Annotated in this window: 55 protein-coding genes (1 of these 55 running past the window's edge); 19 read left to right on the top strand and 36 right to left on the bottom strand. The window is 36.9% G+C overall.

The window, feature by feature from the left end; genetic code table 11:
- Positions 1 to 40 precede the first annotated feature (40 nt).
- From J2T03_RS13620 to J2T03_RS13570, 11 genes are all read right to left on the bottom strand, one after another.
- The gene (locus J2T03_RS13620; RefSeq protein ID WP_307211827.1) at positions 41 to 796 is read right to left on the bottom strand and encodes a metallophosphoesterase; all 756 of its coding nucleotides are present in this window, start codon (positions 794 to 796) and stop codon (positions 41 to 43) included.
- A gap of 2 nt (positions 797 to 798) precedes the next feature.
- Positions 799 to 1,341, bottom strand: coding sequence for an RNA 2'-phosphotransferase (locus J2T03_RS13615; protein ID WP_307211824.1), 543 nt, complete (start codon positions 1,339 to 1,341; stop codon positions 799 to 801).
- A 13-nt stretch (positions 1,342 to 1,354) separates the two neighbouring features.
- Positions 1,355 to 2,296, bottom strand: a complete 942-nt coding sequence (locus J2T03_RS13610; protein WP_307211820.1) for an ADP-ribosylglycohydrolase family protein — start codon at positions 2,294 to 2,296, stop codon at positions 1,355 to 1,357.
- Positions 2,296 to 2,982 (bottom strand): SIR2 family NAD-dependent protein deacylase, encoded by a 687-nt coding sequence (locus tag J2T03_RS13605; RefSeq protein ID WP_307211816.1) that lies wholly within the window; start codon positions 2,980 to 2,982, stop codon positions 2,296 to 2,298. Before J2T03_RS13605 ends, J2T03_RS13610 begins: the two co-directional genes overlap by 1 nt.
- A 4-nt stretch (positions 2,983 to 2,986) precedes the next feature.
- Positions 2,987 to 3,493 (bottom strand): O-acetyl-ADP-ribose deacetylase, encoded by a 507-nt coding sequence (locus J2T03_RS13600; protein WP_307211813.1) that lies wholly within the window; start codon positions 3,491 to 3,493, stop codon positions 2,987 to 2,989.
- Between the two features lie 24 nt (positions 3,494 to 3,517).
- Positions 3,518 to 4,114 (bottom strand): DUF4291 domain-containing protein, encoded by a 597-nt coding sequence (locus tag J2T03_RS13595; RefSeq protein WP_307211811.1) that lies wholly within the window; start codon positions 4,112 to 4,114, stop codon positions 3,518 to 3,520.
- 52 nt (positions 4,115 to 4,166) lie between these two features.
- Complete coding sequence (locus J2T03_RS13590) at positions 4,167 to 5,237, bottom strand: adenylosuccinate synthetase (protein ID WP_307211809.1); 1,071 nt, start codon at positions 5,235 to 5,237, stop codon at positions 4,167 to 4,169.
- 3 nt (positions 5,238 to 5,240) lie between these two features.
- Positions 5,241 to 6,095, bottom strand: coding sequence for a hypothetical protein (locus tag J2T03_RS13585; RefSeq protein ID WP_306841123.1), 855 nt, complete (start codon positions 6,093 to 6,095; stop codon positions 5,241 to 5,243).
- Positions 6,096 to 6,097: 2 nt separating this feature from the next.
- Positions 6,098 to 6,433: a hypothetical protein gene (locus J2T03_RS13580; protein WP_307211806.1), complete on the bottom strand. Its 336-nt coding sequence runs from the start codon at positions 6,431 to 6,433 to the stop codon at positions 6,098 to 6,100.
- A gap of 73 nt (positions 6,434 to 6,506) precedes the next feature.
- Positions 6,507 to 7,055, bottom strand: coding sequence for a 2OG-Fe(II) oxygenase (locus J2T03_RS13575; RefSeq protein ID WP_307211804.1), 549 nt, complete (start codon positions 7,053 to 7,055; stop codon positions 6,507 to 6,509).
- Positions 7,056 to 7,326: 271 nt separating this feature from the next.
- Positions 7,327 to 8,004, bottom strand: a complete 678-nt coding sequence (locus J2T03_RS13570; RefSeq protein WP_373425256.1) for an NUDIX hydrolase — start codon at positions 8,002 to 8,004, stop codon at positions 7,327 to 7,329.
- Positions 8,005 to 8,144: 140 nt separating this feature from the next.
- On the opposite strand from J2T03_RS13570, the gene J2T03_RS13565 reads away from it, so the two are divergent.
- Together J2T03_RS13565 and J2T03_RS13560 are read left to right on the top strand one after the other, a co-directional pair.
- Positions 8,145 to 8,777, top strand: a complete 633-nt coding sequence (locus J2T03_RS13565; protein WP_307211802.1) for a DUF1579 domain-containing protein — start codon at positions 8,145 to 8,147, stop codon at positions 8,775 to 8,777.
- A gap of 98 nt (positions 8,778 to 8,875) precedes the next feature.
- Complete coding sequence (locus J2T03_RS13560) at positions 8,876 to 9,085, top strand: hypothetical protein (RefSeq protein WP_034724485.1); 210 nt, start codon at positions 8,876 to 8,878, stop codon at positions 9,083 to 9,085.
- Between the two features lie 39 nt (positions 9,086 to 9,124).
- Here the strand turns inward: J2T03_RS13560 and lepA are convergent, their stop codons facing one another.
- The 6 genes from lepA to J2T03_RS13530 all read right to left on the bottom strand — a co-directional run bounded on the left by lepA (position 9,125) and on the right by J2T03_RS13530 (position 14,839).
- Positions 9,125 to 10,921, bottom strand: a complete 1,797-nt coding sequence (gene lepA, locus J2T03_RS13555; protein WP_089755232.1) for a translation elongation factor 4 — start codon at positions 10,919 to 10,921, stop codon at positions 9,125 to 9,127.
- Positions 10,922 to 10,992: 71 nt separating this feature from the next.
- Positions 10,993 to 12,018 carry a hypothetical protein gene (locus tag J2T03_RS13550; protein WP_307211799.1) on the bottom strand — a complete coding sequence of 342 codons (1,026 nt, stop codon included), beginning with the start codon at positions 12,016 to 12,018 and terminating at the stop codon, positions 10,993 to 10,995.
- Between the two features lie 83 nt (positions 12,019 to 12,101).
- Positions 12,102 to 13,118 (bottom strand): hypothetical protein, encoded by a 1,017-nt coding sequence (locus J2T03_RS13545; RefSeq protein WP_307211796.1) that lies wholly within the window; start codon positions 13,116 to 13,118, stop codon positions 12,102 to 12,104.
- Between the two features lie 97 nt (positions 13,119 to 13,215).
- Positions 13,216 to 13,728, bottom strand: coding sequence for a hypothetical protein (locus tag J2T03_RS13540; RefSeq protein WP_306841102.1), 513 nt, complete (start codon positions 13,726 to 13,728; stop codon positions 13,216 to 13,218).
- A gap of 7 nt (positions 13,729 to 13,735) precedes the next feature.
- Positions 13,736 to 14,269, bottom strand: a complete 534-nt coding sequence (locus J2T03_RS13535; protein WP_307211793.1) for a hypothetical protein — start codon at positions 14,267 to 14,269, stop codon at positions 13,736 to 13,738.
- 18 nt (positions 14,270 to 14,287) lie between these two features.
- Positions 14,288 to 14,839, bottom strand: coding sequence for an RNA polymerase sigma factor (locus J2T03_RS13530; protein WP_306841099.1), 552 nt, complete (start codon positions 14,837 to 14,839; stop codon positions 14,288 to 14,290).
- Positions 14,840 to 15,028: 189 nt separating this feature from the next.
- Between J2T03_RS13530 and J2T03_RS13525 the strand changes: the two genes are divergently transcribed.
- The 4 genes from J2T03_RS13525 to porW all read left to right on the top strand — a co-directional run bounded on the left by J2T03_RS13525 (position 15,029) and on the right by porW (position 19,497).
- Positions 15,029 to 15,778 carry a Rossmann-like and DUF2520 domain-containing protein gene (locus tag J2T03_RS13525; RefSeq protein WP_307211790.1) on the top strand — a complete coding sequence of 250 codons (750 nt, stop codon included), beginning with the start codon at positions 15,029 to 15,031 and terminating at the stop codon, positions 15,776 to 15,778.
- On the top strand, positions 15,768 to 16,286 hold the full coding sequence (locus J2T03_RS13520; RefSeq protein WP_307211788.1) for a KdsC family phosphatase: 519 nt from the start codon (positions 15,768 to 15,770) through the stop codon (positions 16,284 to 16,286). Before J2T03_RS13525 ends, J2T03_RS13520 begins: the two co-directional genes overlap by 11 nt.
- A gap of 6 nt (positions 16,287 to 16,292) precedes the next feature.
- The gene (locus J2T03_RS13515; RefSeq protein ID WP_307211786.1) at positions 16,293 to 16,847 is read left to right on the top strand and encodes a Maf family protein; all 555 of its coding nucleotides are present in this window, start codon (positions 16,293 to 16,295) and stop codon (positions 16,845 to 16,847) included.
- A gap of 85 nt (positions 16,848 to 16,932) precedes the next feature.
- Positions 16,933 to 19,497: a type IX secretion system periplasmic lipoprotein PorW/SprE gene (porW, locus tag J2T03_RS13510; protein ID WP_307211783.1), complete on the top strand. Its 2,565-nt coding sequence runs from the start codon at positions 16,933 to 16,935 to the stop codon at positions 19,495 to 19,497.
- A gap of 60 nt (positions 19,498 to 19,557) precedes the next feature.
- Here porW and tsaB read toward each other — a convergent pair whose 3' ends face one another.
- From tsaB to rpiB, 7 genes are all read right to left on the bottom strand, one after another.
- Complete coding sequence (gene tsaB / locus J2T03_RS13505; protein ID WP_307211782.1) at positions 19,558 to 20,244, bottom strand: tRNA (adenosine(37)-N6)-threonylcarbamoyltransferase complex dimerization subunit type 1 TsaB; 687 nt, start codon at positions 20,242 to 20,244, stop codon at positions 19,558 to 19,560.
- Between the two features lie 83 nt (positions 20,245 to 20,327).
- Positions 20,328 to 21,077 carry an SDR family NAD(P)-dependent oxidoreductase gene (locus J2T03_RS13500; protein WP_307211780.1) on the bottom strand — a complete coding sequence of 250 codons (750 nt, stop codon included), beginning with the start codon at positions 21,075 to 21,077 and terminating at the stop codon, positions 20,328 to 20,330.
- Between the two features lie 49 nt (positions 21,078 to 21,126).
- Entirely contained in the window at positions 21,127 to 21,498 is a 372-nt protein-coding gene (locus J2T03_RS13495; protein ID WP_307211778.1) for a YraN family protein, read from the bottom strand.
- A 45-nt stretch (positions 21,499 to 21,543) separates the two neighbouring features.
- Positions 21,544 to 22,479, bottom strand: a complete 936-nt coding sequence (locus J2T03_RS13490) for a S66 peptidase family protein (protein WP_307211775.1) — start codon at positions 22,477 to 22,479, stop codon at positions 21,544 to 21,546.
- Positions 22,476 to 23,162 (bottom strand): LysE family translocator, encoded by a 687-nt coding sequence (locus J2T03_RS13485; RefSeq protein ID WP_306841085.1) that lies wholly within the window; start codon positions 23,160 to 23,162, stop codon positions 22,476 to 22,478. Before J2T03_RS13485 ends, J2T03_RS13490 begins: the two co-directional genes overlap by 4 nt.
- Before the next feature lie 65 nt (positions 23,163 to 23,227).
- On the bottom strand, positions 23,228 to 25,381 hold the full coding sequence (gene rnr / locus J2T03_RS13480; RefSeq protein ID WP_307211773.1) for a ribonuclease R: 2,154 nt from the start codon (positions 25,379 to 25,381) through the stop codon (positions 23,228 to 23,230).
- A 430-nt stretch (positions 25,382 to 25,811) separates the two neighbouring features.
- A complete protein-coding gene (gene rpiB / locus J2T03_RS13475) occupies positions 25,812 to 26,246 on the bottom strand; it encodes a ribose 5-phosphate isomerase B (RefSeq protein ID WP_307211771.1) in 435 nt (144 codons plus the stop codon).
- A gap of 554 nt (positions 26,247 to 26,800) precedes the next feature.
- Between rpiB and J2T03_RS13470 the strand changes: the two genes are divergently transcribed.
- Together J2T03_RS13470 and J2T03_RS13465 are read left to right on the top strand one after the other, a co-directional pair.
- Positions 26,801 to 27,991: a phosphoglycerate kinase gene (locus J2T03_RS13470; RefSeq protein ID WP_307211768.1), complete on the top strand. Its 1,191-nt coding sequence runs from the start codon at positions 26,801 to 26,803 to the stop codon at positions 27,989 to 27,991.
- 105 nt (positions 27,992 to 28,096) lie between these two features.
- Positions 28,097 to 29,953 (top strand): hypothetical protein, encoded by a 1,857-nt coding sequence (locus J2T03_RS13465; protein ID WP_307211766.1) that lies wholly within the window; start codon positions 28,097 to 28,099, stop codon positions 29,951 to 29,953.
- 158 nt (positions 29,954 to 30,111) lie between these two features.
- Here J2T03_RS13465 and J2T03_RS13460 read toward each other — a convergent pair whose 3' ends face one another.
- From J2T03_RS13460 to J2T03_RS13435, 6 genes are all read right to left on the bottom strand, one after another.
- The gene (locus J2T03_RS13460; RefSeq protein ID WP_306841076.1) at positions 30,112 to 30,933 is read right to left on the bottom strand and encodes a class I SAM-dependent methyltransferase; all 822 of its coding nucleotides are present in this window, start codon (positions 30,931 to 30,933) and stop codon (positions 30,112 to 30,114) included.
- Positions 30,934 to 31,048: 115 nt separating this feature from the next.
- On the bottom strand, positions 31,049 to 32,911 hold the full coding sequence (gene mnmG / locus J2T03_RS13455) for a tRNA uridine-5-carboxymethylaminomethyl(34) synthesis enzyme MnmG (protein WP_306841074.1): 1,863 nt from the start codon (positions 32,909 to 32,911) through the stop codon (positions 31,049 to 31,051).
- 150 nt (positions 32,912 to 33,061) lie between these two features.
- A complete protein-coding gene (gene ybeY / locus J2T03_RS13450; protein ID WP_306841072.1) occupies positions 33,062 to 33,481 on the bottom strand; it encodes an rRNA maturation RNase YbeY in 420 nt (139 codons plus the stop codon).
- 4 nt (positions 33,482 to 33,485) lie between these two features.
- A complete protein-coding gene (locus J2T03_RS13445; protein WP_306841071.1) occupies positions 33,486 to 35,642 on the bottom strand; it encodes a patatin-like phospholipase family protein in 2,157 nt (718 codons plus the stop codon).
- A 2-nt stretch (positions 35,643 to 35,644) separates the two neighbouring features.
- Positions 35,645 to 38,092: a bifunctional UDP-N-acetylmuramoyl-tripeptide:D-alanyl-D-alanine ligase/alanine racemase gene (locus tag J2T03_RS13440; protein WP_307211765.1), complete on the bottom strand. Its 2,448-nt coding sequence runs from the start codon at positions 38,090 to 38,092 to the stop codon at positions 35,645 to 35,647.
- Between the two features lie 268 nt (positions 38,093 to 38,360).
- The gene (locus J2T03_RS13435) at positions 38,361 to 38,951 is read right to left on the bottom strand and encodes a thymidine kinase (protein WP_306841067.1); all 591 of its coding nucleotides are present in this window, start codon (positions 38,949 to 38,951) and stop codon (positions 38,361 to 38,363) included.
- A 61-nt stretch (positions 38,952 to 39,012) separates the two neighbouring features.
- Here J2T03_RS13435 and J2T03_RS13430 point away from each other — a divergent pair, with 61 nt between their 5' ends.
- The 4 genes from J2T03_RS13430 (at position 39,013) to fabG (ending at position 43,621) form a co-directional block, all read left to right on the top strand.
- Positions 39,013 to 40,515 (top strand): hypothetical protein, encoded by a 1,503-nt coding sequence (locus tag J2T03_RS13430; protein ID WP_307211763.1) that lies wholly within the window; start codon positions 39,013 to 39,015, stop codon positions 40,513 to 40,515.
- A gap of 2 nt (positions 40,516 to 40,517) precedes the next feature.
- On the top strand, positions 40,518 to 41,192 hold the full coding sequence (rsmI, locus tag J2T03_RS13425) for a 16S rRNA (cytidine(1402)-2'-O)-methyltransferase (protein ID WP_307211761.1): 675 nt from the start codon (positions 40,518 to 40,520) through the stop codon (positions 41,190 to 41,192).
- 5 nt (positions 41,193 to 41,197) lie between these two features.
- On the top strand, positions 41,198 to 42,706 hold the full coding sequence (locus tag J2T03_RS13420; RefSeq protein ID WP_307211758.1) for a WG repeat-containing protein: 1,509 nt from the start codon (positions 41,198 to 41,200) through the stop codon (positions 42,704 to 42,706).
- Between the two features lie 171 nt (positions 42,707 to 42,877).
- Entirely contained in the window at positions 42,878 to 43,621 is a 744-nt protein-coding gene (fabG, locus tag J2T03_RS13415; RefSeq protein WP_307212334.1) for a 3-oxoacyl-[acyl-carrier-protein] reductase, read from the top strand.
- A 94-nt stretch (positions 43,622 to 43,715) separates the two neighbouring features.
- Here the strand turns inward: fabG and J2T03_RS13410 are convergent, their stop codons facing one another.
- Entirely contained in the window at positions 43,716 to 44,756 is a 1,041-nt protein-coding gene (locus tag J2T03_RS13410) for a GMP reductase (RefSeq protein ID WP_307211756.1), read from the bottom strand.
- A gap of 70 nt (positions 44,757 to 44,826) precedes the next feature.
- Here J2T03_RS13410 and J2T03_RS13405 point away from each other — a divergent pair, with 70 nt between their 5' ends.
- The 3 genes from J2T03_RS13405 to J2T03_RS13395 are packed head-to-tail and all read left to right on the top strand — an operon-like array spanning position 44,827 to position 47,216.
- On the top strand, positions 44,827 to 45,570 hold the full coding sequence (locus J2T03_RS13405; protein WP_307211753.1) for a prolipoprotein diacylglyceryl transferase: 744 nt from the start codon (positions 44,827 to 44,829) through the stop codon (positions 45,568 to 45,570).
- Positions 45,567 to 45,800: a hypothetical protein gene (locus J2T03_RS13400; RefSeq protein ID WP_306841055.1), complete on the top strand. Its 234-nt coding sequence runs from the start codon at positions 45,567 to 45,569 to the stop codon at positions 45,798 to 45,800. Before J2T03_RS13405 ends, J2T03_RS13400 begins: the two co-directional genes overlap by 4 nt.
- A 12-nt stretch (positions 45,801 to 45,812) precedes the next feature.
- On the top strand, positions 45,813 to 47,216 hold the full coding sequence (locus J2T03_RS13395; RefSeq protein WP_307211750.1) for a radical SAM protein: 1,404 nt from the start codon (positions 45,813 to 45,815) through the stop codon (positions 47,214 to 47,216).
- Positions 47,217 to 47,295: 79 nt separating this feature from the next.
- Here J2T03_RS13395 and J2T03_RS13390 read toward each other — a convergent pair whose 3' ends face one another.
- From J2T03_RS13390 to J2T03_RS13375, 4 genes are all read right to left on the bottom strand, one after another.
- Positions 47,296 to 47,961, bottom strand: coding sequence for a GNAT family N-acetyltransferase (locus J2T03_RS13390; RefSeq protein WP_307211748.1), 666 nt, complete (start codon positions 47,959 to 47,961; stop codon positions 47,296 to 47,298).
- The gene (gene surE, locus J2T03_RS13385; RefSeq protein ID WP_306841050.1) at positions 47,961 to 48,731 is read right to left on the bottom strand and encodes a 5'/3'-nucleotidase SurE; all 771 of its coding nucleotides are present in this window, start codon (positions 48,729 to 48,731) and stop codon (positions 47,961 to 47,963) included. The genes J2T03_RS13390 and surE overlap by 1 nt, the downstream gene beginning before the upstream one ends.
- Before the next feature lie 375 nt (positions 48,732 to 49,106).
- A complete protein-coding gene (locus tag J2T03_RS13380; RefSeq protein ID WP_307211744.1) occupies positions 49,107 to 49,397 on the bottom strand; it encodes a hypothetical protein in 291 nt (96 codons plus the stop codon).
- A 63-nt stretch (positions 49,398 to 49,460) separates the two neighbouring features.
- Positions 49,461 to 50,120 (bottom strand): hypothetical protein, encoded by a 660-nt coding sequence (locus J2T03_RS13375; protein WP_307211742.1) that lies wholly within the window; start codon positions 50,118 to 50,120, stop codon positions 49,461 to 49,463.
- A gap of 801 nt (positions 50,121 to 50,921) precedes the next feature.
- Here J2T03_RS13375 and J2T03_RS13370 point away from each other — a divergent pair.
- A complete protein-coding gene (locus J2T03_RS13370; protein ID WP_307211739.1) occupies positions 50,922 to 53,051 on the top strand; it encodes a carboxy terminal-processing peptidase in 2,130 nt (709 codons plus the stop codon).
- A 50-nt stretch (positions 53,052 to 53,101) separates the two neighbouring features.
- On the opposite strand, the gene J2T03_RS13365 is transcribed toward J2T03_RS13370, so the two are convergent.
- On the bottom strand, positions 53,102 to 53,605 hold the full coding sequence (locus J2T03_RS13365) for a superoxide dismutase family protein (protein WP_306841044.1): 504 nt from the start codon (positions 53,603 to 53,605) through the stop codon (positions 53,102 to 53,104).
- A gap of 190 nt (positions 53,606 to 53,795) precedes the next feature.
- Here J2T03_RS13365 and J2T03_RS13360 point away from each other — a divergent pair, with 190 nt between their 5' ends.
- From J2T03_RS13360 to J2T03_RS13350, 3 genes are all read left to right on the top strand, one after another.
- The gene (locus J2T03_RS13360) at positions 53,796 to 56,039 is read left to right on the top strand and encodes a TonB-dependent receptor (RefSeq protein WP_307211736.1); all 2,244 of its coding nucleotides are present in this window, start codon (positions 53,796 to 53,798) and stop codon (positions 56,037 to 56,039) included.
- An 80-nt stretch (positions 56,040 to 56,119) separates the two neighbouring features.
- Positions 56,120 to 56,770: a hypothetical protein gene (locus tag J2T03_RS13355; RefSeq protein WP_307211733.1), complete on the top strand. Its 651-nt coding sequence runs from the start codon at positions 56,120 to 56,122 to the stop codon at positions 56,768 to 56,770.
- A 127-nt stretch (positions 56,771 to 56,897) separates the two neighbouring features.
- A protein-coding gene (locus tag J2T03_RS13350; RefSeq protein ID WP_307211731.1) for a histidine kinase crosses the window boundary here: on the top strand, positions 56,898 to 57,671 show its 5' portion. It continues 561 nt past the right edge of the window; the window shows 774 of its 1,335 coding nt (coding positions 1-774); its start codon is at positions 56,898 to 56,900; the stop codon falls past the right edge of the window.

Below are 57,671 nucleotides of genomic sequence, written 5' to 3'. Positions count from 1 at the left end.
TTTTTTTCGTTTTATAATTTGAGGTTTAATAAACCTTCTTTCATAGGTTTTTATTGCCTACGATATCATTATTCCTCCCCTTTTCATCAGGGTATAAAGAGGGAAGAGGGTCGCTTTGCCAGAATTCTTTAGTGTCAATATCCATTATTGACAGGGAGCCTGTAAAAGCTGCTCCGGTATCCATATTCCAAACATTGGCCTTATTGACAGGATCATTGATTCCTATATCTAATGTCGGTGTATGCCCTATAAATATCTCACTATACAAAAGCAGTCTTTTGGGATAAAGCTCTGAATTTTTTGCTAACCTCCCGTCCATTGCGACCGCCGTTTCCCACAAGGTTCTGTCCCAACGGTAATTGCTGGAATAGACTTCTTTTTCAGGGCCATGCATGGAGGAATAGCCCGCGTGAATAAACAATCGGTTTTTATCATCTACATAATAATTTTTCATCCTCTGAAAGAATTCAAGGTGTAAAGCCAGATCCTCTAATGAATAGTCATTATAGCTGTCTACGGTACTTTTTCCCCCGTTGAAGAGCCATACATCCGGCCCCTCTCCAACAGATAACCAGTCTTCACACCAAGCATCATGATTTCCTTTAATGAAAATACATTGCTGTTTTCCGGAAAGCTCTAATAAAAATCTAACGACCCGGGAGGATTCACTCCATCCGTCAACATAATCTCCGAGGAAAATAAGGGTATCACTTTCCACCACTTCTGCTCTTTCAAAAACCTGCTTTAATGCTTTAAATCCTCCGTGGATATCGCCAATAACCAATGTTCTGCCCATCTTTACTTTGAAATGTATTTAGCGGCCACAAAATCTGTCAGCCACACTCCGTTTGCCGAAAGATAGAAAGGTAAACCTTCCTGATACATTTCCCTTGTTCTGATAGTCAGAATAACGGGTTTTCCATGACGCATTCCTACTTTCGTAGCCGTTTCTTTGTCTGCACTTAAATGGACATGCTGTCGGGTTCTTTTTTCAATTCCATTTTCCAGAATGGACGAAATATTGGCTTCTGCTGTTCCGTGATACAGGAAATCCGGTGGCTGCACTGATTTCAAGGCAAGATCTATATCAATGGAATGTCCCTGACTAGCTCTGATCCTGGTTTTGTCTTCATTAAAAGCAAAACGTTTTTTATTATTGGTTTCTACCACTTCTTCCAGGTCTTCAAACGTAAAATGCATTCTTGCTTTTGCTGATTTTGTAATCAGTTCACCGACTTCTGCCCATCCGTTCTCATCGAGTTTCAGCTGAATGGTTTCCGGTTGATGTCTCAGAATAAGGCTTAGAAATTTGCTTATTCTTTTGTTTTCTATTTCGTTCATAGCGTATGTGTTGTTATGCTATTAATTTTTTCTGAAGCTTTTCACATAAAGCTTCAATATCTTCTTTTCTTACCAGTTCAGAAATCCATTCTTCCGGAATGTTTTCAAATCCGTAATAAATACCTGCAATTCCTCCTGTGATAGCTCCGGTTGTATCTGTATCTTCTCCCAGGTTCACCGCTTTTAATACAGCTTCGGCATACGTTTCAGAGTTGAGAAAACACCAAAGTGAGGCTTCTAAACTGTGAAGGACGTAGCCACTGCTCTTAATTTCTTCTTCGGGATAAGTTGAAATATCATCTTTTAAAATTCTATAAAAAAGCTCTATTTCTTTAGGGTTAAAACCTTGAATTTCTGAATATTCCACTGCTACTTTCTGTATATGAAAATAGGCTTCTTTCCTCTTCTTTCCTTTGATCAATTCTATGGCAAAAATAACATAAATGAAACATGCGAAAACGGAACGGAAGTGTCCATGGGTAATTGCAGAAACCTCTTTTATCGTTTGATACAGTTTCTCGATATTTTCTTCATCTTTAAGATAAAAAGCTAAAGGGAGAGTTCTCATCAAGGAACCGTTCCCATTATCTTCTTCAAAAATATTTCCTGAAAACTTTGCACTTTCTCCTTTGATCAATCGTGCAATGGAATGTCTTGTTGTTCCCCCAATGTCAAAAAGTCTTCCGTGGGCCGTCCAGTGTCCATACTTATTCCATTTTACAAAACTCTGCCCGATTTTCTCCAGATTATAGCCTTTTGTTAGCTCATCAGCAATACAAAGCGTTAATGAACTATCATCACTCCAGGTTCCTTTTGGCTGGTTCCAGGACATAAATTCCAGATAACCTGTAACAGGAATTTTTTTTAAATCTTCTCTTTTCTTAAATTCCACCGGAACCCCAAGCGCATCTCCGATACAGACTCCAAAAATTCCGGCTTTTACAATATTCTCCATCACGCAAGGTTTACTAGTTTATCAAAAAGCAATTGCATCCCTCTCGTTGCAGATTCTTTCATCACTACAGCTCTTTGCCCGTATCCGAAACCTGTTTCGTTGGGATTGATCACCACCAGCAGACAGTCATCTTTGATCTCGTGGATCAGTCCTGCTGCCGGATATACCTGCAGAGAGGTTCCGATAACCACCAAAATATCGGCTTCTTTTACCTTTTCCTGTGCAGTCTTGTACAAAGGAACATCTTCCCCAAACCATACGATGAATGGTCTTAGCTGGGCTCCATCTTCTGCTTTATCACCAATCCGGATATCTTCTTTCTGTTCATAGATCAGGTTTTTATTATTACACGAGCAGGATTTGAACAGTTCTCCATGAATATGAAGAATATTTGTTGATCCCGCTCTTTCATGCAGATCATCTATGTTTTGGGTAATGATCTGAACGTCAAAATATTTTTCCAGTTCTGCTAACAATTGATGGGCCTCATTAGGTTGTACTTCATGAAGCTGCCGTCTTCTCTGGTTATAAAATTCCAGGACTAATTCCCTGTCTTTCCTCCAACCTTCCGGACTTGCTACGTCTGTGATATTATGATTTTCCCAGAGACCATCCCCGTCTCTGAATGTTTTTATCCCGCTTTTGGCGCTGATTCCGGCACCGCTTAATATGGTTAGTTTTTTCATTGGTTTAATCTAATAATTTTTTGTAAATCTTTTCATTTTCATCATCAAAGCAGACAAAAATTACTTTCTCAATATTCTCTGACTGGAAATTCCTTACTGTCTCTATAGCAATTTTTCCGGCCAGCTCTTTAGGAAATTTATAAATTCCTGTGCTGACATTTGGAAAAGCAATCGTTTTAACACCCAGACCTTCTGCCAATTGTAAAGAATTTTTATAACAGTCTTCCAGAAGTTTTGAGCATTTATTTTCCTCTCCATTCCAAACAGGTCCAACGGTATGAATCACATATTTTGCCGGAAGATTGCCTGCTGAAGTAACCACAGCTTCTCCTGTATTACATTTTCCCTGACGGTTTCTGATCTGGATACATTCTTCAAGGATCTGCTTTCCGCCCGCACGATGAATAGCTCCATCTACTCCACCCCCTCCAAGCAAAGAGGAATTGGCTGCGTTGACGATAGCGTCTGCGGGGATTTTTGTGATATCTCCTTTTATTATTTCAATGTTCATAATAAGTTAGTACTGATCCTTTTTTTAAATAGTTGCTCCTATCGTATGAGCAAGTTCAGTTGGCAATGGATATACTTTTTCATTGGGTAAAAGCTTTTTTGCCTTATCATATTCCCCCAATCTTGTAAAGTTTAGGATTTTTTTTACCAAAGGTGTATAATCTTCTATTTTAACGATCCACTCTTCATTAAACTCTTCTATCAGATGCCGGCTTATTCCCACCTGAATAGAACGGTACGCCAGTTTACTTCCTTTAATATTCCTTTCCGGATCCCACTGTACATGGACTTCTGCTTTTCTAAATTCTTTTTCCCAGCTTCCGGGATTGGGATAAACCCTTTTTTCAGGAGAAGTTAAGACCGCTTTACTCAATGCTTTTTCCCAGGCCTCTCTTTTAATATGTACCGCTAAAGTACATTCCTGACCCGGTTTCTGTCCATAATTGCTCCGTTCCATCATCCAAAGAAAGGAAGGTTTGATCCAGGTCATTCTGTTCAATGAAAAAGGAGCAGAAAACTTCTGATTCATTATGGCAGATTTTGCAATAGTTTCATTATATGCCTGGTATATCACTATGGTATCCCTGTTATAATCCGCTCTTATTTCAAATTCTTTAATCATTGTATTCTATCCGGCTCTGTTTTTGTCACTAAATATAAAGCCATTATTTGGTTTAAAAAATTGGTTTAAAGTCTTCCGAAAACGGAGAATAGGATCCGTAGACTGCATCAAATTTTGTTTTTAATTTGTCTATTTTAAATTTCTCCTCAGTTTGATCAAGGCAAGTCACGATCAGATTTTTTTTGGCTGCGGCGGTATAAGCTCCATCCAGAAGAAGGGCATAATTCAACAGGTCATAGTCTAAATCTCCAAAGCGAAGTTCTTTCTGATAATCATTGAAAACACACGTTTCCTCTTCATTATTTTTAAGCGTCAACTCTTTTTCATTACTCATCCATCCCCTTCCATGACGTGTGGAATAAATCCTTGTCACGTAATACATTTCAATATCCTCAATTTTCAACAGTCTGCAGATCTCATAGGCATTTTTTGAAGTGGTATTGGCATACGTCACATGAGGAAATACACCGTGATCCATATCTAAAAGAATTCCCTGGCTCCCTTCAAAAATGAGATTTTCAAATGAATTCAAATACGTATAATCATCTATTTTCCAATCGATTTGATCTACCGCATTTAAAAAAAACTGAAGCGCTTCTTCTAACCGATCATCCTCCATAAAGCCATAGTAATAGGCTATTCCTTTTAATTTCTCAATCAGCATTCCTCTTGGAGCGATTAGATCGGCAGCAAATAGTTTGTAAGGGCTTTCGTGTCTTTTCATCGTAGCTCCTATCCCTTTTCCACAGGTTCCGTGTTCGAGATTTTTCGCATTGGTCCTGTTTTGCCAGACATCAAACGGAGTGGTGACCTTCGCCAGTGGATGAATATGAAGTTTAATATTTCCGTTTTTCTCCATTAATTCCTTTCTTTCATTGAATAAAAATACAGGATGAATGGTACAGTGTTCCGTAAAATAAGAAGGCAATCCACGCAGTGCTCCGCTCGCAAAACTGGAATGAATATGCTTTTTACCATCAATCATCACCGTATGCGCCGCCTGCTGTCCTCCGGAAAACCTGATGACAACAGACTCCGGGTTTTGCTGCGCCAGAAAATCCGTAGTGATTCCCTTTCCTTCATCCCCAAAACCCAGCCCTATTACTATTTGTGCCTTTTTCATGACTTAAAACATTTGAATATGATCAAATCCACCTCCTTCTGCTGATCTGAAAGTTTCATTTTTAAACCTATCACAAATCACTCCTTTAATGACATCCGGAATATCTCTGTGGTCAGCTATTGATAAACAATTCTGGCCCAATAATTCCTTCCAGCCTTTATCCGCTCTCATGGCCTGATCGGAATGCAGAACGTTGATGTGATACACTTCATATCGTTTTTTCACTTCTTCCAGTAACTGAAAGTGAGTATAGGTCTGTTGTCCCACTCCCATAATTTCCCTGATAGCTGATGCAGGAAGTGTTTTTAAGCAAGGCTCATCACCCACTGTAAACAAAATCCCTTTCTGGCTTCTCTTTTCGAAAGCATCCGTTCTGGTATGAAAAGCAGCAAAGTACCAAGCCAGTAGATAGCTTTCTCCTGCATTTCCGCCACCGCCGGATTCAATATAAGTACGTGTCAGCCACATATCCAGCTCCTCGTCTCCGGATTCAAACTGCCCTACCTGTAAAGGAAAAGCATCACATTCGTGGTCCCCGATTCCCAAAAATAAAAGTGCCGGATCCGGAACACCTCCTTGGATAATTCCGCCCATTAATTTAGGAAGTCCTTCTTTAATAAGTTCGTGCGGAATATGTCCCATACTTCCCGTTACATCCAATCCTAAGATGACAGGAACGGAATTCGGATGTACGGAGGAATCTCTCGATTCTCTGAAAGGAATTCCTTTAGGGTTCATAGATTCATGAGCTCTTCTTTTTGCATTCTGGGTGAAAATTTCACCTGCGGATTTAGATCCGTAACCTGCTTTTCTTGCTCTGTCGAAACGAGCATCCATATCGTATCTTGTACTTCCCATAACTAAAATGCTTTACCGAATAAATATTCAAATCTCTTCACTGCGACTTCTAACTGAATATTTAAATTTCTGATTGTTAATGAATATTCGATGTCTTTCTGAACAAATGCTTCCGGCTGAAAATCCGCAAATGTCAGACTGTTTCTGTCTAAAGGACTGATATCGATAAGCCCTTCCTGCTCACGCTGCAGTCTCTTTATTTTCAGTTCAATGTCTTCGACCCTGCGCCTATAGATCAATTCAGAATCTGCGCCGATGGTGCGTGCGCGATCTTCTCTGATCTGATCATTATTTCTCTGTAATGACTCGATGAATCTTGGTTTTAATTCGTCTTCCATCTCTTTAATTTATTTTGTGTTATTTTTACGCTAATTAAAACAGACATAGTAATGCGTATCCTATTGCAGATGATTACTTATTAGAATACATTACATCGGTTCTCAAAACATATTTCTGTCCGCTGATCAGGGTTTTCCCTTCATGTTTTAACGGATGGTAGAAAACCAGAGCAGATCCTTTCTTTGGGGCTACTGTGAACAAATTTTCAAATTCTGTTTCTCCCCTTTCAAAATCATCATTCAGATAGATCAGGAACGTGTAGAAACTTTTTTCATTTTCATTCCTGATATAGCTTCCGTCTCTGTGTATTTTAAATCGTTGTCCGGGAGAATATTTATAAACCCTGAACATTTCATTAAAATTCCGAAGCGTATAATTTTCATGTTCCTGAGGAAGGAATTCTACTGCTTTTCTGAAAAGATCTTCTGCCAAATCATTGTCAAAAACCATCAGCCTGTCATTATTCCTGATTCCTTTACTCATCATCTGGTGTCCATTCATATTGATCTTAGCTTCTTCAAATACTTTTCCCTGTGCCATTGCGATATATTCATCACAAGCTTCAGAAGTCAGAAAATCTTCGATCAGAAATATCTGCGGGTAGAGTTCTGTTTTTTCCATGATATTATTTTGTGTTTAATGATTGTGTTATTATTACACAAATGTAAAACAATATAACTTTACGAACAAAATTTATTTGCGTTATTTTAACACTAAATATTTAATTTATTGATTATCAATGTTAAAAATTAATTACTTTAAAACACAAATAACACTACTGTTTCAAAATTGCTACAAATACACAATCAAACTAGAAATTTAGTTTGATTGTTTTAAAATATAAAAGAGAAGGTTTCTGATATAAGTATAGGCTGGATCAACCAGAAAAAAATTATTTGATTTCGAAATAGAAGCCTTCTTTTTCAAGTTCTTCGTACTTCTCCTTATTGAAAGTAAAAAGTTTTCCGGGTCTGCCGCTGCCTTCTTTTTTAACATTATCGGTCTCATTAAGCAGACCATAGCTCATGATCTTTTTGCGGAAATTTCTGCGGTCTATTTCACGTCCAACAATGGTTCTGTAAAGATTTTCAAGGTCAGAAAAAGGGAACTCTTCGTTCAGAAGATTAAAACCGATGGGCTGGTACTGAAGTTTGGTACGGAGTCTGTTTAGTGCAATATCAATAATGGATTTATGATCAAAGGCAAGTGACGGAAGTCTATTTACACTGAACCACTGCGCGTCTTCCGCATCAGAGTCTGCAAAGAGTTCATGATAGGATGGGTTTACAAGGCCTAAATAAGCCACAGAAACCACTCTATTCCGGGGATCGCGGCCAATGTTACCAAAGGTATAGAGTTGTTCCAGAAAATCAGGCTTTATGCCTGCTTCTTCGTGAAGTTCTCTTTTTACTGCATCATCCAGGTTTTCATCATCCAGAACAAGACCGCCCGGAAGCGCCCAGCCTCCTTTGAAAGGATCAATCTTTCTTTTGATCAAGAGAAGCTGAAGATCTTGTTTATCAAAGTATCCGAAAATAACAGCATCAACAGCCACTTTAATATCCTGAATTTTTTTTGGAGATCCCATAATTTAGTTTGCGTTATGAATACACAAAGGTAAGATTTATAAACGACATCAAAAAAAAGAATTGCAGAATAATAAAATTAACTAACTTTATTTCATAATAACCCACTTAAAATTAACTGATTATGAAAAATCTATTGTTGTTATTCTCAATGGTCTTTCTTTTGGCCGCTTGTGAAAAAGGAAAGCCTGTAACTGAAAAAGGCTCAGCAAAAACAGATTCTGCAGAATGGAAACCCGTAGATTCTGCTGCTGCAACGAAGGCCTGGATGGAATACGCCACACCCGGCGAGATGCATAAAACACTGGCACTATATGACGGAAACTGGACCGGAGCAACCACTTCCTGGATGGAGAAAGATGCAAAACCTATAACAAGCCAGTCTGAATGTACCAATAAAATGATCTTCGGTGGCAGATATCAGCACAGCACCTACAAAGGAAACTTTATGGGAATGCCGTTTGAAGGGATGAGTATTATGGGCTATGATAATACCAAGAAAAAGTTTGTAAGCACATGGATCGATAATATGGGGACAGGAATCATGCAGGCGGAAGGAGACTGGGACCCTGGTAAGAAATCCATTGAACTCAAAGGTAAAATGACAGACCCGGCAAGACCTGGAAAAGACTGTGATTTCAGAGAGATTTACACTTTCATCGATACCAATAATCATACTATGGAAATGTACGGCCCTGATTCTAAAACAGGGAAAGAATACAAGACCATGGAAATAAAATTCATCAGAAAGAAATAAAAACCGGAGAAACCACTTCTATAAAACAGTGATTTTCCTTATAGATTTCATGACAGATATGCTCAACTTTGGTATAGAAAATAAAAATTTATACCATCATGAAAACATTATTAAGAGCCTTTATCGTGGTCATTATTATCATAGGAGGAGTTTTGATCATTGTTGTGGGGAAAAAGCCTTTCCCTGAACCCGAATGTCTCGTATGCGGGATCAATCTTATCAGAACATTAGGTATTGCCGAAGTGATTCTCGGACTCGGAGCTTTGGTTATACAGGCCAATCTCACAGAGAAACAGCGAACTTTCTGAAAAATAAAAGACCGGTAAAAATTACCGGTCTTTTTTATATTAATCGTTTAGTTTTAATACGGCCATGAAGGCGGATTGTGGTACTTCTACCCTACCAATCTGCTTCATTTTCTTTTTACCTTCTTTCTGCTTTTCCAGAAGTTTTCTCTTTCTGGAAATATCACCTCCGTAACATTTTGCGGTAACATCTTTTCTTAATGCTTTGATGGTTTCCCTTGCAATAACTTTTGCTCCCAACGCTGCCTGAACTGCAATATCAAACTGCTGCCTAGGAATCAGTTCACGAAGCTTTTCACACATCTTTTTACCGATATAATAAGCATTGCTGTCGTGGATCAGTGAAGAAAGGGCATCTACCATATCACCATTGATCAGAATATCCATTTTAACCAATTTAGAGGAGCGCATTCCTATTGGAGAGTAGTCGAATGATGCATATCCTTTGGAGATTGATTTCAGACGATCGTAAAAGTCGAAAACAACTTCTGCCAAAGGCATATTAAATGTTAGCTCTACCCTGTCTGCCGTTAAATAACTTTGGTTGACAATCTCCCCTCTCTTTTCAATACAAAGCGTCATCACAGCACCCACGAAATCGGATTTAGTAATAATAGAAGCTTTTATATACGGTTCTTCAACTCTATCCAAAAGATTGGGATCAATCATTTCAGATGGGTTGTTGATCAGAATTGCTGTTTCAGGATCTTTTTTAGAATATCCGTGATATGAAACGTTGGGAACCGTAGTAATCACATTCATATCAAATTCTCTCTCAAGACGTTCTTGTACGATTTCCATGTGAAGCATTCCCAGGAATCCGCAACGGAAACCAAAACCAAGTGCTGCGGAACTTTCCGGTTCGAAAACCAGAGAGGCATCATTCAGTCTTAATTTTTCTAATGAGAATCTTAATTCTTCAAAATCCTCAGATTCAATAGGATAAATCCCTGCGAAAACCATTGGCTTTACTTCTTCAAAACCGTCAATCGCAGCAGCTGCAGGATTCACAAAAGAGGTAATGGTATCCCCTACTTTTACTTCTCTTGCATCTTTAATCCCGGAAATAATGTAACCCACATCCCCACATTCAATTGTTTTTTTCGGAACCTGTTTTAGTTTTAACGTTCCTACTTCATCAGCACCATATTCTTTTCCTGTAGCAAAAAATTTGATTTTCTCGTTTTTAGAAATACTTCCGTTTACTACTTTGAAATAAGCTTCAATCCCTCTGAACGGGTTGTAAACAGAGTCAAAGATCAATGCCTGAAGAGGAGCTTTCGGATCTCCAACCGGAGGTGGAATTCTATTGACAATCTGCTCAAGCAAATCATGAACTCCTTCTCCTGTTTTTCCGGAAACCCTAAGGACATCTTCATATTTACAGCCTAAAAGTCCCATGATTTCGTCGGTCACCTCTTCAGGATTTGCTGATGGAAGATCTATTTTATTAAGAATAGGAATGATCTCAAGATCATTTTCCAATGCCAAATACAAATTACTAATTGTTTGTGCCTGAATACTTTGCGCAGCATCTACAATAAGAAGCGCCCCTTCACAGGCAGCGATAGAACGGGAAACTTCGTAAGAAAAGTCTACGTGTCCCGGGGTATCAATAAGGTTTAAGATATATTTTTCTCCTTTATACTCATAATCCATCTGGATGGCGTGAGACTTAATAGTAATCCCACGTTCTTTTTCCAAATCCATATCATCCAGGGTCTGAGACTGCAGCTCTCTCTGAGTAACTGTATTGGTATACTCCAAAAGACGGTCTGCCAAAGTACTTTTACCGTGGTCAATATGAGCGATTATGCAAAAATTTCGTATGTTTTTCATTTAAGAACGTTGTAATTTGCAAAGATAAAAAAAAGCGAGACATTATCTCTCTTTAATTTACGGAGTGAAATTTATTTTTCAAAGATGTAAGCCCCTGTTAAAGAATCTATATAAACCTTTGAAGATGTCCTTGTCTTTGCTCCGGTGATTGCGGCTGTATGAGATGTTCCCGGATCAAGAACTCCTCCAACAACCGCTCCGACTACTCCTCCGGCAAGTGCTCCTACCATCATTCCTCCCGTCATTTTTTGAACGGAAAGCTGTGCTCTTGATGAAATGATATAAAAGCCCTTATTCCCTTTGACCATTTCTACAAATCCTGAAGGTATTCCTCGGTATGCTTTTCCGGAATCTACATAACAGAAAACTTCACTGAGCGGAACTGAGAAATCGTTGTACTTCACGTTCACCAGTTTTCCTTTTTTATTTTTAACAATAGAATAACCGGGCTCCGGCTTTTGATCATAGAAGCTTTTAAAATTTTTATAAACACCATCTACCAATTGAGGTTCGTTAAAAGCTTTATAATTTTTATTGAGATAAGTACTGTAATTGATTAGCTCATTTTCAGGGATCATTACCCCTAAAACAGTATTGGAATATGAGCCTTTGATGAATTCCGAGAACACTTCGGAGATCTGCTGAGCCAAAAACTTCGGCATATTGCCTGTTTTTTCCGGATCTGAAACTATTACATTTTCAAAGCGGGTGATAAAATAATATTTATCATTCCTTTTCAGAAAGCTTGATATCTTAATTCTCACTTTTCCAAAAGCTTCTTTTTGTCCTGGATCCTGATCGTTATAAGCTTTGAGGTCTTCCAGAATTAAAATAATATCATTATTCCCTTTTACCGTATTGTCCTCTGAGAACAAGTTTTCAATCTGATTTTTTAAATCTTCAGCAACAAACTTTATCTCTGATGTGCCTTTTTTACCGGTAATAGTCCCAATGCTTTTATCGGTTCGGTTATCTATCAGGGTTAATGATTTAGTCAATCCTTTTTTATCTCTGATATTCTGGTTAAACTCAATGAGTTCAGTTTTTTGAGCGGAAAAAGCGACTGACATCAACAGAAAGAATACTATTTTTTTCATTTGTTTTTTTTAATTCGTCCGTAAAAATATGAATTTGCCTAAAAAGTAAACAACTCCCACTATAAATTGCAAGAGCAATTATTTTATTCCTCTGAAAAGTCGTATTCTCCGGTCAATGGATCAATGTAAATTTTCTGCACGTCACCGTTCTTCATTTTCTTCTGTCTTGCTCCCTGCTCAATAGCTCCTGCAATTCCTCCAATGAGGCCAAACATTCCGTAGGCACTGTTAGATTGTACAGGAAAAAGATGGCCACGGTTGCCCAAAACATAAAATCCATTTTCATCTTTATCCAGATCAAGAAAACCGGAAAATGTCCTTTTACGGGCCTTCCCTTTCTCTACATACGCAAACATCTTGTGAGCAGGAATTTTAGTTTTCTTCCCATTTTCCTCTTTTACTGCTTTTGTGATGTTCCCTTTACTGCTGATCTCTAAAACATAGTTTCCCTGTTCAGGAGTTTGATTAAAGAAAGAAATATAATCCAGGTAAATTCCTTCTTTTAATGGTTCGCCCTTTAAAGCGGCATAATTAGTTTTTATAAGGGTCTCGTAATCTGCAAGGTCGCTGAACGCCACTATATTTCCTGTAGGACGTAATGAATATGATTTTTTGATGAAAGCAGAAAAAACCGCCGGAATATTTTTCACCATCAATTCTGAAACCTCTTTATCATAAAAAGTGAATACGGTATCTTTTTTATATAAGAATTGGTATTTTTCTCCTGTTTTAGCAAAGGCCTGGGCAGAAAAATCCATCTTCCCTTCTGTCTTTTTATCATCAGAAGCTCCCATTGAAAGCTTTAATTTTTTTAAAACCAGAACAAAATCCGTTAATTTACCCGGCTGATTGCTTTTTAAATACCATGCACTGAAATCATTATCCGGTGTCGTAGGAAAAACCACTTCCTTCATTTCCTTTTGATCTTCGAAAGGCAGTGTTCCGATCTGTTTATTCTCTCTCTGATCGATCACCTTAAAAAATGAATAAGGGTTTTCAGTATAATTTAATATGTTTCCTCTGAATTTTATTACTTCTTTCGTCTGCGCAAATGCGACAATAGCTGTAAAAATAAATGCCAGCTGCATTAGTTTTCTCATTAGATGTTTTTTGCGCAAAAATAGTAATTCCTAAATACTAAACGGCTCTCACAAAAAAAAATTTGTAAGAGCCGTCCAACATTAAAAAAATAAACTATTATGGGTTTTGTTTGGGCTTTGCCATACTATTATTACGTCCGTGAGGTTTTCTCTCATTCATTTTATCTCTCATCATTCCCTCAGACTGGAATAGTTTCAATACTTTTTGGCAAGGAATCACCTGCTGCATCTTATCAGCATATTTCTTTCTGTTATCAAGCAGTTTCTGTCCTACCTCGAAACTCTGCTGAAGCTTTGCTTTGGCTTCATCGTCAGATAATGTCTCCGGGTTGAAATCTGGGTTAAACTGGCTTTTTATCTGCTTCTGATTATCTAAATACTCATTATAAAGCTGTGTAAATTCTGTTTTATCACTTGCGTCAATTTCAAGATTTTCCACCACCATATTATTCCTAAACTTCTTAAGAAGTTCTTTTCTCTCTTCAGGAGAAAGATTGTTTATTATTTCTTTTCGTTGTTTAGGGTCCATTTTTTTCCAGTCATAATCTGAATTTTGGGCGTTCAGACCAAAACCATAAATAATAAAAAGTACAAATAATATCTTTTTCATCTTTCTTTTAATTATATAAATCTAAATAAACATCCTGTGTTGAATTACTTGCCAGTTCTGAAATCTCAGAGTTGGAAAATGAATCCAGATATTCATTCATTTTAATTTCTTCTTTTTTAGTAGCAGCTTTTACAGGCTGTGGAGCAGTTCCTTTCTCAATATCCTTTTTAGGATTGTATGACACGGTTTTAGTTCCCTGATTACTAACTGTTTGATTATTATTTTCAACAGAAGTTAAATCTGCTTCCAGTGTTTCATAAGCGCGTTCGCTTTCTGTTTTAGGCTCCTGATTATTAACTGCCAATGTTTTTGAATTCAACACATTTTTCGCCGGATCATTATCAGAATTAAAAACATACGTTGCCCCGAATATCAAAGCCAGTGATGCAGCAGCAGCATACATCCAGTTTAGTTTGAAAACCGGTGTCTTTTTATTCGCTTTCACTTCGTTCATTACATTATTCTGGATATTTTCAAATAAATTATCCGGAACTTTGTAAATATTCTTTCGTTCTAGTTTTTCTATGTCGAACTCTTTCATCTTGGTTTGGATCAAAAATTATCTCTCGTAATTTTCTTTAATAAATTCTTCTACTTTCTGTTTGGCATAATGATAATTGGTCTTTAAAGTCCCTACAGACATATCTACAATTTTTGATATTTCTTCATAGGGCAAATCATCATAATACCGCATCATAAATACCAGTTTCTGCTTTTCAGGCAGGCTTTGTATGGCATTCTGGAGGATCTGCTGTATTTCTTCAGCATCTCCCTCCGTATTGTCGGCCACCAGGTTCTGCATATAATACTCAGGATCTTCATCCGTTTTCTGCATTTTCTTCAACTTGTTGACCTGCTGTAATGCTTCGTTGGTGGCAATTCTGTAAAGCCAGGTATACAGCTGGCTGTCATTTTTAAACTGGTGAAAATTCTGGTAGGCTTTAATAAAAGTCTCCTGCAGCGTATCCTGAGCAAGATCTCCATCTACTATAATTCTTCTTATGTGCCAGTACAATCTGCTTTGATAAGCATCCATCAAGGCACGGACACCTTTTTCCTGGGTCCGTGGATTCTGCATCAACGAAATAATTTCCGCGTCCTTAATCTTCATAAGATGCTTTCACTGTTTTGGATTACAAAAATAGCCGAAAGTTAAATTACTTATTCAATTTTCGGTCCAAATATTTAAAATAATATCGGAACGTTATGATCTGAGCTTTAGGCAACGGGCAATGCGGCGATTCAGGAATAACTTCTGTTCTTCTGCCTCCATCTTCCTTTAAAATCTTATCTTTGTTAGATGCAAATTGTAATTATAGGTTCCGGAAATGTGGCCTACCACATGGCAAAAGCTTTTAGCCTGAAAAAAATTCCAGTACTGCAGATATTTGGAAGAAATGGGGAAGAACTGAAGAAAATTTCTGAGGAACTGGACATCCCATATTCTAATGAATATTTGGAGAACGCAGACCTGTACATCATCTGTGTAAGCGACAATTCAGTTGAAAGTGTTTCTCAGCTTATCACTAAAAAAGATTGTCTGGTTGCTCATACTTCGGGATTCCTTCCTAAAGAGATTCTGAAAGGAGCGTACAGAAAATCAAGTTTTTATCCCTTGCAGACATTTTCAAAATCGAAAGAATTGGATTATAAAAAGATCCCGTTCTTTATTGAAACTGAAAATGAAGGAGACAAACAGCTCCTTTTTGAAATTGCTTCCAAAATTTCAGAAAATGTAATGGAAAGTAGTCACGAAAAGAGAAAATACATCCACCTGACTGCAGTTTTTGCCTGTAATTTTGTCAATCATCTTTTCGCCAGAGCAAAGGAAATTTCGGATTCACAGAATATTCCCTTCAACTATTTTCTGCCTCTTATTGATGAGACCGTACAGAAGATCTATGAAATTGAGCCTAAAGCAGCCCAAACGGGACCGGCTGTAAGAAATGATGTAAGGGTACTGGAATTACATGAGCAGTTATTAAAAGACGAAAGTCTTGAAATTTACAAAACAATGAATCATTCTATCCAAAAAATGTATGAGTTATAAAGAGAAATTAAAGGATATTAAAGCATTTGTATTTGATGTAGACGGAGTTTTTACAGATGGAAGCGTTTATCTGATGCCCGGAGGAAATATGTGCAGGGTAATGAATGTCCTGGACGGATATGCAGTAGTTAAGGCACTTAAGAACAACTATTTAATAGGAGTGATCACCGGTGGAAATGATGAAATGGTAAAGCACAGGATCAACTATCTTGGAATAGAGGATTATTATCCAAAATCACACAATAAGATGGTTGATTTTGAATATTTTAAAAAGAAATACAATCTTAAAAACGAAGAGATCCTAACAATGGGAGATGATCTTCCCGATATCCACATTATGGAAAACTCTGCTATTTCAGCATGTCCTGAAAATGCTGTTCCTGAAGTAAAGGGAATATCTGATTATATTTCTGCCAAAAAAGGAGGAAGCGGAGCAGTACGCGATGTGATAGAGCAGGTAATGAAGGTTCAGGGAAACTGGCATGATGATAATACGCAATCTGTATAAAAATTTATGAAATTACTTTTAGCATCCCAGTCACCGAGAAGAAAAGAACTGCTTTCAAGCTTAGGCTTCGATTTTGAGGTTGTAAAAATAGACTGTGAGGAAATTCTTCCCGGGAATATCAAAATAGGAGAGGCAGCAGCTTATCTGTCAGAATTAAAGGCAGAAGCGTTCAGAGAATTAGCCGATGATGAAGTACTGCTAACTGCCGATACCGTAGTTGCAATAGATAGTAAAATCCTTGGAAAACCGAAAGACATGAATGAAGCAAAACATATGCTCCGATCACTTTCAGGAAAAATCCATCAGGTTTATACTGGAATTACCATAAAATCCGTTAGTAAAATATGGACTGAAACCGATGTTGCGGATGTAGAATTTGATGAAATTACTGATGATGAAATAGAATATTACGTTCAAAATTACAAACCTTTCGACAAAGCAGGCAGCTATGGTATCCAGGAATGGCTGGGCATGGCAAAGATCAGCAAACTGAACGGAAGCTTTTATACAATCATGGGACTTCCTACCCATTTGGTTTATAAAATTTTGAAAGAAATATAAATATTATTCATTACAAAATTTTGTTATTTTTACAAAATCATCAGCTGCTTATAATAAAAAGCAGATAAGAGAGTTATATTGAATAATGAAAAAGAATATTTTATTCCTTTTAATCATGTGTATCGTTGCATCCTGTGCCACCAAGACCAAAAAGCCGGAACAGCGATCAAAATTCATGAAAGGATTCAACACATATTACAACACCCTTTTTAATGCAAAAGATGCGTTAAACAGTGAATTTACGAGCAGAGACAAGGGACATAAGGACAATTTTTATGCGCCTTATATTCCTATCCTTACCTTCGAAGACCAACCTTTGGGAAGTGATCTGGGACAATCTGCCGCCTTCGCTGAAAATTCCATGAAAATGGCTGAAGTGAACAGATCTTCTTCTGAAAGGACCGCTCCGGGAATGCCGCCCGGAACGCCTGGTGCTCCTGGATCTGCAACTCCGGGAATGCCTGATGAACTTCAGAATAAAGGAGCAACAACTTTAGAAATTGCCGAAGCAAAGGCTCAGAAAGCGATCAACAAATATTCTGTTATCAGAAACGGTGAAGAAAAGAATAAGAAGATTTTTGATGCTTATATGATTCTTGTACAGTCCAGGATTTACCAGAATAAGGCTGTTCAGGCCCTGGATGCCCTCAACTATGTTTTTACTCATATGAAGGATGACAAGAGACTTCCTTTGGCAAGAATTTATCAGGGCGTAGCTTATGCGCAGATCAAAGATTATCATAAAGCCAATGAAACTTTTGCCAAACTGAAGGGGGAGGATATTAATAAAAATTACGCTAAACTACTGAGCATCTATCACTCTGAAGCTCTTCTGGATGCAGGAAAACTGGAGGAAGCCGGAGCTGAGCTTGACAGAGCTTTTGAGCTGAACTCTGACAGAAAGCTGAAAAGCAGAATAGCTTATCTGAGAGGACAGGTTTCGGAAAATCTTGGACAAAATGATAAAGCCCGTGAAAGCTTCACCCAGGCTTATAAATATGCCAATGATTTTGAATTTGAAGTGAAATCCCAAATTGCGATTGCTAAAACCTTCAATGGTAAAGGGGATTATAACGGAGCCAAAAATTATTTGGAAGGCATCAGTAAGAAAGGAACTTACGGTTCCAGAAAGAATGAATTTTATTATGCTTTGGGATTAATGGCCAACAAAGCAGGAAAGAAAGAAGAAGCTCAGGAATTCTTCAAAAAATCTTTGTTTGAAAAGGTATCTGACCCTCAGGTAAGAGGTCTTACGTATTACGAAATAGGGAAGAGCTATCTTGAAAAAAATGATTATATCGGTGCGGGAACTTACTATGATTCTGCTCTTACCGTAATGACCTATGAACCTTCGAAGATCCTTTTAAAAGATCAGTCTGAATATATCAAAAAGATTTCCAAAAATTATTATCTGATCAAGAAAAATGACAGTATTCTTTCTTTGGCAAAGATGAATGATGCCCAGAAAACTGATTTTTTCTCAAAATATATTGCAAAACTTAAAGCTAAGGAGGAAAAAGAAGAGCAGGAGAGAATACGTGCAGAAAGAAGCAAAGGTTTTGATTCCGGAGATTACAATGCCAACTCAATTTTTGCCAATAATGCTAATTCTTTTGAAGATTTTGGAGTAACCACCAAAGGCTTTTATTTCAGCAATACAGGAACAGTAAGCAAAGGGACTTCTTCATTTAAGCAGGTCTGGGGAGACAGGGCATTAGCTGATAACTGGCGGTATTCTAAAAAGATGGCAACTATTGAGGATATGAAAAATGAAGCTCTCGGCGTCACTTCAGCCCCGAATCCAAGACGTTTTGAACCTACCTTTTATATTGAGCAAATTCCTACAGATCAGGAAAAACTGGGTCAGTTAAAGAAAGACAGAGACACAGCTTCCTTAGGTTTGGGAGTGATGTACCAGAATTATTTTACGAATACCCCTTTGGCAACAAAGACATTATATGATCTTGTAGATGTAAAACCTGAGGAAAAAGTAATGCTTCAGGCTCTTTATGAAATCTTTGCAATGAATTATCAAAAGAATCCACAAGCCTCTGAAAGAGCTAAACAGATTCTTTTAACCGATTATCCTTATACTTCTTATGCAGAATTTGCAAGGAATCCCAAGAACAATTCATTCGTAAAGTCATCCGAAGATGTTGAAAACGAATACAAAAAGGCTTATGCCCTTTATGAATCTGAAAAGTTTGGAGAAAGCCGTGACGTTATAGATCAGACAATACAGAAGTATCCCAAAGATGCCCTTGTTCCGAAATTCCACCTGCTGAATGCATTCAATACAGGAAAAACAAGCGGAAAAGAGGTAATGATCCTTCAGCTTGAACAGATCGCACTGAATTATTCTAAAACCCCGGAAGGCATAAAAGCAAAGGAAATGCTGAACTATCTGAAAAGTGAACTTTCCTTCCAGGCCACTGATAATAAAGGAAATTCTCTTCCGCAACAGCCAGTAATGCCAACACAGCCAGCAGAGAATGTGAATAATGGTATTCCACAGAATCCTGCCGGAACTGATAAAAACGGGCAGCCTCAGCCATTTATACAAGATCCTAATACCGCCGACCCTAAAAAACCTAAACAGAAAGTGAAGAAGGAAAAAGATCCTGATGCTATTCCGGAAATGCCTAAATAAATAAAAAAGCGAAGAGTAAATCTTCGCTTTTTTTTATGTGTATTTGCTTATTTTTTATGGTCATATAGAATCTGAAGATTTCTTTTTCTTTACCCCATGGAAATCTTTGAGATAGAAAGGTTCAAAGTAGGCAATATCTTCAACCTCCTTCTGATCAATCTTTTCTATCGTCCTTTTGATCAGATATTGTGCAGAAGGGTAGACATCATCCTTAAACTCTGCATCCGGAAGATTCAGGATCTCTTTTGCTTTCTTTGCCCCGTCTCCCACAAAAACCACTTTTTTATCTTTTAATTCCCCGAAAGAAGTTTCATCTAAAATTTTGGCTTCGGTTGGTGAAAGTTCTTTTCCTGTCTCACCGTCATAAAGGGCCGTATAAACCTCCATTCTCCTCGCATCGATCAAAGGCACTATATAATCATATTTTTTGCCTAAAAAAGGCTCTATCATGCTTTCCAAAGAATTCACCGCAATTAACGGAACCTTCAGTCCATAGCAGAACCCTTTTGCGGAAGCTGCCCCTATTCTCAATCCGGTGTAAGAACCGGGACCTTTGCCTAAGGAAACGGCCTCGATATCTTTCATAGTAAGGCCCGCCCCCTCCAATGCCCATTCTACAAAGGTATGGAGGCTTTCAGACTGTTTATAGTTTTCAGAAACTTCTTCACAGAGGCATAGGAGCTTTTCATCGTCTGAAATAGCTACAGAGCAGTTCTTGGAAGAGGTTTCGAGATATAGAATTTTCATCTCTTTTTATTTTAAGCTGATTGCAAAATTACGAAAGGTAATATTGCTTCCGAATATTCTGCAAATTTATGCCTTTATTTTAACTATTTTCTGTGGATCGTTCTCGGCTCACTCTGCGCACTAGGATAAATGGTCATATCCGATACCATCACATGTTTTGGAGCATTGACGCAGTAAGCAATAGCATCAGCAATATCTTCTGCCTTTAAAGCTTCATATCCCGCATATACGGTGGAAGCTCTTTCACGGTCCCCTTTGAATCTGACAATGGAGAAGTCTGTTTCTACCGCACCCGGCTGAATATTGGTCACTTTGATCCCAAATTCGGTAAGCTCAAGACGCATTCCTTCAGAAATTACATCAACTGCTTTTTTAGTCGCACAGTAAACAGTTCCGTTGGCATAAGTCTGCCTTGCAGCAACTGAACTAATGTTTACAATATGTCCTGAATTACGTTCTTTCATAGAAGGAATGATCATTTTGGAAACATATAAAAGACCTTTTACATTACCATCAATCATAGAATCCCAATCATCTGTCTCCCCGGCAGAAAGAGGATCCAAACCGTGTGCATTTCCTGCATTATTGATAAGAACATCAATTGCTTTCCATTCTTCAGGCAGGGAGCTTATTGCTTTTTCAACCTCTCCAAGATTCCTTACATCAAAATCTAAACTAAATATTTCGGTAAATTGAGAAAGCTCGGTCTTTAAGGATTCCAAAACTTCGTTTCTCCTTCCACAGATAATGATTCTGTTTCCCTGTCTGGCTAAAAGCTCTGCTGTAGATTTTCCTATTCCGGAAGTGGCTCCGGTGATGAGTATTGTTTTCATTGTATTGTAAAATATAATTGTACAAAGTACCTTAATACTTTATACTTTTTTAGTTTGCATCCAATGCTTCAAAAGCATCCGTTATATGTTCAATTGTAAGTTTCTTTTTTTCATCGGCAAGAACAGAGATAATATCAAACCTCACTTCATTGTTCCTGCTAAATTCTTCAAGATAATGGTTGGCTGCCATAACGATAGACTTAATTTTTGTCTTAGTAACCGCTTCCTGAGGCAGCATAAAAGCATCTGTAGAACGTGCTTTAACTTCTACGATAATAATTAAACCTTCTTTTTCAGCAATAATATCGATCTCAGCTTTCTGAAACCGGAAATTTCTCGTAATAATTCTATATCCGTTTTTCTGCAGATATTCAGCTGCAAGGTCTTCCGCTATTTTTCCAAAGTCATTGTGATCAGCCATCTTTTGAGTTTAAGAGTTTAAGAATCGGAGAGTGTTGAATAAATATCAAATTAAAAACTCAATCTTAACCTTATCTCCAATCTGCATTTTAACTTTCCCTCCTATAACTAAAGGTCTGTTATCTTTAATATGCCCATTCGGAAATCCGAAAACAGCTGGGAATTTATATTTTGAGATTCTATCGGAGATTAGTTTGCAGGCAAATTCATCGAAGCTTTCTTCGTAACTTTTATTCTCTTTTTCATCGCCCATATTGGTCATTCCGCCAACGACCAATCCTTTTATTTTATTGAAAACTCCCGCTAATTCCAGAGTCATGATCATTCTATCCAAGGCATAAAAATTTTCTCCGATATCTTCAATAAATAAAATCTTATCCCTGAAGTCAAAAGAATACTTGGTTCCCAAAAGGGCATAAATCAGGGCTAAATTTCCTCCAACCAATTCACCTTCAACATTCCCTGTTTTATTAAACTCATGGGATTTTAAAGCATATTTGGGTCTTTTCCCTTTTAAAATATCAAAAACCAGATCATAGCTTTCCTCTGTTACTCCAAAGCTGGATGTTTTAATGGTTTGTCCATGGATAGAAGCAAAACCTTTTTTCAATAAATAACTTTGAATAACAGTATTATCGGAATAACCGATGTACCATTTCGGGTTTTCTGTAAAATTTTTCAGCTTTAAATGCTGAACCAGATGCTGACATCCGTAGCCGCCCCGTGAGGCCCAGATTGCTGAAATATTTTTATCATTTAAAGCCCAGTTGATGTCTTTAATTCTTTCCTGTTCTGTACCGGCATAATTATATCCATTTGAATATTTAGTATAAAGATGTTCGCCAAGAACAGGTTCAAAACCCTTGTTTTTGATCATTTCTATTCCCTTTTCAAGCTGAGTAGTGTCTACGGCTCCGGCTGGGGAAATAACGGCTATTTTAGCCCCTTTTTTAAGGGCTTTGGGGAATATTATTTTTTTCATTCTGTTTTTTGATACTTGATTTCTTTTTTCTCAGCTTCTTCTAAACGCCTGTCAAATTGATTAAATTTCTTAAAGCTCTGCAAAAAGATGAAGAAACTGAAAACAATAAGAATCCCGCCAACGATTCTCCGGATCTGATTGGCAAGCTTCTGAGTAAGTTTATCGTGAAATTGTTTTGCTAAGAATATTTTGGCCAGGTCAATACACAAATAGGTACCGATGACGATGCTCACATACAGTATAAAACTGCTGGTATCAGGGTATTGATTCCTTACAGAGATTACTGTAACCAGCCAGAAAAGAATAACCCCTACATTTAAAAGATTAAAGAAAAAACCATTGAAAAACGTTTTAAAATAGTTTTGTCCAATGATCTTTTCTTCACCCGGCATATGCATTTTGGTCCTGGTGACCATCATGACGATCCCGTATACAAAAATAAGTATAGAAGTAATTCTGTAAAACCCGGGATGTTTATCTATTAAAGTAACAATATCCGCACTTGCATAATACGCAGCAACAATGCATAATAAATCTGCTGTAATAACTCCGAGATCCAGTGCCAGAGCATGTCTTGGCCCTCTGGTAAAGCTGGTTTCAATTAAAAGGAAAAAAATAGGTCCTATAAAAACCAGGCTCAGCATAAATCCTAAGATAATAGCAGATAGTACAAGTTCAAACATTCAATAGTATTTTAAATGAAAAAAATTTCATCCCATTAAATACAAAGTTAGACTTTATGATTTAATTAATCAACAATCTTAAAGTCTAACTGCTTTTGAATAAGGTTGGCTTTTACTACTTTAATCTGCACCTGGTCTCCTAATTGATATTTTTTGCCGGTTCTGCTACCATATACGGCATGGGTTTTTGCATCGTATGAATAGGAATCATCCACAAGGTCTCTTAATTTAATCAAACCTTCGGCACCGTTTTCAGGGATCTCAACCCAGAAACCGAATTCTGCCACACCTGAAATAACGCCTGTGAATGTTTCTCCAAGGTGCTTTTCCATAAATTTCACCTGCATGAACTTAATGGAATCTCTTTCTGCATCGGCTGCAAGTCTTTCCATAGAACTGCAGTGTTTTGCTTTGTCTTCAAGTTCTGCCTTGCTCGGAGATTTTCCTCCATCAAGATAGTGCTGTAAAAGGCGGTGGGCAAGAAGGTCGGGATAACGTCGGATAGGAGAGGTGAAGTGGCTGTAATATTCGAAACCTAAACCGTAGTGCCCGATAGGCTCTGTAGAATATACGGCTTTGCTCATACTTCTCATGGCCAGCGTTTCAATCATATTTTCTTCTCCTTTTCCTTTGACATCCGAAAGAAGCTTGTTTAAAGATTCTGCAACTTTCTTGGTATTGTCAAGGTTCATTTTATATCCGAAAGTAGAAACAAAATCTCTTAATGCTTCCAGCTTTGCAGGGTTTGGATCGTCGTGAATCCTATAAATAAAGGTATTGTTTGTCACACCTCCTTTATTGTTTAATGAAACAAATTCAGACACCTTTTTATTGGCTAAAAGCATGAATTCTTCGATCAGGTGATTGGAATCCTTACTTATTTTGAAGTATACTCCGATCGGCGAGTTATTTTCATCCAGATTGAACCTTACTTCACTTCTATCAAATGTAATTGCCCCATTCCTTACCCGTTCATCACGCATAATTTTGGCTAACCTGTCAAGGGTATTGATTTCTTCTGCAAGATCTCCCTGACCTGTTTCTATACGTTCCTGAGCTTCTTCATAAGTAAATCTTCTGTCTGAATGAATCACTGTTCTTCCAAACCACTGTTTCTGGATTTCTGCTTTATCATTCAGCTGGAAAACTGCTGAGAATGTATACTTATCTTCATTCGGGCGAAGTGAGCATACATCGTTGCTCAAAACTTCCGGAAGCATCGGAACCACACGGTCTACAAGGTATACGGAAGTTGCTCTGTTATACGCTTCATCATCCAGGATCGTTCCTGGAACTACATAATGAGAAACATCGGCAATATGCACACCGATCTCCCAGTTTCCGTTTTCTAATTTTCTTATTGAAAGCGCATCATCGAAATCTTTTGCATCTTTAGGGTCAATAGTGAACGTACAGATATCACGCATATCCCAGCGCTTTGCAGCCTCTTCATCGGTGATTCTTCTGTCGATTTTATCCGCATCAAGCTCAACTTCCTGTGGAAATTCGTAAGGAAGACCGTATTCTGCAAGGATAGAGTGGATCTCTGTTTCATGTTCGCCCGGAGCTCCAAGAACCTGAATGATTTCTCCCTCAGGATTTTTATCACCCGGCTTCCATTCTGTCATTTTTACAACCACTTTATCGCCGTTTTCTGCTCCTCCGAATTTAGTTTTAGGAATAAAAATATCAGTATTGATTGTTTTTTTATCACAAACTACAAATCCAAAATCTTTATGGGCAACCAGCTGGAATGTTCCTACAAATTCTGTTCTTGTTCTTTCCAGAACTTCCAGAACGGAGCCTTCCAGTTTTTTCCCTTTGAAATGATAGGTTACAATCAGGACCTTATCGCCCTGCAATGCATCTTTTACGTTCTTAGAGTGAATAAAGATATCATCTTCTATTCCTTCCACACTAACGTAGGCGTTGCCGGACTGGTTGAAATCAATGGTTCCCGTCAGGGTTCCCTCAATTTTCAGATTAATGATATATTTTCCTTTTTCCACCTCTTTGATTTTTTCAGAACCCTGAAGTTTGTGAAGGGCCTGGATCACCAGTTCTCTCTGGCGTGGATTCTTATAATCTATTCCGTCCGCGATTTGCTTATAATTATAAATCTTTGACGCATTCGTATTCATGAAACGCAGGATCAGTCTTCCGATCTCTATGAGTTTCTGCTCGTTTTTATGGCTTATATATTTACCTTTTCTTGGCATTTTTAATATTATTTAATTGTTATTAATTGTAATAATTCTTATTTTGAAATCTTTGTAACGTAGTTTTTTTAAATTCAAATAATAAATAAATTACCCGGTAGGGCTTCTATTTTTATTTCTTCCTCTATACTAAGAGGCATTTGAATACAATCGTTTTCAGGAATTATTACCTTTTATGGTTATTGTTTTACATTTTCTTTATTAATTCAACAGCATCAATTTTCTTTCCAATTTATTTACAATGGAAACTTTAGCCTGTTAAAATTACTACAAATATGGAGAAGAGGGGAGAAAAACCTTTGAATAAATATCTTTAAGTATTTCAGGTTTGGTATGGAAATAATAGAATGGTAATTTCTATTAGCTGCTGCAAATGTACAAAATAAAAAATAAATAAGGCCTGCAATTTGATTTACAGGCCTTTATATTTTTAGCAAACAGCAATTTTATCAACTCTGTTTTGGTGTCTTCCACCTTCAAAATCTGTGGAAAGAAATTTCTCTGCAATTTCTATAGCCACTTCCTTAGAGATAAATCTTGCGGGCATGGAGATCATATTGGCATCATTATGCTGTCTTGCCAGTACTGCAATCTCCGGCATCCAGCAAAGTGCACATCTGATTTTCTGATGCTTGTTAGCTGTGATCTGGACTCCATTTCCGCTTCCGCAGATCAATATTCCCAATTCATTTTCCCCGTTTTCAACTGATGTGGCAGCAGGGTGAACAAAGTCAGGATAATCCACACTGTCTGTGGAAAACGTTCCAAAATCCTGAACATCAAACTTTTCTGAAAGATAGTTCTTAACAATCTCCTTGTATTCATAGCCGGCGTGGTCTGCAGCAATAGCTATTTTTCTTTTCATAATACCTGTATTAAGTCTTTTTAGATTTTATTTCATGACAAAGGTAAGAATAATAACAAAGTCTGTTAGTTAATCCGTGGTAATTTGTGAAAAGGTATGTGAATAACTGTGGAAAACTTTTTTCAACTTTCTATTTTTAAAGATGAATTTATTTCGTAATGGGAAATGTATTTGAAAATTTTAACCACAACTTTCAAAATGTTTTCTCCATTTAATCCAAAGTTTTTCCATAATTAAATAACTAATAATGGATTTGTGGCAAAATTACTCACATCTGTTAATAAGTCTGTGAAAAGACAGATTTACAAGATATTACAATGTGAATTAAATATGAATTGAATAAAAATTATTTGTTACCAATTATTTTGATAAAACTTATCCCCGAAACTAACAATACTCAACAACAACTACATTATTCTTTTCTTTTAAAGAGAAAAAATTGTTGATTAGTGGGTGACTGGGTTGGGGGAAAGTTTTCAGAAAGTTTTGTTTTATTGGTTCTCTTGAAAATGTTTAAAAGCTTACATTTGTGAAACGAAAATTCAAAGATACTTATGAAAACAATCAATGATTTCAATTTTAAAGACAAGAAAGCTCTGGTAAGAGTGGACTTCAATGTTCCGCAGGATGATCAGCTTAAAGTGACAGACAATACAAGAATCGCAGCTGTAAAACCTACAGTTGAAAAAATACTTAACGACGGAGGTGCTGTAATTTTAATGACTCATCTTGGGAGACCTAAAGGCGAAGTAAAAGATGAATTCTCTCTTAAGCATATCGTAGATGAAGTTTCCGCTGTTCTTGGAAAGGAAGTTAAGTTTGTGGATGAATGTATCGGAGAAAAGGCTGAAAAAGCCGCCTCTGAGCTTCAGCCTGGAGAGATCTTACTATTGGAAAATCTTCGTTTTCATAATGAGGAGGAAAAGGGAGATGCCGGATTTGCTGAAAAACTTTCAAAACTTGGGGATGCTTTTGTAAATGATGCATTCGGTACAGCTCACAGAGCACACGCTTCTACAGCTGTAATAGCTCAATATTTTAATTCAACTAAATTTTTCGGTTTATTAATGGCAAAGGAATTACAGGCTATTGATAAAGTTTTGAGAAAAGGAGAGAAGCCTGTAACTGCAATACTTGGAGGCTCTAAGGTTTCAACTAAAATTACCATTATAGAAAATATACTTCCGGCAATAGATAATCTGATCATCGGCGGAGGGATGGCATTTACTTTTATTAAAGCTTTAGGCGGAAAAATAGGGAACTCACTCGTAGAAGAGGATAAGCTTCCTTTAGCTCTTGAGATTTTAGGAAAAGCTAAAGAAAATAAAGTTAAAGTATATCTTCCTTCTGATGTTATTATTGCAGAAGCTTTTAATAATGATGCTGAAAGAAAAGAAGCGGATATTTATGCAATTCCTGAAGGATGGATGGGACTTGATGCAGGTCACAAATCTAGAGATCAGTTCAATGATGTATTGCTGAATTCACGAACAATTCTTTGGAACGGACCGATCGGGGTTTTTGAAATGTCAAACTTTGCAGGTGGAACAGTTGCTTTGGGAGACAGCATTGCTGAAGCTACAAAATTAGGAGCATTCTCTTTAGTGGGAGGAGGTGATAGTGTTGCTTTTGTGAAGCAGTTTGGTTATGACGATAAAGTGAGCTATGTTTCTACAGGAGGAGGGGCGATGCTTGAAAGTCTGGAAGGTTTGGAACTTCCGGGAATTGCTGCTATTAATAAATAGTATATCAAATAATAATTATAGAGTCTGCTAATTTTTAGCAGACTTTTTTATACGTCAAGTTTTGGCGTTTGCGTAATATATATTTGCTTACTAAATTAAAATATTATGCTTACAACAAATGAATTTTTCGTGTTATTATCTGGTTCAGCTGATAACTTTGTACAATTGATTGACTCGAACACAGGGGAAATTGTTAGCTTCAAGAAGGTAAATACATGGATTGACGGAACAGGACTTGTTATCAATGATTCAAGGGTATTAAACGATCAGGTTATTTACCGTACAAGAGGTAATGAATTTTATGTAAATACGGTTGTATTTTCGTCTAAAAGAGTATATATAACAGCTTTTGGAGCAAAATCTTCTTATAATGAGGATCAGAGAGCTTTTATTCAGCATGCATTTGATGTATGTTCTGAACTAGGTTTAAAACTTGTATTTCCAAGCGGACATTTCTTGATTAAAAGCTTTAATTCATCATCTGAAAATATTTTTGAATTGAGATCAGGCTTGGATGTCGAGTTTGAAGACTACAGTGTAATTAAGCTTGATGCCTATTTTAATGATCGTGCTTTTGTATTATTTTCTGGTGTTACAGCTGATTCTTCTCCTTTATATAACATTGCTTTTAAAGGGAAAGGTATTATTGATTTTGGCGGTGATGTTTCTAAAATGAGATCTTTATATCTAAACAGAGTAGGCTTTGAAGGAGGAAATTGTACTAATGTACTCATTGATGGTTTATATTGGACCAATGGTGATTTACGGAATTGTATAGGTGTAGGAAAAGGAAATTCGGGAGGTAATGTAACGATAAGGAATTGTACCTTTGACAATCTGGCAACAGGAACTAAAGAAATTAATCATGATCATTCCACTATTTATGGAAATGTTGATTTTTTATCGGTTCATAATAATGTTTTTATAGGTAACAGGCTCATGAGTCTGATTGGCTGTGCGTGTGAAATCCATGGCAATTATTCATCATTTGATAATAATAAAGTTTACGATTATACAAGGATGAATTTCGTTGCTTCTTATGAAAGTGAAAGAAAAGATATTACAAATATCAGCATCACTGATAATATTGCTGATATTACAAATACTGCTGTTTATTTTTGGTCTGATGTTAATTCCTTAATTTCCAATGTTTTGATAAGCGGAAACAATATCAGACATAAGCATATTGAAGGAGAAACCCAGAACTATAATGGGCATCAGGGTTTATTAAGTATTCTGAATAAGGGTGGGAAGTATGAAAGAATTGTAGCAAAAGGCAATTCATGCCATATACTTTATACCATAGGAGATCATCTGAGATATGCAGCTGATATTTTTGCCGGGGTAGAGGTCCTGGAAATCAGTAATAATAATTTTGTAGGTCATTCTTTAGGCTTTCTTTTTGATAAAGAGGAATCAAATGTATTGGGTGAGTATTCTTTTGTGAAAATTTTCGGAAATACTTTTACTTCTTTATCAAAATTGGTTACTTTAAATGCTGAAAAAGTTACTCATAGCTTAATTTCTGATAATTCATCATCTCTTGAATCAAATAATTTAAAAGATTTAATTGAAATCAACAGTAATGTAATCCAGTCTACGACGATCAGAAACAATATTTATCTAAATAATAATCCAAGTATAGAATTTACGCCTTCTTCCGTTTTTAAAAGTGATTCTTCAAATAAAGCACGGTATGTTCTTTCTTTGGTTGATACCCCGGTTCCGACAATCAATGCTAATGGTTATGGTTTTATGACCCCTGTGATTTCAAATGATCATAAAAGGGTAGGAGGAGTGTATACAATTCAGCCAACTTATCCTTTCAATGAACTTTTTTTCCATGCGGTTACTTTCGGAAAGGGAGGGAGTGCTAATGTTGATTTTAAAGTTGATAATATTACATCTTCAACTTTTCCAGCTAATAATTTATTGAAAAGTAATATTGTAGTTGATATGTAAATATTCTGTTTTAAAAAATCCTACTTAAAATTCGAAATATTTAGAAAGCTTAAATTTAATGTCAAAAATAAAAACTCAGGAAAATTTCCTGAGTTTTTTGATTTTCATCTTGAAATTGGTGAAAATTGACCTTCATAAATAGCTTAAAAATCGATTTTCTATCTTTTTTCGATAATATATATCAAACTAGAAAATTCGTTCGAAAAAAGTGCCTTTACGTTAGAAATCGTTCCGTAGATGACTGCTTTTAGCCAAAAAAGAGGTGATTTTTTATATTTTTCGCTCAGCATGGAGATGTAAAAGGAGTCAAGGACTAAAGGTTTAATTTTTCTCATTTTCCAATCCGGTTTCTTAGAAATTAAATTTTCCATGCCATTTTTGGAAAAATGATAAATATGTCTCGGTACATCATAAGCTGCCCAGTATTCTTTATAATGTTTTGCATCATAGGAAGTAGGGTTGGGAACAGCAATAATGAGGAGTCCTTTATTTTTTAATTTCCTGTGAAAAATTTCAAGCATCTCATCCTGATTTTCTACATGTTCAAAAACATGCCATAAAGTTATAGCATCCAGACTGTGGTCCTGAATAATGTTGATATTATCAATTACAGTTGCTTTGGATATTTTACTGAGAGCTGCTTTTCTGGCATCGGCATCAGGCTCAAAACCCAAAGCCTCGAAATCGTTTTCTATATATTTTACAAATTCTCCGGCACCGCAACCGTAATCCAGAACTTTTGCTCCTTTTTTTATTCTGTCCGCGAGAATATTTTTTTTGTATTGAAGATTAAAAGACTGTAGGAATTTATAAAGCTTTTCTTTAAAACTCCCTGAATCCTGATGATGGGAAATATAATCTTCGCTTTCGTAATATTTGGAAATATTGGATGGAATAGGAGAGGTTTTGAAAACCCCTTTTGTTTCTGTTTCTTTTATTTCAAATATTTCCTGTGAAAGAAAATGATCCTTTATTCTCATTGAATTAATAACTAGATATTTTAAAATTAAGGTATTTGTTATTGAATTTCAACGCGTATAAATACCTTAATTTTTGCTTTTATTTTAAAAATGTTTCACGTGAAACATTTTTGATTTAACGACCTAAATAGACTAGTAAAACGTTTATATCAGCTGGAGAAACACCACTGATTCTGCCTGCTTGTGCAATAGTTTTCGGTCTTACATTAGACATTTTCTGTTTTGCTTCTGAAGAAAGGCTTGAAAGGCTTTTATAATCGAAATCTTCCGGAATTTTTATATTTTCCAGGCGGTTAAGTTTTGCTACATTTTCTTTTTCCTTTTCAATATAACCTTTGTATTTGATATTAATCTCGGCCTGTTCTCTTACTTCATCATCATATTTTGATGAAAATTCTTTGATAATATCAATAGTATCAAGCTTTTCCAGTGTAATATTTGGTCTGGTAAGAAACTGTGATGCTCTGTAAGCCTGATCTACGGGATTGCTGTCAATGGTTTCCAATATTGGATTGATAACACCTGGTTTTAAAGAAGTTTCTCTTAAAAAATCTTCAAGTTCCTGACTCTTAGTTACTTTCGTTTCTACTTTTCTTAATCTGTCTTCTTTTGCAAGGCCTAGATGATAAGCTTTTTCAGTTAGTCTGATATCTGCATTATCCTGCCTTAATAGAAGTCTGTATTCTGCACGGGAAGTAAACATTCTGTAAGGCTCTTCAGTTCCTTTCGTAATTAAATCATCAATTAATACTCCGATATAGGCTTCATCCCTGTTCAGTATAAAATCTTCTTTTCCGTGTACTTTATTGTGGGCATTAATTCCGGCAATTAAGCCTTGACCGGCAGCTTCTTCATATCCTGTAGTTCCATTGATCTGACCTGCAAAATATAAATTGTCAATCAGTTTTGTTTCTAAAGTATGTTTTAATTGGGTAGGAGGGAAGTAATCATACTCAATGGCATAACCGGGACGGAATACTTTTACATTTTCAAATCCGGGAATATGCTTCATCGCTTTGATCTGTACGTCCTCAGGAAGAGAAGAGCTGAATCCGTTTACGTAGATCTCAACAGTTTTCCATCCTTCCGGTTCTACGAAAAGCTGGTGTCTGGTTCTTTCCGCAAAACGGTTGATTTTATCTTCTATACTTGGGCAATATCTTGGCCCTAAACTCTGGATTGTACCATTAAACATCGGGCTTCTGTCAAAACCTTCACGTAAAATATCATGTACCGTTTCATTGGTATACACGATATGACAACTTAATTGTTTTGTTAATTTCGGAGTATCTGTATAGCTGAATTTTTGAGGATTTTCATCTCCTTTCTGTTCTTCCATTTTAGAATAATCCAAGCTTCTTCCGTCTACGCGGGGAGGAGTTCCTGTTTTCATTCTTCCTGCTTCAAAACCTAAGCTTACCAATTGTTCTGTAATTCCGAATGCTCTTGGTTCGCCCATCCTTCCGCCTCCCAATTGTTTATCACCAACGTGGATTAATCCATTAAGAAATGTTCCGTTAGTTAAAACAACTGATTTACTTTTTATCTCAATTCCTAAAGAAGTAATAACTCCGGTTACTTTATTATTTTCTACAATAAGCTGTTTCACCATATCCTGAAAGAAATCAAGATTGGGTGTATTTTCTAATGCAAGTCTCCATTCTTCTGCAAAAAGCATTCTGTCATTTTGGGTTCTTGGAGACCACATCGCGGGGCCTTTGGAAAGGTTCAGCATTTTGAACTGGATAGCGGATTTATCTGCTACAATTCCGGAGTAACCTCCCATAGCATCAATCTCTCTTACGATCTGTCCTTTTGCGATTCCTCCCATTGCCGGGTTGCAGCTCATCTGTCCGATGGTCTGCATGTTCATCGTAACAAGCAGGGTTTTTGAACCTAGGTTCGCGGCCGCAGCTGCAGCTTCACAACCTGCATGTCCTGCACCTACTACGATTACGTCATATGTATCTGAAATCATTTTTATATTGCTTATTTAAAGCCTTTAATTTTAATATTTTCTGTGAATGTTTCACGTGAAACATTTTTAAAGAATGAGCTCTAGATGAGCTTTTATTGTGACTGTAATTGAATGCTTTATGAATAGTTCTTTAAGTGATTCTTCAATTTATTAAGGATTTAATTCCTTAAACTTAGCCAAATATAAATCTTCCATTCTCCTCATCTCTTTCTCTTCTGCTTCAGTCTTATCTTTGTATCCTGCGAGGTGAAGGATCCCATGGGCTAAGACCCTTTTTAATTCTTCTTCGTAATCTCTGGATAGGGTAGAAGCATTGTCTGAAATTCGCTGCAAAGATACGAAAATCTCTCCGCTTATTGTTTTCCCTTTTACATAATCGAAAGTGATGATGTCGGTATAATAATCATGCTGCAGATAATCCTGATTGATCTTAAGCAGATATTCATCATCGCAGAAAATATAATTGATTTCGCCTAGTTTTTTTCCTTCTGAAAGAATAATATCTTCCAGCCATTTTTGATAATCTGTATTCACAGATTCCTGTAAATTTTCGTAAAAGAATTGTATCATTGTATTAAAACCAGTGTCCTAAAATAACACTGAATATGCCTTTTTGATTGTTTTTAAGTGAATGGCTAAAATTGACTTTAATCTGTCCGAACGGAGATTTGTATCCGGCAGTAAGTCCTACTGAACTATAATTTACTTTAACCGCATCTTCAAACTTGATATCGTTCGAAAGATTGGCAAAACTAAAATTTCCGCTTAAGAAATAGTTTTTATTGAATTTAAATTGAAGATCATTGGAAACAAGAATGACATTATTACTATTAAGCTGAGCAAAATAGAAGCCTCCAAAGCTTTTAAAATTAATGATATTTTGTTCAAAAATTCCACCCAGTCTGTATTGGTAAAACTCCGGAAGATCATCACCAATAGTAATACCGCCATACAGATTAAGACGGTAGGAAAATTGCTTTGAAATCGGAATATTAATCCTGATATCTGCTTTTACCTGTATAATCCTTTTTTCAACCTCGGATTTCAAAAGGTCAATTACCTTACCTTCCGCGTTGATATAAATTCCTCTTGAGGAGAAATCTTTATCATTCTGAGTGTCACTTTTTAGAAATATATAAGGATTTAGAAAGCGCATATATCTTTCATGCTCACCATTTAATTCTGCTCCGAAATAGTCATGACTGATTCCGCCTCCTATGGCAAATTTATCCCTCCATACAGACTGTATAAAAGCTTCATTCCTGAACCATTCCCATTTATCCACAATATTGTTGTCTATATTCTTAAGGTCAAAGCTCATACCGGATGAGTAGATACCGAATCCCGGAATATATCCGTTATCAATAAAATAGTTCAGATAATATCTTGGTTTATCACCTACAACAACATCAAGTGACAGGTTTGAATTTTTGAATAGAAGACGCTTTCCTGAATAATTCAAAAGAAGACCTGTCTTGAATACTTCATCATAATGCAGTCCTACCTTTAAAAAATGACGGGCTTCATCTTCTGTAACATAGAGTTTAAGGTAGTTGGCATCATTCTCAGGAATAATGTCATAATTAATAAACCGGTAATTATTGGTAGCGACAAGTTTATCAATTTTTTTATTAATAGAGCCATAAGTCTGCATAGAAGGAAGGCGGAGTCCCATTTTCCCGAGAACATAGTTTTTACCATAAATACGGCCTCCGTCCAATGAAATGCTGTCAATCTTATATACATTGGAATAGATCGGATTTACGCGCTCTCTAAGGCGGTCAAATTGCCTTTTTGGAAGCTGATCCAGTATAGAAGTATATTTCATGCCTTCTACATAACCACTGTCGAGAATTTTTTTCTTATCATCATAGCTGGTCGCCGTCATTCCTTTAAGGTTCGGCTTGATGTTGATATCAGTGTATTTGTACTGTTTTCTCGTGTCTCTTTTGATTCCGAAATCAATAACCTGATTAAGGATTGATATAATATTGTTTAAATCCTCTCTTTTCGACAAATCCTGATTAAGGTCCACACCGATCACGATATCGATTCCTTTGTCCTTTAATGGCTTTGAAGGATAATTTACCGTCATGGCTCCGTCTATATAAATGCTGTCGCCAATTTTTACAGGATCCATCAAAGAAGGAAAGGCAGAACTGGCCATTATTGACTGTACCAGATCTCCTTTTTCGAAAATTTCCATATTACCGCTTTCCAGATTGGTAGCAACACACATAAAAGGGATAGGCAGTTTGGAGAAATCATCAATATTGGAAACGTTTTTGAAAAGTTCCTTAAGCAGGTATACATTTCTTTGTCCTGAACTGATAGAGGAGGGAAGGGATATCTTCCCGTTTTTTAAGGGAATGGACAAAAGATATTTATCGACGGATTTATTAAAGAAAGAAGTTTCCTGTCTGGATTTTGGATCCATGATCAGAGAATAGAAGTCGGTATCCATAACGATCTTCTCTATTTCTTTTCCGGAATACCCCGAAGCATACAAGCCACCAACAATGGCCCCCATACTAGTTCCGGAAATATAATCGACTTTTACTCCCAATGAATCCAATACTTTCAGTACTCCAACGTGAGAAAAACCTTTGGCACCGCCACCGGCAAGAGAAAGGCCGATTTTGGGATTTTTTGGAATAACCAGATCCTTTTTCACTTGAGAATGGATCATCAGGAGTTGGAATACGAAGAGAAGGATCAGGAGTTTTCTCATAACTAGTCTTTTATATATACCCGTTTCACCCGGGGCGAAATGGAAGTTAAAACTTCATAGGTTATTGTTTTGCAGTAGTCTGCAAATTCTTTTAAACTTGGTTTTGCATTAAAGACGGTGACCATATCACCTTCCTTTATATTGGGAATATGATCTACGTTGATCATCATCATATCCATGCAGAGATTCCCTACAATGGGAGCCAGAATTTTATTTACTCCTACATTTCCCACCTGGTTGCCTATCAATCTAGGAATTCCGTCTGCATAGCCAACAGGAAGGGTAGCAATCTTTGCTGCATGGTTAGGTTTATATTTTCTGCTGTAGCCTACAGATTCTCCTGTTTCAACTGTTGAGATCTGTGAAATTACAGTTTTAAAACTGACTACAGACTGAAGCTGTTTCTGTATTTCACTACATGGTGATTCTCCGATCATTCCTATCCCTATTCTTACCATATCATACTGATGATCAGTATAAGTTGTTATTCCTGAAGAATTCAGAATATGGCGGATAGGTGTATAGCCCAGTTTTTCAATGAGATAGCTGGAATTTTTTTCAAAAACTTCAAATTGCTTGAATGTAAAATCCTTTTCTTCAGGCATATCAGAAGAAGATAAATGACTGAACATGCTTTGAACCTTTACATTTTTATGGCTTAAAGTTTCGCTTAGTTGATCCAGTTCAAAATCTTTAAAGCCAAGACGGTGCATTCCTGTCTCAAGCTTGATATGAATAGGATATTTTTTATCGTACCCTGATTTCTGTACGGCTTCATAAAATAGATCCAATACTCTGAAACTGTAAATTTCAGGTTCCAGATTATATTCTATGATTGCTTCGTAGCTGTGCTGTTCGGGATTCATGACAATGATAGGAGTGGTGATTCCTTTTTTACGCAGTTCTACACCTTCATCAGCATAAGCAACACCCAGATAATCGATATGATGATGCTGCAGGAATTCGGAAATTTCATAGCTTCCCAGTCCATAAGCATTTGCTTTTACCATGGCCATCATTTTGGTTCCCGGTTTCAGCAGGGATTTATGATAGTTGATATTATGAAGAATGGCATTCAGATTAATTTCCAGAACGGTGTCATGCTTTCTGAGTTCAAGGATATCTTTAAGCCTTTCAATCTCAAATTTCCTTGCTCCTTTGAGAAGAATAATTTGGTTTTCTATTTCGGTAAGGTGTTTGCTTTCAATTAATTCCTGAGTGCTGACGAAAGTAGAGGTTTTAGCTTTAAATAATTCACTAAATTTTGATATTTCGTCGCCGATCAGGAATACAGAATCGAAATTCTGGTCATTTACCAGTTCAGAAACTTCTTCATAGAGTTCTTTAGAATTGGAATTAACGCCCACGATATCGGTTAAAACCAGAGATTTCTTAGGTTTCTTATATTCATTCAGAAATTGAAGAGCAGTTTTCAGGGAATCCAGATCCAGATTAAAGGAATCGTTGATAACGATATTATTTTTAATTCCTTCAATAGCTTCCAGACGCATTTCTACAGCCTTTAAAGAATTGATCTTTTCAATAATCTTCTGATTGTCTATCCCCAGCTCTTTTAAAACCGTGATCAAAGCCAAAGCATTTGTTAAGGTAGCTTCATCTCTTTGGTGAACAGGGAAGGAAATCTCTTCGTTGAAATAGACCACCGTGATATTTTCCTCCTTAGCAACATCTTCTTTGATAAAGACCTGGTTTTCCTTCTTAAGTCCGTAAGAAATTAATTTTTTACTTGAATATAATTCTTTTATCTTGTTGTCAACCAATATATTGTCTCCGCTATAAATAATAACTTCAGAACCTTTAAAAAGCATAATCTTTTCATCGATCAGCTCTTCTTCAGATTTAAAATTAGCTGCATGGGCAGTTCCAATATGGGTAAGAAGCCCGATGCGGGGATGGAATATATTTTCCAGCTTTTCCATCTCATGCGGCTTTGAGATTCCTACTTCAAAAATTCCGAGTTCATGCGAGTTGTTGATCTGAAGCAGGGAAAGCGGAAGTCCGATCTGGGAATTAAAACTCTTTGGACTTTTTACAGTTGGGAATTCATTCCACAGACATTGGTAAAGCCATTCCTTTAAAATGGTTTTACCGTTACTTCCTGTAATCCCGATAGAGTTCAGATGGGAATTTTCAAAATGATATTTCGCCAGGTTCTGAAGAAATTCTACTGAATTTTCAGGAATGATCCATGTTATATTTTCAAACTGCGGATAATGATGCTCAGAAATAATCACAGCAATACCACGATCTATGGCAGATTCAATGAATTTTTCACCGGAATTCTTATGCGTATTAATCGCAATAAATGCCGTATTTTTCGTTGAATAAATAATTCTGCTGTCAAACGCTATATTTCTGATCAATAAATCCTTGTCTCCAATGATTTGTGCATTGGTGATGTCTGCAATTTGTTTTACTGTATAATTCATTGGTACCCTTCTGCTTTATTTGAGCTTAATAATGATAAATGGGGGGAAGTTAAATATATGGTTTTAAACTGGATTCATTCAAATTTTTAATCCCCTTTACCTTTACAAGTTAATTTATTTTTTTGAACAATCGCAAAGGCTTACAATTATTTTTCAATGAACAAAGGTTTTAATGAGCTAAAAGTCCGGGAACTTTCAGCGGCTTTGGTTTGTTAAGTTTATCAAGATAAAACCCGGGCTCCCCGAAAAATAACTACAAGCTTGTGACTTATTTTTTCTTTTTTAATAGTACTTCATCAATAAAAACACGCCGGCTTACTGCTTCATAGCTTTCTGTTTCGCCAAGTTCCACCAGATCATTTCCCTGGGAAATTCTCATGGAGTAGTTGGCCAGATTACCCGTTCTCTTGCAAATAGCATGCACTTTTGTCACATATTCTGCTGTAGCCATTAAATTAGGCATCGGTCCGAACGGGCGTCCCAGGAAATCCATATCAAGGCCTGCTACAACCACTCTTACGCCACTGTTGGCAAGCTGGTTGGCGATATCAACAATGCTTTCATCAAAAAACTGAGCTTCATCTATTCCCACTACATCACAGTTAGAGGCCAGCAGAAGAATCTCATTGGGATTATCTACTGCTGTGCTGCGTATTTTATTCTGATTATGAGAAACAACGTCCTCATCAGAATATCGTGTATCCAGTCTCGGTTTAAAAATTTCCACGCTCTGTCCCGCCATTTCTGCTCTTCGCAATCTCCGGATCAGCTCTTCGGTTTTTCCCGAAAACATAGAGCCACAAATAACTTCCATCCAACCGCTTTGTTTGGAATGATTAATTGTATTTTCTAAAAACATTTGTTAAATTAGCCGTATATTTTTAAGATCAAAAGTAAGCAATTTTAATAAGATTCTTATTATGCAGAACATCCAAGATTTAAAGGAAAAAATTTTTTTTGAATCCAAGAATATCATTGATATTCTGGAGAAAATAAACAACGTAGATGAATTACTTTCCAAGCAGGATCTTGTGGATGAGCTTGCAAACAGGATTTCTTTTTTAAGACTTCTGGAAAAAAACATTGAATACTTTATTACAGATAATTCGCAGCAAAATTCAGAAAATCAATATACTTCATTAAATACTGACGATGTACACGAGTCTCATCATGAGGTAACGGAAGAAGAAGCGATCTTCAATAATGAGTTTAATGAGATTGATGAAAATGAAAGTGAGGAATATGCAGTTGTTTCAGGGGATGAGGAGGAAAAATTTAACCATCAGCTTGATGAGATCGTAGAAAATGAATTCCACGAAAATATTGTAAGTTTTGCAGAAGAAAACTTTGCACAAGACCAGGTTGGTAGTGTTAATGAAAAAGTTTCTCACCATGATCTTACAGAGGAGGAGGCTGTTTTTAACAACCAGCTAAACGAAATTGATGAAAATGAAGCGTTCAATGTTAACGAAAAAGTCTTCAGTTTTGTAGATGAAGAAAGAATCCTTGCTGATGCTGAACCGGATAATGATGAAGACCTCAATGAAGATTTATTCATTAATGAAATTACAGAAGAGGAAGCTGTTTTCAATAATCAGCTGAACGAAATTGACGAAGATGAAGACAATGTTTCACATGAAACGGATGCTTCAAATGACCCTGAAAACGAAGGATCAGATCATAATACTGAAAATAAAGTTAAAGAACAAACCGAAATAATTCCAAGTATCTTTGATACTGAAATGCTGGAGGACGAAATGCTGATCGAGGAAAACGAAGAACAATTCAGTGTCTCTAATGTAACCCTTGAACAGGGGGAAATGCTGACAGAAACTTCTAATGTGGAAAGTATTCTGAGCGAAATAAAAAATGATTTTCCTTCAGAAGAAAAAGAAGAAACTATTCTTGCAGAGGTATACGACAGAAGGAAGATTGTTGAAATAGAAAAACCTCTTTCCGAAACAGAAAAAACAAAACCAGCTTCTGATGAAAGCTTCGAAGATTTAGATGCCTATCAGCAGGAGAAAAAAATAAAACTGGCCAATATCAAAGGATTGAAAGCCGTGCAGACTCTTTTTGACGATGATCCTCTGGAAAGAGAAACGCCGAAAGAAAAACCGATTTCTGAAACAAAAGAAAACCCGGGAAGCATTCTTAAAACAAATATCCCGACCAATTTTATGGAGGCTGATAAGGTGAAGCCTGAATTCAGGCTTGATCTGAATGACAGAATTGCCTTTTCAAAAATGCTTTTTGGCGGAAGCCAGACAGATCTCAACGAAACAGTAGCCCAATTGAACAGTTTTAAAAACCTGGAAGAAGCGAAGGAATATCTCAGCGATCTTTATTATGAAAGAAAGTGGAGTAAAGTAGATGAATATGCCCAGAGACTCTGGATATTGGTAGAAAATAAATTCTTATAATTTTGAGCGGAATCTTATATTTTGTTCCCACACCCGTCGGGAACTTAGAAGATATGACCTTCAGGGCTGTAAAGGTCCTTAAGGAAGTTGACTATATTTTATGTGAAGACACAAGGACATCAGGAATACTTTTAAAGCATTACGAGATCTCCAAGCCTTTAAAGTCTTATCATCTTCATAACGAGCATCAGGCTACCGAAAAGGTGATTGCTGATCTTAAAGGCGGGCAGAATATTGCTATCATTACCGATGCAGGGACTCCCGGAATTTCAGATCCAGGTTACCTTTTGGCAAAAGCAGGCTCAGATAATAATATCGAAATGATATGTCTTCCCGGAGCCACAGCGTTAATTCCTGCTCTTGTAGTATCTGGGCTTCCGAATAATGAATTTCTGTTTGCAGGATTTCTACCGCAAAAAAAAGGGAGGCAGACCAAGCTGAAGCAACTTGCAGAAGAGAAAAAAACCATCGTTCTGTATGAAAGCCCACATAAGATCAATACCACTCTGGAGCAGATCAAAGAATTTTTTGGTGAAGAAACAAAAGCAAGTCTGAGCAGAGAGATTTCGAAAAAATTTGAAGAGACCAAACGGGGGACTATCAATGAATTAATTGAATTTTCCAAAAGCAAAACTTTAAAAGGAGAGATCGTTCTTATTGTCAATAATTCTATTTAAAATCATTGAGAAAATTAGTTTTCGCACTGTGCTCGTCAGTGTGTATGGCCCAGACCAATCAGTATACCAAAATTCTTCTATCAAAAAAGATCGGAAAAGAAGTCTATTCTTATTCCGGAGGATACGGCACTGTTTATGATCCAAAAACAAAGACCAGGAGTATTGTAGATTCATTAGGGAATATAACCTTTGAATCGAAATACAGCATTTCACATATATTTAAAAACAGGTTTATTCTTACCTCTGAAGAACCCAATTATAAGACAAAATCCGCCGTCATTGACGAAAAAGGAAACCAGTTGCTTTCCCTGAATGACCAGAGTTTTAATACTCCCTGGCTAAGCGAAAAATGCATTATTTCTTCAAAACAGGAAAAAGAGGCCGTTTATGATTATAACGGAAGGCAGATTATTCCTTATTTCGACAGGATCCGGTTCGTGGCAGAAGACCGTTTTTTTGTATTGAAAGATAAAAGTTGGTTTTTGTATGATCTCGAAGGAAAACAGGTCAGCAGCCGGGAATTTAAAGAAGATTATCACTTTGAAAATGATAAGGCATTAATCACCAATGAAGATAATCAGAGTGAAATCATCGGGAAAAACGGAGAGACGTTGCATAAATTTTCTAAAAAGATCTACGATTTAACCTCTTATCCTTTTCTGATCACTAGAAACAGGGCGACAGGAAAATACGGCTTGATTGATACCGAAGAAAATATCCTTTCCGATGAGATTTATGATGATGCTTCACCGGAATATTTTGGGACAAAAGAATATGTTTATCTCAGAAAAAAAGGAAAGGCAACTGTTTTTAATAAAAAAGACAAAAAACTATATCCAGCCAATTTTAAGTATTTAACGCCGTTATTCAATGATCTTTTCAGTGTTTACAGTGATCAATTAAATAAATCAGGAATCACAAGCCTGCAGGGAGATATTATTGTTCCTCAGGAATATGATTTTATACGGAGTTTCCGCATTTCAGGCAAAGACTTCATTTATCTTAAAAAAGGCAAAGAAGAAAAATTTCTGGATAAAGACCTGAAGAATATTCTGGAGGAAAATACCCAAATCATTGCTTTCTATCCGGATCAGCTCATCATTAAAAAGCTGGACAGCTACTATGCTTTCTCTGTGCTTGATAAGTCTGTTTCTGTTCTGAAAGACATTGTTTTCATTAAAGAGCAGGAACCGGATTTTTTCAATATTTTTAATGTGTATTCGAAACCGGTAGTCTGCAGAAACAACGATAATTTGTATGGAATAATTGATGAAAAAGGAAACAAAATTATTCCTTTTATCTATGATGACATCATTGTATTTGAAAATTCTGAAAATGAAATTGTCGTAAAGAAGAAAGATAAATATGGTGTCCTGAATTTTCAGAACGAGCCTTTGAAAGATATTATTTATGACAAGTACTACTGGCAGAAGGAAGTTTTGAAACTGGATAAAGATAAAAAAACGGATATTCTTTATTTTACAAGATTTAAAAACAGTGGAAGCCGTCTTTAGAATATGATAAAAAACATCGGAAAATTTTCACTAATTTGATGATTTGAAATGCATTGAATAACAATTTGTAATATCTTTGCAGACTGCTTAATTAGTATAAAATTAAATATGCTAAATTGCCGTTTTTTAAGACGGAAATATTTACTAAGAATATAATTATCAAGAGATATGATGAAACTATTAGAAGGAAAAGTAGCACTAATTACCGGAGCTACAAGAGGAATCGGAAAGAAAATTGCTGAGATGTACGCTGAACAGGGTGCAAAAGTAGCATTTACCTACGCCGGTTCTGTAGACAAAGCTCAAGCATTAGAGGCGGCTTTAAGTTCTGTAACCCAGATCAAAGGATATCAGTCTGATGCATCAGATTATGATGCAGCTCAAAAATTAATCGATGATGTAATGGAGGAGTTCGGAAAGATCGATATTCTGATCAACAATGCCGGAATCACCAGAGATAACCTGTTGTTGAGAATGTCTAAAGAAGACTGGGATCAGGTAATGAGAATCAACTTGGATTCTGTATTTAATCTTACAAAAGCGGTGATCAAACCGATGATGAAGGCCAAATCAGGATCTATTATCAATATGACTTCAGTAGTTGGGATCAGCGGAAATCCGGGACAGTCCAATTATGCAGCTTCCAAAGCCGGAGTGATAGGATTTACAAAATCTATTGCACTGGAACTGGGATCAAGAAATATAAGATGTAACGCGGTTGCTCCAGGATTTACCGAAACTGAAATGACAGCAGATCTGGATGAGAAGACCCTTCAGGCATGGAGAGACAGAATTCCGATGAAAAGGGCAGGACAGACAAAGGATGTTGCCAATGCCTGTATATTCTTAGGAAGTGAAATGGCTGCTTATATTACAGGACAAACTTTAAACGTAGACGGCGGAATGCTGACTTAATAAAAAACTAAAATGGGCTGTACATCATTTGTACAGCCCATTTTATTAGAAGAATTAAAATCTGCTCCATCTGCAAAATCTGCAAGACCCTATTTTAATCTTTAAAAATCTGATTTTCCTGCTCCTGAACCCTGATAAAAGTAGTTCTCTTTGACAGCTCTTTAAGTTTGGAAGCTCCCACATACGTACACGTAGAACGCACACCACCCAAAATATCCTTCACCGTCTCCGAAACAGGACCTTTATAAACAGCTTTTACGGTTTTCCCTTCTGAAGCACGGTATTCTGCCACTCCTCCTGAATGCTTATCCATGGCAGTTTTCGAGCTCATTCCATAAAACAAACGATATTTTTTTCCGTTTTCTTCAATGATCTCGCCGCCACTTTCATCATGACCGGCAAACATTCCGCCCAGCATTACAAAGTCTGCGCCTCCGCCAAAAGCTTTAGCCACATCTCCCGGCACTTTACAGCCTCCGTCTGCAATAATGTGCCCTCCAAGACCATGAGCAGCATCAGAGCACTCAATAATAGCAGAAAGCTGAGGATAGCCAACGCCGGTCTTCACTCTCGTGGTACATACCGAACCAGGCCCGATACCTACTTTGATGATGTCTGCTCCCACAAGAAGAAGCTCTTCCACCATTTCTCCTGTCACTACATTACCCGCCATGATGATCTTATCAGGAAAATTAGCCCTTGTCTTTTTTACAAATCCAACGAAATGCTCAGAATAACCATTTGCTACATCAATGCACAGAAACTCAATTTTTGGGTGCTTTTCGAGGATCAGTCTTAATTTTTCTTCATCCGCTTTTCCGGTACCGGTACTTAGAGCAATATACTGGTGAATGCTTTCCGGCTGGCTGCCCAGAAACTGGCTCCATTCTTCAGGAGTATAATGCTTATGAACGGCTGTAATGATCTTGTCTTTGGCCAGTTCTACCGCCATTTCAAAAGTTCCTACCGTATCCATATTGGCTGCAATCAGGGGAACACCTCTCCATTTCTTTTTAGTGTGCCTGAAGGTAAATTCTCTCTCCAGATCTACTTCTGAGCGGGATTTTAAAGTAGAGCGTTTGGGTCTGAACATAACGTCTTTAAAACCTAGTTTTATATCATTTTCTATACGCATTTGGTGAATTTATTTGTTGTTTAAAAAATTAAAATTAGTAATTTACCTTAAATATACTACTTTTGACAGGATGGATTTCCCTGTTACTTTTCAGATTTTCGGTAAAACAGTTCTTGCCCATCCGGTGTTTGAAACACTGGGGATTTTTTTGGGGATGCGCTTTTATTTTTATTTAAAAAGAAAATCAACTGAAAAACTGTCTTTCAACACTTCAGCAGCAGTTCTTATCGGGGCAACGGCAGGTGCTTTAATCGGTTCAAAACTCATCGGGAATCTTGAAAATCCCTGTACTTTATTTGAAAATTTTAATTTTAAAAGATTTTGGACCAATAATACCATTGTTGGCGGTCTAGCTTTCGGATTAATTGGAGTTGAATGGGCAAAAAAAATAGTTGGTCACAAAGAAAGTACCGGTGATCTCATTGTTTACCCTTTAATTTTAGCCATAATCATTGGCAGGATAGGCTGTTTTCTAACAGGAATTCATGAAGAAACTTACGGTTTACCCACCATTTCAATATTCGGAATGCATCTTGGTGACGAGTATTTAAGATATCCTGTTGCGCTTTATGAGATTGGTTTTCTGATTGTTCTGTGGATTTGTTTAAAAACCATTGAGAAAAAAAGAAAATATCCTTCAGGCTTTATTTTTCAGCTATTTATGCTCAGTTATTTTACATTCAGATTCTTTTTAGATTTTATTAAACCTAAAATTGACATTGTCGGAAATTTAGGAACAATTCAACTGGTCTGTCTTTCGGTGATTATTTATTACATTTATAAGATTAAAAACACACAAAATATTAAATTATGAAAATGCTGACACTTCTCGAAGTTGGTAATCTCGGTGGATTGGTTGTAATGATTATAGGAATAATCATCGTAATTGCTGTAGTAGCTTCATTATTTATAACGGTAATGGCAAAAATCATTTACGAATGGAATAATGATAAGAAATTTACAAAAAAACAGTTTTGGCAGACGATGCTCATTTCGTTGTTGATTTGTGGCCTGATAAGCGGTTTTGTTTGTGGAGGAATGTAAAAAATTGAAAATATGCCGGTAAGAAATTATACATACTACGATTATACAATCAGTCTTTGCCCCGAATGCCTGAAAAGGGTAGGAGCCAAGATTATTATTGAAGATGAAGCGGTTTTTATGACCAAAAGATGTCCTGATCACGGCTTTTTCAAGACCATGATTGCTTCGGATGTTCAGTACTATAAAAATATCAGAAATTACAACAAGGCCTCAGAAATGCCCGTTCATTTCGGAACTGATGTGGAATATGGCTGTCCTTACGATTGCGGATTGTGTGTAGATCATGAGCAGCACAGCTGCCTTTCCATTGTGGAGGTTACTGATCGGTGTAATCTGACGTGTCCGACCTGTTATGCGATGTCTTCGCCACATTATGGCAGTCACAGGAGCCTGGAGCAGATTGAAGCCATGTTTGATACCATTGTTAAAAACGAAGGAGAGCCGGATGTTGTGCAGATCAGTGGCGGCGAGCCGACGATTCATCCCGAGTTTTTTAAAATCATGGATATCGCCAAATCGAAACCGATTAAACATTTGATGCTCAACACCAATGGAATCCGTATTGCGAATGATCCCGGCTTTGCAGAAAAGCTGGCAACTTACGCTCCGGAATTTGAGATTTATCTTCAGTTTGATTCTTTTAAACCTGAAGTTCTGGAAGATTTCAGAGGAAAAGATTTGACGAATATCCGCATGAAAGCTTTGGAAAAACTAAATGAATTGAATCTTTCCACGACGTTGGTTATCGTTCTTCAGAAAGGGAAAAATATTGACGAGATCGGAAAATTGATTGATTTTGCTTTAAAACAGAAATGTGTCCGCGGGATTACCTTTCAGCCTGTTGAAGTAGCCGGAAGAAACAGGGAAGATTCTGCACACGAAAAAATTACTCTAACAGAAGTAAGGCAGGAAATTTTGAATCAGTTTCCGCTTCTGAATGGTGATGATATTATTCCCGTTCCGTGTAATCCTGATGCTTTGGCGATGGGTTATATTCTGAAGCTTGATGGGGAAACCATTCCTCTTACACGATATATCAATCCTGCTGATCTGCTGAATAATGAAACGAAAAATACCATCGTTTACGAACAGGATGCAGGATTGCAGATGCAGCTTTTAGACATTTTCAGCACCGGAATTTCTGTAGATAAGGTTCAGCCTAAAGTAAACCAGCTATTATGCTGTCTTCCGGAAGTTTCGGCTCCGAATTTAGACTATGACAATCTCTTCAGAATTATCATTATGAATTTTATGGATGCCCATGATTTTGATGTGCGTGCTATTAAAAAATCCTGTGTTCACATTGTCAATAAGGATTTAAAGATGATTCCTTTCGAGACAATGAATTTATTTTACAGAGATGATAAAATGAAATATCTTGAGGAATTGAGAAAAGAGGATAAGGTTCTTTTTTAAATGATCTTCCGGCAGATTTGTTCAGATATACTCAATTTTTTGTAAAATTCGTGAAATCTGTAGGAAAAAAGGGCGGAAATTATCTTTTCACGCCCCATAAGTTAATCGTTCCTCTATGCATAAAGCCAAGTTTTTCATACAACATTTTAGCTCCGGTATTGCTTTCTGCAACATGCAGGAAAGGTGTTTTACCATCTTCAAATATTTTCCCCGAGACAAAAGTCACCAATTGTTTGGCCAGACCTTTTCCCAGATGATCGGTGTCTGTGATCACAGCGCTTACCTCCGTCATGTCATTCATCTGCATTCTTTCGCCCGTTACTGCCACTAATTTACCTTCCTTAAAGATTCCGAAATAACGGCCTAATTCAGGCGTCCTTGCTTTAAAATAATAGGGATAGAACTTCATAGCAAATGCCAGAAGTTCCTCTTGGTTTTTTTCTTTCAGTTCAACAATTTCCTCGGTCAGATCAATCTTAACCGGGTTCTCCAGAATATACTGATCGCACACAAGCAGTGACAGGTCCGTTTTTAAATTTCCCAGATCAGGACGAGCTCCGAAAATCAGAAAATCATCACAGATCTTTGCATATTCGGTGATATCTTTTTCTCCTGAAACCTCTGCTGCACCTCCAAAAGAGGCTATTTCAGGATTATAAAATTTCGTGTCCCCAAAATTAAAGCAGAACTTTTTATGATATTCATTAAGTGAATGATAAACAGGATTGTCTAGCTTTTCATACATCAGTCAAAATTCATTACTTCCTCAAGAGTTTTCATGTATTCATACGCTGTAAGATCGAATTTTACAGGAACAATTGAAATATATCCGTTAGCCAGTGCCGTTTCATCAGCATCTTCAGAATCATCCATATTGTTGAAATACCCCGTTAACCAGTAATATTTCTTTCCGTGGGGATTCACTCTTTCGTCAAAGCTCTCCTCCCATTTGGCGTTGGCCTGTTTACAGACTTTTATGCCTTTTATTTCTCCTGCAGTTAGTTTCGGGATATTGACGTTCAGTACAATTCCTCTTGGCATCGGGTTTTCAAGAGTTCTTCTTACGATATTCTGGATGTATTCTTTGGCTTGCGTAAAATCAGCCTCCCAGCTGAAATCCATTAGTGAAAATCCGATTGCAGGAATTCCTTCCACACCTGCTTCTACAGCTGCAGACATTGTTCCGGAGTAGATCACATTGATCGAAGAATTGGCACCATGATTGATCCCTGAAACAACGATATCTGGTCTTCTTTTCAGGATCTTGTCAAGAGCCATTTTTACGCAGTCAACCGGTGTTCCGCTGCAAGAAAAATCTGTCTGCGGGCCATCAAGGGTAACTTCTTCGTAGCTTAATGTTGAATTGATTGTAATAGCGTGGCCTTTTCCACTTTGGGGAGAGTTAGGTGCAACAACAATAACGTCTCCGATTTCGTTCATAAATTGTATAAGGTTTCTGATACCGGGTGCTGTGATTCCATCATCATTAGTTACCAGAATAAGCGGTCTTTCCATAAGTCAGTTTAATTTTAGCAGATATATAGTGCGAATTGGTCCTGCTTAAATAGATATTTCAATCGTTTATAAAAAAGAATAATGATTTTTAATTTATTGTTCGTTTTTTACAGGAGCATTGAATAAAAAATTCACACGTATCAAATTTAGCTAAAGTTTTTCAGCAAAAAAAATTCATTCTTGTCAAAATTTACTTTTTACTGATACTTTTATAACTGTCTTGAAGTGGTTTTATAGCAATTGCCATTTATGGATACAAGAAAGAAATTCTTAAACTGGAGTCATAGAAAATTAGCATTAGAGTTTAATATAATACAAGATTCCCTTCGGGCTAAACCTGAAGGGAATAATCTGTAATTAAAAAGATTTTATCATCTATTTTTTGCTTGATCCACCAGGATTCCCAGGACCTCCAGAGCCTCCAGGATTTGTTACGCAAGATTTTGAAGAAACTGTTCTAGTACTTGCTAACCGGCAGCAAAGAAAATATTTTGTTACGACTTTATAAGTAACTGTACAAGATCCCTCTTGTTTAGTTTCATAAGAAACAGCATACCAACAACAGAATTTTTCTTCATTAGAATCTGTAAGTTTTTTCGTGTTTGCACTCATAAATGACGTACTGAAAGTTGCAAGTAATAGACCTGCCAAAATTGTTTTTTTCATCGTGAATTGAATTTAAAGATTAATAATTAAGTTTAAAATATTTTTGTACAAAAATTTTCTAATCTAATATAAAGCTACAGCCTGGAATCTTGTTCCTGGTGCATTACCTCCTTGCTCACATGATATGTATGGATGACATGTGCCTTCCAATGCGATCGTGTGGGTGCCCTTTGCCAGTTTTATAAAATAGCTGCCGGTATTATAGAAAACACCTATTGCTGCAGGTAGAGGAGTGGGCTCATCTGGATTTACATAATTGCTAATTGTATTCGTTGATCTTGTGACATCAACACCATTGACAACCAAATGGGTTCTAAGCATTCTAGTCCTTCCATTTTTTGAAGGTTCTATGGTATTATGTCCATAAACCTTATCAATAGGAACCGAAAAATTGATCTGTACCAGGGCTTCTTTTTCAAGGGTTATGCTCTGACTTTCAATGGGTTTAGGTACTCTAGGAGAATTTGCATCAGTAATGGCATCATCTATGTAAGCAACTCCCAAATTATTAAGATCAAATTTTACGTCATAAGATCGAGTGGCAGAAATTGCACTTTCTGGGACAGATTTTAAAACTCCTGTGGCATCTGCCACTACTATTTTATCCACACCGGAAACAAAAGTATTGGGAAGTAAGGTTCTTATACGGGCGGTCCCGTTTACGTCTAATGTGTTAGTTGGAGTATTTGTATTTATACCTATAACCCCTACCTGTGCAGGCAACAGTACTGAAGCTGCAATTGCTGCAACTATGAGATAATTTTTTTTCATTTTTCTAAAATTTAGATAATGTGTTATATTGAATTTTAAATTTGTGTTTTTTGAATGTTTAAATCATCAGGTATGAAATATATTTTGATTCTGTGTTGTGTTTGATTTCGCTAGAAATACGATTGCAGAATAAATATTTTATATGATCTCCAAAATGATCCTGTTTTTCAATACGAATTTGCTTCTTTATGTCTGTACTTCGATAAAAATTAGATATTACATAGATGTTACAGGCTTGTAACTAACAGATTTACAGATAGAAAATGAATTCCAAGTCATGAGTTGCAGTGGCTGTTTTATCATTGTTTGATGATTTATTAACCTCCAATATAGAAGATCAAGACAGATTAAGAGGTCAATAGCCTTCATATCAAGCATTAGATTAATTTTTATAATATAGGAACCGAAGTTTCCATAAAGCTATTCAATATCTATATAGAAACTGTAGCTAGCGATGAGGGTTTATGGATTTCAAAAACAGGAAACAGTTATTTGCTGATAGTATGTTTTATCTTTGATTCTCTTACTCAATCATTTTGCCGAAGATTGTAATATTTAAATGTTGTTTTTAATGTGATAACATATCTAATGAAAGCAAATAATAAGTACATTGCATCTCTTTTAACAAAAAAATTCAAAACTATCCGATAATTTATAAATAAGGTATTAAATTTGATAGTTTGTAACAGCGAATTAATTGCTGCTACTAATTGTAGTACATATTTTAAAAAAATTAATAAATAAAGACAGTTTATGTGGAAAAATTTCAAACTGAATAAATTTTTACTCCTAATTCCATTGACAAGTCTAATGTTTTGTTTCAACTCGCCAAAGAATGACGATGAAAAGATGCAGACGATTATGGTGAGCGTAAAGAATACACTTTCTTATTTACATTACAGCCCGAAACCAATCAATGATGCCTATTCCAAGGACGTTTATAAACATTATTTCGAACTGGTAGATCCTGCTAAAAGATATTTTCTGCAGTCGGATATGGACGAGTTCAGCAAGCATGAAGCAAAGCTGGACGATTATATAAGCCAGGGTGACCTGATATTCTACAAACTTACCATCGACAGACTTTACCAGAGAGTGGATGAGATAGATAAGATTACTCAGGATATCTTCAGCAAGCCCATTAATCTTGAAGAAGACGAATCATTGACTCTTGAGCCAAAGCTTAAAAAAGTACCTGTTAACAAGCAGGAACAGTATAACGAGTGGAGAAAGTATATCAAATACAATATCCTTCAGGAGATTGAGTCTATGAACAGTAAGGAAGAAGCTCAGAAAGAGAAGAAAGACTCTGTTCAGAAGTACAAGCTGAAAGATACAATTAAATACCAGCCGCTTAACCAGGATCAGAAGATCAAAAAAGCTACTGACGAAGTGAAAGACCTTGTAAAAGACACTTTCACAAGATTCAAAAAGAGAAAGAAAATGGATTGGTTTACCGTGTATATGAATGCCTATACCGAAGTATTCGATCCTCATACCAATTACTATTCTCCAAAAGATAAGGAAGATTTTGATACCCAGTTTACCGGGAAAGTGATCGGGATCGGGGCCCTTATTCAGGAGAAAAAAGGAAACCTTTTCCTGGGAGCGTTAACGATCGGTGCGCCGGCCTGGAAGTCTAAACAGCTTTCTGAAGGTGACAAGATCTTAAAAGTAAAATCAAAACCGAAAGATGATGCCGTAAACGTAGTGGGAATGCTTTCCGATGAAGCCGTAAGACTTATCAGAGGGGAAAAAGGAACTCCGGTAACTTTAACGGTTCAAAAGAAAGACGGAACAATCAAAGATGTAACAATGATCCGTGAGGAAGTTGCTATTGAAGATACATTTGCAAGAAGTATTGTTGTAAACTCTCCGAACGGAAAGAAATACGGATTTATCAATCTTCCGAGCTTTAATGCTGATTTTGAGGATGCTAAAGGAAGAAATGCTTCTGACGATATCAAAAATGAGATCATTAAACTTAAAGGGCAGAACATTGAAGGAATTGTCCTTGATCTTAGAAATAACGGAGGAGGATCATTAACAGAAGTTGGCGATATTATGGGGCTTTTCATGGATGCAGGACCTTACGTACAGGTAAAAGACGGAAACGGAAAAATCCAGACCTTAAAGAATAAAAACGAAACTCCGATCTGGACAGGGCCGTTGGTAATTATGCAGAATGAGCTCTCAGCTTCGGCTTCAGAGATTCTTGCCGGTGTAATGCAGGATTATGGTAGAGCGATGATCATCGGTTCTCCGCAGTCTTTCGGAAAAGGAACTGTGCAGACCTTTGTGGACCTGAACAGGTTCTTAAATACCGAGGATGACTTCGGATCTTTAAAGCTGACAATCCAGAAATTCTATAAAATCACAGGAGAATCTACACAGAGAAAAGGAATTGTTTCCGATATCCAGATGAAAGATTTCTTTACCTATGCTGAAGTAGGAGAACGATATGATGATTTTGCTTTGGCTTGGGATAAAATTCCTGCGACTAATTTCCAGAAACTGAACTATTTCAATATTCAGGCTCTTGAAAAAGCAAGCGCAGACAGGATGGCTAAAAACAGCAACTATCAGCTTCTGCTTGAATCTGCACAATGGAGAGAAAAGCTGGATAAAGAAGAAAACATCACACTTAACATCAATAAGTTCAATGAACTGATGACGCAGAGAAAAGCTCAGATCGAGAAATTCAAAGCTTTAAGCAAATTTGAGAATGGTCTTAAGTTCACGATGTATCCGGCTGAAATGGAAAGAGAGAAAAAAGACGAGGCTTTCAAGAAAAAATCTGAAATGTGGATCAAAAATCTGAAAAAAGATCCATACTTACAGGAAGCAATGAATATCGTTTCCGATATGGGAAGCAAATCATAAACAAAAATCCGCTGATGAACATCAGCGGATTTTTTGATTGCAATAGAAAATTATTTAATCTCTACACATCCCACTCTTCCGCCTGCATTTCCTGTAGGCTGAGTATGGAAATCATCTGCTGCCGCATGTACGATAAGCCCTTTACCGATGATATTCTTAGATTCATCCGTGCAGCCCAGACACCATTTATCCGTTTTGAAAGTCAGGACAGCCTTTCCGGTCTGGTCAGCCGTTAAATTTCCTATATCTCCCATGTGGAAATGTTCAGCACCCCATTTTCCGTGGTCGTCCTTAGCTGGATTCCAGTGTCCTCCTGTAGACGTTCCATCGGCTGCAGAACAGTCACCTTTTTCATGGATATGTACTGCATGAATACCGGGAGTAAGATTCGTTACCTCAAGTTTCATGGTCACCTCTTCTCCTTTCTGGGTAAATTTTGCCGTTCCACCCGTCTGTGTTCCGCTCTTAGCGTTTACTGTGTACGTTTTTGTCGTGCAGCATGAAGCTGCTAAAAATGCACAACCTGCCAGCAATGCTATTGTTTGTCCTTTCATTTTTAAATGATTTAAAGTGATTTTAATGATAAATTTATAAAACATTTTCTGAAAGGCTTTATGATTTCAGTCCTTTTTTCCAAAACAGTATCCATCAGTTTCCCATTCGGAAGCCAAAGTATGCCTTTCAGTAAAATTTATTTTAAAGAAAGGCATTCTCCGTGTTATTTTTGATCCGAAATTTAACTCCATGAAAACACAAGGAAATAAACTATTACTTTTAATTGTTTTTCTATCCTTTATTGCAGGATATGCACAGGTCAGGATCTCAGGAAAGATCACTTTTAAAAATAAGGGTGTCAGTGAAATCAACATTACATTGAAAGACACTTATGACGGTGCCACCACTGATGCTCAGGGAAACTTTTCCTTTGAAACATCAGAAAAAGGAAATCATATTCTGACATTTACCCATCCGAAATATCAGGATGTAGAAAAATCGGTTGTAATTGACAATCAGGATATTTCCGTCAATGCAGAGCTTAAAGAACAAATCAGTGAGATTGATGCGGTGGTCGTTTCCGCAGGGTCCATAGAAGCTAGTGATAAAAAAAGAGCTACAGCGCTGCTTACACCTATTGATATTTATACTACAGCAGGAGCAGACGGACAGATCTCTTCAGCCCTGAATTATCTTCCCGGTGTTCAGAAAGTAGGAGAAACGGAAGGCCTTTTCATCCGTGGAGGTACGGGAACAGAATCCAAGATCTTTATGGATGGAAGCCTGATCAACAATTATTTCTCCAGTTCAGTTCCCGGAATTGCAGGAAGGGACCGTTTCAACACGTCACTTTTTAAAGGAAACGTTTTTTCAAGCGGAGGATATTCTGCATTATACGGCCAGGCTCTTTCAGGAGCCTTGATGTTGGAAAGTGTGGACCTCCCGGATCAAAGTTCCTATGATTTTGGAATTTCACCCATCTTTTTAAGTGTTGGATTCCAGAAGCTTGGCGCAGATAAAAACCACTCTTTCGGTGCCACTTTGGGATATTCGCTTTTAAGCGTTATGCAGGAGGTTTTTAATTTCAATACAGACTTTATTGATGCTCCGCAGGGGCTGAATGGCGATTTTAATTTCAGAATTAAAACAAAATCAGGAGGATTTCTAAAATATTATGGAATGTACGATTCCAATAAAATGGGTGTAAGAACAGAAAGCCTGGAACCGGAATATGATTTTGCACTTGTAAGGCTTAAGGGAAAAAACACCTACCATAATCTGTCCTTCAGACAGAAATTCGGGAAATATCTTTTAAACGCAGGAACTTCTTATTCCTACAACAGATCCGACCTTAATTTTTCTACGGAAACTGATGAAACAGAATCTGGAAGGTCTAAACTTTTAACGGATGGAAATTACATAAATTTCAAAGCTGTCCTGGAAAGGAAAATCAATAAAATCAGTGCAATAAGAGCAGGATTTGAACTGAATAATACAAGTGAAAAACTGAATTTCGGAGAAGTAGATAAAAACTATAAAGACCTTATCTCTGCTGTTTTTGCAGAAACAGATTTGGGATTCAGTAATGCGTTGTCGGCGAAAATAGGAGTAAGGGCAGAAAATTCTTCTTATTTAGGAAAAAGTAATATTGCACCGCGTTTTGCCCTGGCTTACCGTCTGGCAAAAGACTGGACGACTTCCTTTGCGTACGGACTATTTTATCAGAATCCCGAAAGTAAATATATCAACTGGCCCGCAGATCTTGATTTTCAGAAGTCACAGCATTATATTTTTCAGGTTCAGAGAGCCTCAGATGGAAGAAGCCTACGTTTTGAGGCATTCTATAAAAAGTATGATCAGTTAATTAAAACATTTAACATTACGCCGGATAAAGAACAGAATCAGCAGGTACAGACGGCTTTGAACAACAATGGTTTCGGATATGCAAAAGGGCTGGAACTTTTCTGGAGAGATAAGAAAACCTTTGAAAATATCGATTACTGGATCAGCTATTCATTTCTTGATTCAAAGAGAGATTTTATCAATTATCCGGTGAGCCTGAAGCCCAATTTTGCTTCTGCACATACTTTTTCTGCTGTGGCCAAAAGATTTATTCCGGAATGGAAACTGGGCGTCAATATATCTTATACCTATTCCAAAGGCCGGCCCTATTATGATATTGCCACGAAAGATGAGAATGGCAGCGCGATCAATTATATAAGGAATGAGGGAAGGTTGAAAGACTATAATGCACTTAACATCAGCTTTAATTATCTTCCGAACCTGGGAAAAAAAGATGCCAAAGCCTTTACTGTGTTTGTACTGAGTGTTTCCAATGTTTTAGGATCTAAAAATGTTTATGGGTACAATTTCTCATTGGATGGTGCCAGAAGCTCATCAGTAGTGCCACCGGTCAATACCTTTGTGTTTATAGGCGCTTTCATCAGTTTTGGAGTGGACAGAACACAAGATGCAATCAATAATAATTTATAAAATAACAGCAACGGATATTATGATGACTACAAAATACATAACTTCGGAAATATAATTAACTAACTTAAAAAATTGATATAATGAAAAAATACCTATTAAGCTTTGCTTTAGCTTTTATGAGCTTAACAGCTTTTGCACAGGCAGATTATGAGAAAATAATGGCTGAAAAGATTGCGAAAACAGAAACATGTAAAACACCTGAAGAGTTCCAGGCTCTGGCGAATGATTTCCAGAGGATCGGCAGCAAAGAAAGCTCAAAATGGCTTCCACCATATTATGCCGCATTCTCCCAGATTCAAAAAGGAAGGCTGATGATGAGAAACGGAAATATGCAGGAGCTGGATGAAACAGCAGCTCAGGCCGATAAATACCTGGCAAGCGCTCAAAATCTTGCAGGAGCAGATAATGCGGAGATCCATTTGTTGAGAAAAATGGCAGCTTCCCTAAGAATGATGGTCAACCCCGCTCAGCGTTATATGACAGATGGTGCTAAAGCTGCTGAGGAGCTTGGTATTGCAGAGAAGCTTGATCCTTCCAACCCAAGGATAGCGCTTATCAAGGCAGAAGACGTCTATTTTACCCCTGAACAATATGGTGGAAGTAAAAGCAAAGGACTGGAATTGTTTAAAGAAGCCATTACAAAATTTAATGCCTACAAACCTAAAACAGCCTTAGATCCGAACTGGGGCAGGGCAGAAGCTGAATATTTCATCAATATGCCGGCAAAATAATAAAGAAAATAAGACCTTCCGTGAGGAAGGTTTTTTTATTCCGTTCGGAAAGGAAAATCGGCCTTTCAGTAAAAAATAATTTTCGATACCTTTATTAAAGACTAATTTTGAGCCAAGAAAAAGGGTCATGAAACGTAAAGGATTTATAATTTTATTTTGGGTATCGTTGGCAACAGCGCTATTTTTCTTCTTGGTTTTCACAAAAGAGAGGACTTTTTACAATTTTTTGATTACGCTGCTGATCTCTACGATGTATTCTTTTTTTCTTGGATTTGGAAATGCTTTTATTAACGATTTTCTCAATAAAAAGTTTCCATGGTCAGAAACAACAAGAACGAGAGCTATTTTAAGTATTGTTTCCATTATTATCGGAAACTTTATGCTCGTATATTTTTGTAATTATATCAATTATGTCGTGATTCAGAAAGTGGCCACAGCAGAAACCTTTTTTTCTAAGGAATATGCCACAACAAACTGGTTCATGATCAATATTGCCCTTCTGATTTCTGCATTTCTTCATGCAAAAAGCTTCATGGAGGAGCTTAAGAAAACATCCAGGAAAGAAGTGGTAGAACAAAAGCTTATCGCAAAATCTGCCAATGCACAGTTTGAAAGCTTGAAAAATCAGCTGGACCCACATTTTCTATTTAATTCTTTAAATGTTTTGAGCTCCCTGATCGATGAAAATCCAGCTCAGGCACAAAAGTTTACGGCCTCAATGTCAAAGATTTACCGCTATGTGCTGGAACAGAAAGACAAAGAACTGGTAACGGTAGAAGACGAGATCGAATTCGCAAAAACCTATTGTGACCTTTTAAAAACAAGATTTGAAGACAGCGTAGACTTTATTTTTGATGTTAAAAAGGAAGATTACAGGAGGTATGTTGTACCGCTTTCACTT

The sequence above is a fragment of the Chryseobacterium lathyri genome, from assembly GCF_030812195.1.
Classification (GTDB): domain Bacteria; phylum Bacteroidota; class Bacteroidia; order Flavobacteriales; family Weeksellaceae; genus Chryseobacterium; species Chryseobacterium lathyri_A.
This window is presented reverse-complemented; position numbering and strand designations above follow the sequence as displayed.

Bases quoted from the DNA above. Each gene is read 5' to 3' on its own strand.
- J2T03_RS13620 (WP_307211827.1), bottom strand. From the start codon at position 796: ATGGGCAGAACATTGGTTATTGGCGATATCCACGGAGGATTTAAAGCA.
- J2T03_RS13615 (WP_307211824.1), bottom strand. From the start codon at position 1,341: ATGAACGAAATAGAAAACAAAAGAATAAGCAAATTTCTAAGCCTTATT.
- J2T03_RS13610 (WP_307211820.1), bottom strand. From the start codon at position 2,296: ATGGAGAATATTGTAAAAGCCGGAATTTTTGGAGTCTGTATCGGAGAT.
- J2T03_RS13605 (WP_307211816.1), bottom strand. From the start codon at position 2,982: ATGAAAAAACTAACCATATTAAGCGGTGCCGGAATCAGCGCCAAAAGC.
- J2T03_RS13600 (WP_307211813.1), bottom strand. From the start codon at position 3,493: ATGAACATTGAAATAATAAAAGGAGATATCACAAAAATCCCCGCAGAC.
- J2T03_RS13595 (WP_307211811.1), bottom strand. From the start codon at position 4,114: ATGATTAAAGAATTTGAAATAAGAGCGGATTATAACAGGGATACCATA.
- J2T03_RS13590 (WP_307211809.1), bottom strand. From the start codon at position 5,237: ATGAAAAAGGCACAAATAGTAATAGGGCTGGGTTTTGGGGATGAAGGA.
- J2T03_RS13585 (WP_306841123.1), bottom strand. From the start codon at position 6,095: ATGGGAAGTACAAGATACGATATGGATGCTCGTTTCGACAGAGCAAGA.
- J2T03_RS13580 (WP_307211806.1), bottom strand. From the start codon at position 6,433: ATGGAAGACGAATTAAAACCAAGATTCATCGAGTCATTACAGAGAAAT.
- J2T03_RS13575 (WP_307211804.1), bottom strand. From the start codon at position 7,055: ATGGAAAAAACAGAACTCTACCCGCAGATATTTCTGATCGAAGATTTT.
- J2T03_RS13565 (WP_307211802.1), top strand. From the start codon at position 8,145: ATGAAAAATCTATTGTTGTTATTCTCAATGGTCTTTCTTTTGGCCGCT.
- J2T03_RS13560 (WP_034724485.1), top strand. From the start codon at position 8,876: ATGAAAACATTATTAAGAGCCTTTATCGTGGTCATTATTATCATAGGA.
- lepA (WP_089755232.1), bottom strand. From the start codon at position 10,921: ATGAAAAACATACGAAATTTTTGCATAATCGCTCATATTGACCACGGT.
- J2T03_RS13550 (WP_307211799.1), bottom strand. From the start codon at position 12,018: ATGAAAAAAATAGTATTCTTTCTGTTGATGTCAGTCGCTTTTTCCGCT.
- J2T03_RS13545 (WP_307211796.1), bottom strand. From the start codon at position 13,118: ATGAGAAAACTAATGCAGCTGGCATTTATTTTTACAGCTATTGTCGCA.
- J2T03_RS13540 (WP_306841102.1), bottom strand. From the start codon at position 13,728: ATGAAAAAGATATTATTTGTACTTTTTATTATTTATGGTTTTGGTCTG.
- J2T03_RS13535 (WP_307211793.1), bottom strand. From the start codon at position 14,269: ATGAAAGAGTTCGACATAGAAAAACTAGAACGAAAGAATATTTACAAA.
- J2T03_RS13530 (WP_306841099.1), bottom strand. From the start codon at position 14,839: ATGAAGATTAAGGACGCGGAAATTATTTCGTTGATGCAGAATCCACGG.
- J2T03_RS13525 (WP_307211790.1), top strand. From the start codon at position 15,029: ATGCAAATTGTAATTATAGGTTCCGGAAATGTGGCCTACCACATGGCA.
- J2T03_RS13520 (WP_307211788.1), top strand. From the start codon at position 15,768: ATGAGTTATAAAGAGAAATTAAAGGATATTAAAGCATTTGTATTTGAT.
- J2T03_RS13515 (WP_307211786.1), top strand. From the start codon at position 16,293: ATGAAATTACTTTTAGCATCCCAGTCACCGAGAAGAAAAGAACTGCTT.
- porW (WP_307211783.1), top strand. From the start codon at position 16,933: ATGAAAAAGAATATTTTATTCCTTTTAATCATGTGTATCGTTGCATCC.
- tsaB (WP_307211782.1), bottom strand. From the start codon at position 20,244: ATGAAAATTCTATATCTCGAAACCTCTTCCAAGAACTGCTCTGTAGCT.
- J2T03_RS13500 (WP_307211780.1), bottom strand. From the start codon at position 21,077: ATGAAAACAATACTCATCACCGGAGCCACTTCCGGAATAGGAAAATCT.
- J2T03_RS13495 (WP_307211778.1), bottom strand. From the start codon at position 21,498: ATGGCTGATCACAATGACTTTGGAAAAATAGCGGAAGACCTTGCAGCT.
- J2T03_RS13490 (WP_307211775.1), bottom strand. From the start codon at position 22,479: ATGAAAAAAATAATATTCCCCAAAGCCCTTAAAAAAGGGGCTAAAATA.
- J2T03_RS13485 (WP_306841085.1), bottom strand. From the start codon at position 23,162: ATGTTTGAACTTGTACTATCTGCTATTATCTTAGGATTTATGCTGAGC.
- rnr (WP_307211773.1), bottom strand. From the start codon at position 25,381: ATGCCAAGAAAAGGTAAATATATAAGCCATAAAAACGAGCAGAAACTC.
- rpiB (WP_307211771.1), bottom strand. From the start codon at position 26,246: ATGAAAAGAAAAATAGCTATTGCTGCAGACCACGCCGGCTATGAATAC.
- J2T03_RS13470 (WP_307211768.1), top strand. From the start codon at position 26,801: ATGAAAACAATCAATGATTTCAATTTTAAAGACAAGAAAGCTCTGGTA.
- J2T03_RS13465 (WP_307211766.1), top strand. From the start codon at position 28,097: ATGCTTACAACAAATGAATTTTTCGTGTTATTATCTGGTTCAGCTGAT.
- J2T03_RS13460 (WP_306841076.1), bottom strand. From the start codon at position 30,933: ATGAGAATAAAGGATCATTTTCTTTCACAGGAAATATTTGAAATAAAA.
- mnmG (WP_306841074.1), bottom strand. From the start codon at position 32,911: ATGATTTCAGATACATATGACGTAATCGTAGTAGGTGCAGGACATGCA.
- ybeY (WP_306841072.1), bottom strand. From the start codon at position 33,481: ATGATACAATTCTTTTACGAAAATTTACAGGAATCTGTGAATACAGAT.
- J2T03_RS13445 (WP_306841071.1), bottom strand. From the start codon at position 35,642: ATGAGAAAACTCCTGATCCTTCTCTTCGTATTCCAACTCCTGATGATC.
- J2T03_RS13440 (WP_307211765.1), bottom strand. From the start codon at position 38,092: ATGAATTATACAGTAAAACAAATTGCAGACATCACCAATGCACAAATC.
- J2T03_RS13435 (WP_306841067.1), bottom strand. From the start codon at position 38,951: ATGTTTTTAGAAAATACAATTAATCATTCCAAACAAAGCGGTTGGATG.
- J2T03_RS13430 (WP_307211763.1), top strand. From the start codon at position 39,013: ATGCAGAACATCCAAGATTTAAAGGAAAAAATTTTTTTTGAATCCAAG.
- fabG (WP_307212334.1), top strand. From the start codon at position 42,878: ATGAAACTATTAGAAGGAAAAGTAGCACTAATTACCGGAGCTACAAGA.
- J2T03_RS13410 (WP_307211756.1), bottom strand. From the start codon at position 44,756: ATGCGTATAGAAAATGATATAAAACTAGGTTTTAAAGACGTTATGTTC.
- J2T03_RS13405 (WP_307211753.1), top strand. From the start codon at position 44,827: ATGGATTTCCCTGTTACTTTTCAGATTTTCGGTAAAACAGTTCTTGCC.
- J2T03_RS13400 (WP_306841055.1), top strand. From the start codon at position 45,567: ATGAAAATGCTGACACTTCTCGAAGTTGGTAATCTCGGTGGATTGGTT.
- J2T03_RS13395 (WP_307211750.1), top strand. From the start codon at position 45,813: ATGCCGGTAAGAAATTATACATACTACGATTATACAATCAGTCTTTGC.
- J2T03_RS13390 (WP_307211748.1), bottom strand. From the start codon at position 47,961: ATGTATGAAAAGCTAGACAATCCTGTTTATCATTCACTTAATGAATAT.
- surE (WP_306841050.1), bottom strand. From the start codon at position 48,731: ATGGAAAGACCGCTTATTCTGGTAACTAATGATGATGGAATCACAGCA.
- J2T03_RS13380 (WP_307211744.1), bottom strand. From the start codon at position 49,397: ATGAAAAAAACAATTTTGGCAGGTCTATTACTTGCAACTTTCAGTACG.
- J2T03_RS13370 (WP_307211739.1), top strand. From the start codon at position 50,922: ATGTGGAAAAATTTCAAACTGAATAAATTTTTACTCCTAATTCCATTG.
- J2T03_RS13365 (WP_306841044.1), bottom strand. From the start codon at position 53,605: ATGAAAGGACAAACAATAGCATTGCTGGCAGGTTGTGCATTTTTAGCA.
- J2T03_RS13360 (WP_307211736.1), top strand. From the start codon at position 53,796: ATGAAAACACAAGGAAATAAACTATTACTTTTAATTGTTTTTCTATCC.
- J2T03_RS13355 (WP_307211733.1), top strand. From the start codon at position 56,120: ATGAAAAAATACCTATTAAGCTTTGCTTTAGCTTTTATGAGCTTAACA.